General features: G+C 60.2%; 48 protein-coding genes and 1 tRNA gene (1 of these 49 running past the window's edge). 34 read left to right on the plus strand and 15 right to left on the minus strand.

Going from position 1 to position 57,671, the window contains the following annotated elements:
• Window positions 1–411: 411 nt before the first annotated feature.
• The 3 genes from IB244_RS23660 to folD all read left to right on the plus strand — a co-directional run bounded on the left by IB244_RS23660 (window position 412) and on the right by folD (window position 4,050).
• Window positions 412–1,215, plus strand: a complete 804-nt coding sequence (locus tag IB244_RS23660; RefSeq protein ID WP_192305928.1) for a WecB/TagA/CpsF family glycosyltransferase — start codon at window positions 412–414, stop codon at window positions 1,213–1,215.
• An 87-nt stretch (window positions 1,216–1,302) separates the two neighbouring features.
• On the plus strand, window positions 1,303–3,033 hold the full coding sequence (locus IB244_RS23665) for a succinoglycan biosynthesis protein (protein WP_192305884.1): 1,731 nt from the start codon (window positions 1,303–1,305) through the stop codon (window positions 3,031–3,033).
• A 117-nt stretch (window positions 3,034–3,150) separates the two neighbouring features.
• A complete protein-coding gene (folD, locus tag IB244_RS23670; protein WP_192305886.1) occupies window positions 3,151–4,050 on the plus strand; it encodes a bifunctional methylenetetrahydrofolate dehydrogenase/methenyltetrahydrofolate cyclohydrolase FolD in 900 nt (299 codons plus the stop codon).
• Here folD and IB244_RS23675 read toward each other — a convergent pair.
• Window positions 4,029–5,075: a LacI family DNA-binding transcriptional regulator gene (locus IB244_RS23675; RefSeq protein WP_113470055.1), complete on the minus strand. Its 1,047-nt coding sequence runs from the start codon at window positions 5,073–5,075 to the stop codon at window positions 4,029–4,031. The genes folD and IB244_RS23675 overlap by 22 nt on opposite strands.
• Before the next feature lie 286 nt (window positions 5,076–5,361).
• Between IB244_RS23675 and IB244_RS23680 the strand changes: the two genes are divergently transcribed.
• The 6 genes from IB244_RS23680 (at window position 5,362) to IB244_RS23705 (ending at window position 12,484) form a co-directional block, all read left to right on the plus strand.
• Complete coding sequence (locus IB244_RS23680; protein ID WP_113470054.1) at window positions 5,362–6,726, plus strand: ABC transporter substrate-binding protein; 1,365 nt, start codon at window positions 5,362–5,364, stop codon at window positions 6,724–6,726.
• Window positions 6,727–6,890: 164 nt separating this feature from the next.
• On the plus strand, window positions 6,891–7,904 hold the full coding sequence (locus IB244_RS23685) for a carbohydrate ABC transporter permease (protein WP_018856820.1): 1,014 nt from the start codon (window positions 6,891–6,893) through the stop codon (window positions 7,902–7,904).
• Window position 7,905: 1 nt separating this feature from the next.
• Window positions 7,906–9,069, plus strand: a complete 1,164-nt coding sequence (locus tag IB244_RS23690) for a carbohydrate ABC transporter permease (protein WP_018856821.1) — start codon at window positions 7,906–7,908, stop codon at window positions 9,067–9,069.
• 26 nt (window positions 9,070–9,095) lie between these two features.
• A complete protein-coding gene (locus IB244_RS23695) occupies window positions 9,096–10,748 on the plus strand; it encodes an alpha-glucosidase family protein (RefSeq protein WP_192305888.1) in 1,653 nt (550 codons plus the stop codon).
• Between the two features lie 21 nt (window positions 10,749–10,769).
• The gene (locus IB244_RS23700; protein WP_018856823.1) at window positions 10,770–11,861 is read left to right on the plus strand and encodes an ABC transporter ATP-binding protein; all 1,092 of its coding nucleotides are present in this window, start codon (window positions 10,770–10,772) and stop codon (window positions 11,859–11,861) included.
• Between the two features lie 269 nt (window positions 11,862–12,130).
• Window positions 12,131–12,484 carry a hypothetical protein gene (locus tag IB244_RS23705; RefSeq protein WP_018856824.1) on the plus strand — a complete coding sequence of 118 codons (354 nt, stop codon included), beginning with the start codon at window positions 12,131–12,133 and terminating at the stop codon, window positions 12,482–12,484.
• A 73-nt stretch (window positions 12,485–12,557) separates the two neighbouring features.
• On the opposite strand, the gene edd is transcribed toward IB244_RS23705, so the two are convergent.
• From edd to IB244_RS23730, 5 genes are all read right to left on the minus strand, one after another.
• The gene (gene edd, locus IB244_RS23710; RefSeq protein ID WP_018856825.1) at window positions 12,558–14,378 is read right to left on the minus strand and encodes a phosphogluconate dehydratase; all 1,821 of its coding nucleotides are present in this window, start codon (window positions 14,376–14,378) and stop codon (window positions 12,558–12,560) included.
• Between the two features lie 60 nt (window positions 14,379–14,438).
• Window positions 14,439–15,137 (minus strand): 6-phosphogluconolactonase, encoded by a 699-nt coding sequence (gene pgl / locus IB244_RS23715; protein ID WP_192305890.1) that lies wholly within the window; start codon window positions 15,135–15,137, stop codon window positions 14,439–14,441.
• An 11-nt stretch (window positions 15,138–15,148) separates the two neighbouring features.
• Window positions 15,149–16,624, minus strand: coding sequence for a glucose-6-phosphate dehydrogenase (gene zwf / locus IB244_RS23720; protein WP_062375911.1), 1,476 nt, complete (start codon window positions 16,622–16,624; stop codon window positions 15,149–15,151).
• Window positions 16,625–16,757: 133 nt separating this feature from the next.
• Window positions 16,758–18,056 carry an NAD(P)/FAD-dependent oxidoreductase gene (locus tag IB244_RS23725; RefSeq protein ID WP_192305892.1) on the minus strand — a complete coding sequence of 433 codons (1,299 nt, stop codon included), beginning with the start codon at window positions 18,054–18,056 and terminating at the stop codon, window positions 16,758–16,760.
• A gap of 13 nt (window positions 18,057–18,069) precedes the next feature.
• Window positions 18,070–19,506, minus strand: a complete 1,437-nt coding sequence (locus tag IB244_RS23730) for a glutamine synthetase family protein (RefSeq protein ID WP_025659508.1) — start codon at window positions 19,504–19,506, stop codon at window positions 18,070–18,072.
• 125 nt (window positions 19,507–19,631) lie between these two features.
• On the opposite strand from IB244_RS23730, the gene IB244_RS23735 reads away from it, so the two are divergent.
• The 4 genes from IB244_RS23735 to IB244_RS23750 all read left to right on the plus strand — a co-directional run bounded on the left by IB244_RS23735 (window position 19,632) and on the right by IB244_RS23750 (window position 25,967).
• Window positions 19,632–20,813: an NAD(P)/FAD-dependent oxidoreductase gene (locus IB244_RS23735; RefSeq protein ID WP_192305894.1), complete on the plus strand. Its 1,182-nt coding sequence runs from the start codon at window positions 19,632–19,634 to the stop codon at window positions 20,811–20,813.
• A 150-nt stretch (window positions 20,814–20,963) separates the two neighbouring features.
• Window positions 20,964–21,107 (plus strand): hypothetical protein, encoded by a 144-nt coding sequence (locus IB244_RS23740; RefSeq protein ID WP_018856831.1) that lies wholly within the window; start codon window positions 20,964–20,966, stop codon window positions 21,105–21,107.
• Window positions 21,108–21,431: 324 nt separating this feature from the next.
• Window positions 21,432–23,960, plus strand: coding sequence for a methyl-accepting chemotaxis protein (locus IB244_RS23745; protein ID WP_018856832.1), 2,529 nt, complete (start codon window positions 21,432–21,434; stop codon window positions 23,958–23,960).
• Between the two features lie 165 nt (window positions 23,961–24,125).
• Entirely contained in the window at window positions 24,126–25,967 is a 1,842-nt protein-coding gene (locus IB244_RS23750) for a methyl-accepting chemotaxis protein (RefSeq protein ID WP_025659505.1), read from the plus strand.
• Here IB244_RS23750 and IB244_RS23755 read toward each other — a convergent pair.
• On the minus strand, window positions 25,940–26,173 hold the full coding sequence (locus tag IB244_RS23755; RefSeq protein ID WP_192305896.1) for a hypothetical protein: 234 nt from the start codon (window positions 26,171–26,173) through the stop codon (window positions 25,940–25,942). The two genes, IB244_RS23750 and IB244_RS23755, sit on opposite strands and share 28 nt — an antisense overlap.
• An 87-nt stretch (window positions 26,174–26,260) precedes the next feature.
• On the opposite strand from IB244_RS23755, the gene IB244_RS23760 reads away from it, so the two are divergent.
• A complete protein-coding gene (locus tag IB244_RS23760; RefSeq protein ID WP_192305898.1) occupies window positions 26,261–27,130 on the plus strand; it encodes a LysR family transcriptional regulator in 870 nt (289 codons plus the stop codon).
• Between the two features lie 17 nt (window positions 27,131–27,147).
• Here IB244_RS23760 and IB244_RS23765 read toward each other — a convergent pair whose 3' ends face one another.
• Together IB244_RS23765 and aceA are read right to left on the minus strand one after the other, a co-directional pair.
• Window positions 27,148–27,384, minus strand: coding sequence for a hypothetical protein (locus IB244_RS23765; RefSeq protein ID WP_025659502.1), 237 nt, complete (start codon window positions 27,382–27,384; stop codon window positions 27,148–27,150).
• A gap of 22 nt (window positions 27,385–27,406) precedes the next feature.
• Complete coding sequence (gene aceA, locus IB244_RS23770; protein WP_018856837.1) at window positions 27,407–28,696, minus strand: isocitrate lyase; 1,290 nt, start codon at window positions 28,694–28,696, stop codon at window positions 27,407–27,409.
• Window positions 28,697–28,887: 191 nt separating this feature from the next.
• Here aceA and IB244_RS23775 point away from each other — a divergent pair, with 191 nt between their 5' ends.
• The 5 genes from IB244_RS23775 (at window position 28,888) to IB244_RS23795 (ending at window position 34,499) form a co-directional block, all read left to right on the plus strand.
• On the plus strand, window positions 28,888–30,300 hold the full coding sequence (locus tag IB244_RS23775; RefSeq protein WP_112824232.1) for a short-chain fatty acyl-CoA regulator family protein: 1,413 nt from the start codon (window positions 28,888–28,890) through the stop codon (window positions 30,298–30,300).
• Window positions 30,301–30,426: 126 nt separating this feature from the next.
• The gene (locus IB244_RS23780) at window positions 30,427–31,527 is read left to right on the plus strand and encodes a polyamine ABC transporter substrate-binding protein (RefSeq protein WP_062375939.1); all 1,101 of its coding nucleotides are present in this window, start codon (window positions 30,427–30,429) and stop codon (window positions 31,525–31,527) included.
• Window positions 31,528–31,620: 93 nt separating this feature from the next.
• Entirely contained in the window at window positions 31,621–32,763 is a 1,143-nt protein-coding gene (locus IB244_RS23785; RefSeq protein WP_192305900.1) for an ABC transporter ATP-binding protein, read from the plus strand.
• A gap of 3 nt (window positions 32,764–32,766) precedes the next feature.
• Window positions 32,767–33,678, plus strand: a complete 912-nt coding sequence (locus IB244_RS23790) for an ABC transporter permease subunit (protein WP_018856841.1) — start codon at window positions 32,767–32,769, stop codon at window positions 33,676–33,678.
• A 2-nt stretch (window positions 33,679–33,680) separates the two neighbouring features.
• A complete protein-coding gene (locus IB244_RS23795; protein ID WP_025659499.1) occupies window positions 33,681–34,499 on the plus strand; it encodes an ABC transporter permease in 819 nt (272 codons plus the stop codon).
• Here the strand turns inward: IB244_RS23795 and IB244_RS23800 are convergent, their stop codons facing one another.
• Window positions 34,500–36,380 (minus strand): AsmA-like C-terminal region-containing protein, encoded by a 1,881-nt coding sequence (locus tag IB244_RS23800; protein ID WP_112668177.1) that lies wholly within the window; start codon window positions 36,378–36,380, stop codon window positions 34,500–34,502.
• Between the two features lie 163 nt (window positions 36,381–36,543).
• Here IB244_RS23800 and IB244_RS23805 point away from each other — a divergent pair, with 163 nt between their 5' ends.
• Window positions 36,544–38,496 (plus strand): acetoacetate--CoA ligase, encoded by a 1,953-nt coding sequence (locus IB244_RS23805; RefSeq protein WP_192305902.1) that lies wholly within the window; start codon window positions 36,544–36,546, stop codon window positions 38,494–38,496.
• A 223-nt stretch (window positions 38,497–38,719) separates the two neighbouring features.
• On the opposite strand, the gene IB244_RS23810 is transcribed toward IB244_RS23805, so the two are convergent.
• Window positions 38,720–42,394: a PAS domain S-box protein gene (locus IB244_RS23810; RefSeq protein ID WP_192305904.1), complete on the minus strand. Its 3,675-nt coding sequence runs from the start codon at window positions 42,392–42,394 to the stop codon at window positions 38,720–38,722.
• Window positions 42,395–42,609: 215 nt separating this feature from the next.
• Between IB244_RS23810 and IB244_RS23815 the strand changes: the two genes are divergently transcribed.
• Window positions 42,610–43,059 carry a phasin gene (locus IB244_RS23815; protein WP_018856846.1) on the plus strand — a complete coding sequence of 150 codons (450 nt, stop codon included), beginning with the start codon at window positions 42,610–42,612 and terminating at the stop codon, window positions 43,057–43,059.
• Window positions 43,060–43,186: 127 nt separating this feature from the next.
• A tRNA-His gene (locus IB244_RS23820) sits at window positions 43,187–43,263 on the plus strand.
• A 152-nt stretch (window positions 43,264–43,415) separates the two neighbouring features.
• Here IB244_RS23820 and IB244_RS23825 read toward each other — a convergent pair.
• Entirely contained in the window at window positions 43,416–44,159 is a 744-nt protein-coding gene (locus IB244_RS23825) for a hypothetical protein (protein ID WP_062375956.1), read from the minus strand.
• Between the two features lie 141 nt (window positions 44,160–44,300).
• Here IB244_RS23825 and IB244_RS32490 point away from each other — a divergent pair, with 141 nt between their 5' ends.
• Window positions 44,301–45,245, plus strand: a complete 945-nt coding sequence (locus IB244_RS32490; protein WP_192305905.1) for a polysaccharide pyruvyl transferase family protein — start codon at window positions 44,301–44,303, stop codon at window positions 45,243–45,245.
• Window positions 45,246–45,401: 156 nt separating this feature from the next.
• On the opposite strand, the gene ppk2 is transcribed toward IB244_RS32490, so the two are convergent.
• Window positions 45,402–46,319: a polyphosphate kinase 2 gene (gene ppk2 / locus IB244_RS23835; RefSeq protein ID WP_018856849.1), complete on the minus strand. Its 918-nt coding sequence runs from the start codon at window positions 46,317–46,319 to the stop codon at window positions 45,402–45,404.
• A 582-nt stretch (window positions 46,320–46,901) separates the two neighbouring features.
• Between ppk2 and IB244_RS23840 the strand changes: the two genes are divergently transcribed.
• From IB244_RS23840 to IB244_RS23850, 3 genes are all read left to right on the plus strand, one after another.
• Window positions 46,902–47,147, plus strand: a complete 246-nt coding sequence (locus IB244_RS23840; protein WP_018856850.1) for a helix-turn-helix domain-containing protein — start codon at window positions 46,902–46,904, stop codon at window positions 47,145–47,147.
• Between the two features lie 243 nt (window positions 47,148–47,390).
• Window positions 47,391–47,855 (plus strand): hypothetical protein, encoded by a 465-nt coding sequence (locus tag IB244_RS23845; protein ID WP_192305908.1) that lies wholly within the window; start codon window positions 47,391–47,393, stop codon window positions 47,853–47,855.
• A gap of 64 nt (window positions 47,856–47,919) precedes the next feature.
• A complete protein-coding gene (locus IB244_RS23850) occupies window positions 47,920–48,387 on the plus strand; it encodes a DUF4174 domain-containing protein (protein ID WP_018856852.1) in 468 nt (155 codons plus the stop codon).
• A 21-nt stretch (window positions 48,388–48,408) separates the two neighbouring features.
• On the opposite strand, the gene IB244_RS23855 is transcribed toward IB244_RS23850, so the two are convergent.
• Both IB244_RS23855 and IB244_RS23860 read right to left on the minus strand, forming a co-directional pair.
• Complete coding sequence (locus tag IB244_RS23855; RefSeq protein WP_018856853.1) at window positions 48,409–49,290, minus strand: LysR family transcriptional regulator; 882 nt, start codon at window positions 49,288–49,290, stop codon at window positions 48,409–48,411.
• Window positions 49,287–49,601 carry a putative quinol monooxygenase gene (locus IB244_RS23860; protein ID WP_112824227.1) on the minus strand — a complete coding sequence of 105 codons (315 nt, stop codon included), beginning with the start codon at window positions 49,599–49,601 and terminating at the stop codon, window positions 49,287–49,289. Before IB244_RS23860 ends, IB244_RS23855 begins: the two co-directional genes overlap by 4 nt.
• 192 nt (window positions 49,602–49,793) lie before the next feature.
• On the opposite strand from IB244_RS23860, the gene IB244_RS23865 reads away from it, so the two are divergent.
• From IB244_RS23865 to IB244_RS23900, 8 genes are all read left to right on the plus strand, one after another.
• A complete protein-coding gene (locus IB244_RS23865) occupies window positions 49,794–51,290 on the plus strand; it encodes a CoA-acylating methylmalonate-semialdehyde dehydrogenase (protein WP_018856855.1) in 1,497 nt (498 codons plus the stop codon).
• A gap of 229 nt (window positions 51,291–51,519) precedes the next feature.
• The gene (rirA, locus tag IB244_RS23870; protein WP_018856856.1) at window positions 51,520–52,002 is read left to right on the plus strand and encodes an iron-responsive transcriptional regulator RirA; all 483 of its coding nucleotides are present in this window, start codon (window positions 51,520–51,522) and stop codon (window positions 52,000–52,002) included.
• A gap of 332 nt (window positions 52,003–52,334) precedes the next feature.
• Complete coding sequence (locus IB244_RS23875) at window positions 52,335–53,930, plus strand: ABC transporter substrate-binding protein (protein ID WP_018856857.1); 1,596 nt, start codon at window positions 52,335–52,337, stop codon at window positions 53,928–53,930.
• 90 nt (window positions 53,931–54,020) lie between these two features.
• The gene (locus IB244_RS23880; protein WP_016552833.1) at window positions 54,021–55,025 is read left to right on the plus strand and encodes an ABC transporter permease subunit; all 1,005 of its coding nucleotides are present in this window, start codon (window positions 54,021–54,023) and stop codon (window positions 55,023–55,025) included.
• 9 nt (window positions 55,026–55,034) lie between these two features.
• A complete protein-coding gene (locus IB244_RS23885) occupies window positions 55,035–55,925 on the plus strand; it encodes an ABC transporter permease subunit (protein WP_018856858.1) in 891 nt (296 codons plus the stop codon).
• Window position 55,926: 1 nt separating this feature from the next.
• Window positions 55,927–56,763, plus strand: coding sequence for an ABC transporter ATP-binding protein (locus tag IB244_RS23890; protein WP_018856859.1), 837 nt, complete (start codon window positions 55,927–55,929; stop codon window positions 56,761–56,763).
• Window positions 56,760–57,599 (plus strand): dipeptide ABC transporter ATP-binding protein, encoded by an 840-nt coding sequence (locus IB244_RS23895; RefSeq protein WP_018856860.1) that lies wholly within the window; start codon window positions 56,760–56,762, stop codon window positions 57,597–57,599. The genes IB244_RS23890 and IB244_RS23895 overlap by 4 nt, the downstream gene beginning before the upstream one ends.
• Before the next feature lie 52 nt (window positions 57,600–57,651).
• On the plus strand, window positions 57,652–57,671 hold the beginning of the coding sequence (locus IB244_RS23900) for a gluconokinase (RefSeq protein WP_192305910.1). The gene runs 514 nt beyond the window's last position; the window shows 20 of its 534 coding nt (coding positions 1–20); the start codon lies at window positions 57,652–57,654; its stop codon lies off the right edge, out of view.

The raw sequence follows: 57,671 nt of genomic DNA on the forward strand, positions 1-57,671 counted from the left end.
TGATCCTTCGGCACCAGACTGTCGAGCGTCACCATCTCAAGAGCCGTCTGGGTGGGGGCAGGTTTCTTCAACATGTCCCAATGAATCACAAACCCCCAGACGGTGCCAGGGGTTTGTCAGCAATCTGGCGGCGCCCTTGGGGCGCCGTTTCTGCGTTTTTGTGCCGACTGTAGACGGTTAATAATTCCTTCCACCAAGGGGCGAAATTCAAACGGTTTTCCTAAGAGATAGTTGAAATCGCGCTGTTACAAGACCGGCCCGATGGGCTGACTGTGCACTGACATTCTGTTTCTCGGAATTCTCTCATGCGCTCCCAGGCCAACGCCACCGGTCGATGTTGAATCGTCTGGTGCGGCTATGTGATCTGTTCGGGGATGCATGCGCATGAAACACTATCGTCAGGAAACCGGCATGAACCTGATCGCGAATTTCGCGGTCTTGTCGTCGCGCCGCGCGATTTTCGATCTGCCGGTCTGCGACCTAGGCTGGGATGACGCCCTGGTGCTTTTCAATGAACTCCTGTCGATACCGGTCGGGCAGACATCCGTTTCCTTCGTCACCGCGCGCAACATGCTCATGGCGCTGCGCGACAGCGACTATCGCGCCGTTCTTGCACAAAACCTGCTGCTTCCCAATGGTCCAGGTTTCAACATCGCGTCGAAGGTGGCGCATGGCTCGCCGTTCCCTGCCAGCTTGAGGGCCGCCGATTTCGTGCCGGCGCTGCTGACGTTCATGGAGACACCGCGCCGCATCGGCCTTATCGGCACGAACCCTCAAGAGGCTCGCCTGACTGCAGCGAAATTCCGTCGGCACGCGCCATGGCACGAGTTCACCGTCATTTCCGACACCCTCTCCCACACAGAAGGCAGGTCGCGGATCGTAGATCAGATCGACGGGCAAATGCTCGACATACTCGTCGTCGGAGCGCGCACTCCATTTCAGGAAAAATGGATCCAAGAGAACATCCGGGCGGATCACGCTCGCCTAGTGCTTGCTGTCGGCGACCTGTTCGATGTCGTGGCCGGTATGATCCGCCCCGTGCCGAAGATTGTACGGACGGTGGGACTTGAACGCGCCTATCGCTGGACGCAATGGCCGGCGCGCCCTGGCCTTCGTTCCGGCCTGGGCTTTGCTGCCTTCCTGTACTACGCCCTCCGGTACGACGGAACGCCGCATGCGGATACGGAACTGACCGACGCAAGGCCCGCCAGTTAACCTTTTCTTTGCCATGAACTTTTAGTGTTGGTTAACCCGTCCGCTTTCGCGGATGGCTTCGACCGTTCATACGCATGAGATCTGGCGATGTACGACAACAACCCGAGAAGCCAAGCCTTCCGCCGACCTGTGGCGGTCGAGGGCGAGCGTGTGGCGATGCCATCCAAGACCGCGGCCGCGATGCCGGCTGCGGAGGCAGAATTGCTCGGGGTGATCGAGCGTGCGCTCGAGCGGCAGCGGGCCAGCCGTGATGCCGCGGCGCCGCCGCCGCTTGTCAGCCGCATCGAAACGATCCTGGGCAAGCGGCTCGAGGCTGCGAACGATGCAGCGGCTGCCGCGATCGATCCGTCCTCTGTTGTGCCTTCGGAAGTTACATGCGCCACAGAAGCGACAGCGACCCCGAACGTGGCCACGCTGCCTACCGAACACAGTGCACCGAAATCGCAGCGTCTGAAGCCACTTGCGATAGTTGCTCTCATCTCCGCATTGGGCGCGGCGAGCGGTGCCCTGATCCCGGCCGAAACGGCGCGCTATAGCGCTGACGCTGTGTTCGCTGTCCAAGGTGACGGCGAAGGCCGTGCGGCCGTCGCTAAAGCGGCCGAGAAGACGCTTCGGTCTTCCCACGCGATCGCGGCAACGGTCGCTGCGTTGAAACTCGATCGCGATCCGGAATTTTTCGGCCTCTCCTCGGATGCGTTTGCGGTGGCTGTCGACCTGCTTTCGACCGATGGCGCTGCCGCCGATCCGCTTTCGCACGCAGAAGCATCGCTCGTTTCCGCGATCCGCACCACGAGCGACCCTCACGCCGGCACCATCGATTTCAAGGTGACGACCGGCAGCGCCGAGAAATCCGCGCGCATTGCGAACTACCTGGCGTCTGTCGTGACAGGCTCAGGAACCACAAAGGCCGCGGTCGAAGACGGGTCGCTGAAGAAGGCGGCCGACGCGGCGCAACTCGATCTTACGGCCTTCACGCAGAATAGTGGCGAAGGCAACGTGAAGGTTGCCATCGATCTGCAGCGGCAGATCGGGAGCATGGACGCGGAACTGAAGGCAGGGGACGAGCGTGTTGCTGCTGCCCAGGAAAGGGCCCGTCGTCTGAAGGCGGCAAGGGTCGGCGATGTGATTGCCGGTACGCTGGATGCGGACCTCATGTCGCCGACGCTCGTCGATCGCCGCGACAAGTATGTGGCGGCACAACTGTCTCTTTCACAGCTGTCGGCCAATCTCGGTCCCCGCCATCCCCGCTTGCAAGCTCAGCAGGCAGAGGTCGACGGCTTGAAAGCAGCGATCGGTGACGACATCGCCCGGCTGCTCCGCGAAACGACCGACGAGATGAAGCAGGCGACAGTCGAGAAGCGGCAGCTAAGCGACAGTCGCAATGCACTGATTGCGCAAAGCAAGGATACAGGTGTCGACCTGGCGAAACTCGCCGAGCTTCGCGACAAGGCGAGTGCGGCACGCCAGCGCCTTGAGGATGCGATCACGACCGGAGCGGTGACGCCTGGTGCCGGCAGCCTGCGACTGCAGAAGGCGGTGCAGGTCGCCGCAGTGCCGGCGGAGGAGGGCTGGCTCCCCACGTTGCTCGGCGCCTTTGCTGGCCTCGCATTTGGTCTTGCGACAGTGTCTTTCAAAGCGCGCGCCAGGTTCACGGCGTCCGCAAGGAAGGAACCGTCGCTGCCCACTCCCGCCCCGAAGCCGGTTGTCGTCGCGCCATCGGCAGCTGAGCCTGCCGCGATGCCGCAGGAAGTGGACATTATACGCGCGGAGCTCGCCGCTATGCGCGACAGGTTGCGTACCCGGCAGGCGGCATCCTGACCAGCTGCGACACGATTGTTCTTGCATTTGCCATTTTAGGCAGGATAGGGCGTGGACAGGCAAATCGCGCTGGGCGCCACCGGCTACAATGGGCGAAAGCAAGGGCAGGAGATAGTCTTGACGACAGTGATTGATGGCAAACAGGTCGCAGCTTCCGTAGTCGAAACGGTGAAGGCGGCGACATCGGCGCTGGACAAGCAGAGCGGTGTCAAGACGGGTCTTGCGGTCGTGATCGTTGGCAATGATCCGGCCAGCCACGCCTACGTCAACTCCAAGAGCAAGATGGCGAAGGAATGCGGCTTCAAATCCGTCCAGCACACTTTGCCTGTCGAGACCACGCAGGATGAGTTGGCGGCACTCGTCGCGTCGCTGAACAACGACCCCTCGATCCACGGCATCCTTGTGCAACTGCCGCTGCCGAAGCATCTGAAATCCGAACCGATCATCCAATCGATCCTGCCGGAAAAGGATGTCGACGGTCTGCACGTCGTCAATGCCGGCAAGCTTGCAACCGGCGATCTTGTAACGGGCCTGGTATCCTGCACGCCAGCCGGCGCGATGGTCTTCGTGCGCCGCACGCACGGCGAAGATCTCTCCGGCCTGAATGCCGTCGTCATCGGCCGCTCGAACCTGTTCGGCAAGCCGATGGCGCAGTTGCTGCTGAACGCCAACGCGACGGTCACCATCGCTCACTCGCGCACCAAGGATCTGCCCGTTGTCTGCCGCAATGCGGATATTCTGGTTGCCGCCGTTGGCCGGCCGGAAATGGTCAAGAGTGATTGGGTGAAGCCCGGCGCCACGGTCATCGACGTCGGCATCAATCGCATTCCGGCTCCCGAGAAAGGTGAAGGCAAGACTCGTCTGGTCGGGGATGTCGCCTTTGAAGAGGCGGCAAGGGTCGCCGATGTCATTACGCCGGTTCCGGGTGGTGTGGGCCCGATGACCATTGCGATGCTGATGGCCAACACCGTCATTGCCGCCCATCGCACCGCCGGTCAGACACCGCCGACATTCTGATCCTGCCGTGGAGCAGGGCCCGTTGAGGCCCTGACGATCAGCTCGGTCTTCCAGAGCTCCTGCTCCGGGAAGGGCCCTTCCTGCTTGATCGTTCCGATGAGCCGTTGAGCGATGCGCACGCCTGCCGCCCGAAGCGAGGATCGTGTCGTCGTCAGCGGCACCGAGAAGTTCTCGGGCTTCAGATGTGGCAGGACGTCGTCATGCGCGATCAGCGAGATTTCCTCCCCGAGCTTCAGGCCGGCCTGGTTTACGGCGCGGATCGCGCCAAGCGCCAACACCGTACTGGAGCAGAGGATGGCCGTCGGCCGCTCCGGCTTCTGCAGAAAGCGCTCCATTGCGGTCTGGCCAAGCTCGTCCGTCATTGATGTGTGGCTCATGTGATCGTCCGGAAGCGACAATCCCCGCTCGGAAAGTGCGGCAATCATTCCGTTCTTGCGACGGATCGCAAAGTCGAGATGCTCCGGCCCGTTGAGCAGGGCAAAGCGCGTATGGCCGAGCTGAAGCAGCAGGCGCGCGGCATCGTAGAAAGCGCCTTCATTGTCGATGTCGAGGTAGGGATAGTCCGGCTCGGAGCCGAAGGAGCGGCCATGCACGAGGAAGGGCATCGAAAGCGACTTCAGCATCGGTAGTCGCGGATCATGGCCGCGCATATAGGCGACGAACAGCGCGTCGACATTGCCGCTGATCGCAAGCCGCCTCAGCGCGCCCACTTCGTCGTTTGGATCGGCCGGCATGATCACGAAATGAAAGTCGTGGCGCACGGCCTCCTCGCCGAGGCCCGTCAGGAATTCGCCGAAATGGACGTCCGAATAGTGGTCGGGAGCGGTTGGCATTACGAGGCCGATGGAACCGGCCTTGCCGGTCGCAAGCCGCTGGGCCGCCTTGTTCGGACGGTATCCGGTTTCCTTGACGGCCTGCAGCACGCGCTCGCGCGTCGCCTCATTGACTTCGGGGTAGCCGTTCAATGCGCGGCTTACCGTCGTCTGCGACAGTCCAAGCAATTCCGATAGCTGTTTGAGATTCACGTGTTATGCTTCCTCCGCTCGCACTGGCCGCCAGCTCCCAATGGCATCCAAAGCGCTTTCAATTATGTAGCAGCTGCACCGCTTGACTCAAGCAAAATCGCGCCATATTCCCAAGGGTGTGGCGTCGGTACTTCGGGGATAACAGGGCCGCGTCTGCTGCCCTTTTCGCGAAATAGCTTGACTCTTTTCCATCGAAAGTGAAATGAGTGCATTTGTCAAAGCGCTTTGGAACGGCATCCAAATAGTTTCAAAAGTGCGGTTGGGATTGTGATGGGAGGTTGATCACATGAGAAAGACGTTTTTGATGGGTGTTGCCGCGGCGGCGCTTCTTGCTGCGGGTGCCGCGTCGGCTGCCGATCTGAAGTTTGCCCCCGGGCAGGATTCGAAGTTCAACTGGAAGAGCTACGACGACTTCAAGGCTGCTCATGCCGACCTGAAGGGCGAGCAGATGACCATCTTCGGGCCATGGCGCGGTGAAGACGAAGCCTTCTTCCGCAGCATTCTGGCCTATTTCACCGAAGCGACCGGCGTGGACGCCAAGTACTCGTCTTCGGAAAACTATGAACAGCAGATCGTCATCGACACGCAGGCCGGCTCGCCGCCGAACATCGCGATCCTGCCGCAGCCGGGCCTTCTCGCCGACCTCGCCGGCAAGGGCTTCCTGACGCCGCTCGGCGATGAGACCTCTGCTTGGGTCAAGGAAAACTATGGCGCCGGCGACAGCTGGGTTGGCTATGGCACCTACAAGGGCAAGGACGGCAAGGAAGCCTTCTACGCCTTCCCATACAAGGCCGACGTGAAGTCGCTTGTCTGGTATGTGCCGGAGAATTTCAAGGAAGCAGGCTACAAGGTCCCGACGACCATGGAAGAGCTCCATGCCCTGACGGACCAGATCGTCAAGGACGGCGGCGTGCCGTGGTGCATCGGCCTCGGCTCCGGTGGTGCGACCGGCTGGCCGGCAACGGACTGGATCGAAGACATCATGCTGCGCCAGCAGAAGCCTGATGTTTACGACAAGTGGACGACCAACGAAGTGAAGTTCACCGATCCGGCCGTCGTTGCCGCGATCGAGGAATTCGGCTCCTTCGCCAAGAACGAGAAGTATGTCAGCGGTGGCGTTGCAGCCGTAGCCGCGACCGATTTCCGCGACAGCCCGAAGGGGCTCTTCGGCGTGCCGCCCAAGTGCTATCTGCATCACCAGGCTTCGTTCATTCCGTCCTTCTTCCCAGAAGGCACGAAGCTCGGTCAGGATGCCGACTTCTTCTATATGCCGACCTATGCGGCACATGCCGACCTCGGCAAGCCGGTTCTGGGCGCTGGTACGCTCGTAACCGTCACGAAGGACTCCAAGGCCGCCCGGGCGTTCGTTGAATTCCTGAAGACGCCGATCGCACACGAAGTCTGGATGGCGCAGTCCAGCTTCCTGACGCCGTACAAGGGCGTCAACACGGCAGCCTATGCAAACGATCAGATGAAGCGGGAAGGCGAGATCCTGACGACTGCGACGACCTTTCGCTTCGATGGTTCCGACCTGATGCCGGGCAAGATCGGCGCGGGCGCATTCTGGACAGGCATGGTCGATTTCGTTGGTGGCAAGTCTGCTGAAGACACCGCCAAGGAAATTCAGGGTGCCTGGGACGCGATCAAGTAACATCGCCTGAGTTCCATGCCGTCGGTTGCGGCGGCATGGTTGAAATACATGGCCGGATACTGGGAGTGTCCGGCCACTGTCGCCTGTCGCGTCGAGCGATGGCGGCGTGACGACATCGGCGCGCATACCCGTCAGGACAGACAGGGTAGCAGGGGGAGGGACGAATGCTGTCGCAGATAGTTTCCGCTTTGGGGGTCGTGGTCGTGGCGGTCTTCGCCTGCTCGGCCTACTTCTATTTTTCCAACAAGATCCTGGATTGGTCCCTGCCGGTGAAGGATGGTGACATCCATTCCGCAGCGCGCAACCTGAATCGCCGGGCGATGATCCGCCCGTGGCTGTTCATCGGGCCGGCCCTTCTCCTCCTTGTCGTCTACCTCGTTTATCCCGTGGTCGCGACGCTGATCCTGTCCTTCTATGATCGCTCCGGTGAGCAGTTTGTCGGCTTTGCGAACTATCAGTGGGCTTTCACCGACCGCGAATTCCGCCAGTCGATCTTCAACAACATCCTGTGGCTGGCGGTCGTGCCGGCGGCCTGCACCTTCTTCGGCCTCGTCATCGCCGTGATGACCGACCGCATCTGGTGGGGCAATATCGCCAAGAGCATCGTCTTCATGCCGATGGCGATCTCTTTCGTCGGCGCATCGGTTATCTGGAAGTTCATCTACGAATACCGCGGCGGCAACGATGTGCAGATCGGCCTCCTCAACGCGATCGTCCAGCTGTTCGGCGGGACGCCTCAGGTATGGATCTCGGTTCCCTTCTGGAACAACTTTTTCCTGATGATCATCCTCATCTGGATTCAGACCGGTTTTGCGATGGTAATCCTGTCCGCGGCGCTCCGCGGCATCCCTGAGGAAACCATTGAAGCCGCCGTCATCGACGGCGCAAACGGCTGGCAGATCTTCTGGCGCATCATGGTGCCGCAGGTCTGGGGTACGATCGCCGTTGTCTGGACCACGATTACCATTCTCGTGCTCAAGGTCTTCGACATCGTGCTGACCATGACCAACGGTCAATGGAATACGATGGTACTCGCCAACCTGATGTTCAACTGGCTGTTCCGAGGCGGTGGTGACTCCGGCCGAAGTGCTGTTATCGCGCTGATCATCATGCTGGCCGTGACGCCGATCATGGTCTGGAACGTCCGTCGCGCCAATCGCGAGCTGGGAGGCCACTGAGATGACGCTTACCCGAGATTTCTTCAAGATCGGCCCCGCCCGTCTCTTTGTCCACTTTGCGGTCCTCGTGATCGTCGTTCTGTGGCTGATCCCGACGCTCGGTATCTTTGTCAGCGCGTTGCGCGACAAGGACCAGCTCGTCGTCTCCGGCTGGTGGACGGCCTTTGCGGGCTCGTCACGCACCGTTGCCGTGCGCCTTGGACAGCCCGACCAGCAGAAGCAGGAAGGCGCCATTTACGTCATTTCGGGCAATGTGCTGGAAGGACAGCAGGGGCGCTCCATCCGCGCTTTCGGCACGCGCGTCCAGCAGCCGTCCGCCTACAAGGCGGGCGAGACGGCTGATCTCGGCGACGGCGTGTCGCTCACCGTCGCAGCCGACGGCAACTATCGCTATATGAAGTATGCCGCCTTCGGACCGGATGACGGCGGCCGCCGTGTCTACATTTCCGTTGCCACGCCGCCGGAATTCACGCTGCAGAACTACAAGAACGTTCTGACCAGCGAGGGTATCGGGCAGTCCTTCATCAACTCGCTGACTGTCACCATCCCGGCCACGATCATCCCGATCCTGATTGCCGCCTTCGCGGCCTACGCGCTGAGCTGGATGGAGTTTCCGGGGCGCGCGTTGCTGATCGCGCTTGTTGTCGGCCTTATCGTCGTGCCGCTGCAGATGTCGCTCATTCCGCTTCTGCGACTTTACAACGGCATCGGCGCACTGCTCGACGCTCCGTCGAAGACCTATCCCGGCATCTGGTTCGCGCACACTGCCTTCGGCATGCCGCTCGCAATCTATCTGCTGCGCGCCTACATCGCCGGTCTCCCGAGGGAAATTATTGAGTCCGCCCGCGTCGACGGCGCCAGCGATTTTGAAATCTTTACCCGTATCGTACTGCCCTTGTCCTTCCCCGCGCTCGCATCCTTTGCGATCTTCCAGTTCCTGTGGGTGTGGAACGACCTGCTTGTCGCCATGGTCTTCCTCGGCACCGACAGGGACCACCTCGTGCTGACAGGCGCGCTGAACGCGCTGCTCGGGTCACGGGGTGGCAACTGGGAAATCCTGACGGCCTCGGCCTTCGTCACCATTGTCGTACCGCTGCTCGTGTTCTTCGGCTTGCAGCGCTATCTGGTGCGTGGTCTGCTCGCGGGCTCGGTCAAGGGCGGTTAGCAACCCAAGACGATCGAACAGGAAACATGAGCATGGCATCCCAATCCATTTTGACGGCCGACAAGGACTGGTGGCGCGGCGCGGTGATCTATCAGATCTATCCGCGCTCCTACCAGGACTCCAATGGCGACGGCATCGGCGATTTGAAGGGGATCACCGCCCGGCTGCCGCATGTCGCCGCCCTCGGCGCCGACGCGATCTGGATCTCGCCTTTCTTCACTTCGCCAATGCGCGATTTCGGCTACGATGTCTCCGACTACGAGAACGTCGATGCCATTTTCGGCACGCTGGTGGATTTCGACACGCTGATTTCAGAGGCCCATCGCCTCGGCATTCGCGTGATGATCGACCTCGTCATCTCGCACAGCTCGGACCAGCATCCCTGGTTCGTCGAGAGCCGATCCAGCAAGACCAACGCGAAGGCCGACTGGTATGTCTGGGCTGATGCCAAGCCTGATGGCACGCCGCCGAACAACTGGCTGTCGATTTTCGGCGGTTCCGCATGGGCGTGGGATCCGACGCGCATGCAGTACTACATGCACAACTTTCTGACCTCGCAGCCGGACATGAACCTGCACAATCCCGAGGTTCAGGACCGGTTGCTTGATGTCGTCCGCTTCTGGCTGAAGCGCGGCGTCGATGGCTTCCGCCTCGATACGATCAACTTCTACTTCCACGACAGGGAACTGCGCGACAATCCGGCGCTCGCCCCCGAGCGCCGCAACGCTTCAACCGCTCCGGCGGTCAATCCCTATAACTTCCAGGAGCACCTTTACGACAAGAACCGGCCGGAGAACCTGGAGTTCCTGAAGCGGTTCCGCGCCGTGCTCGAGGAGTTTCCGGCGATTGCTGCCGTCGGCGAGGTGGGCGACAGTCAACGCGGTCTTGAGATCGTCGGCGAATACACGTCAGGCAATGACAAGATGCATATGTGCTATGCCTTCGAGTTCCTGGCGCCCGACCCCTTGTCGCCCGAACGCGTCGAGGAGGTGATGGAAGACTTCGCGGCCGCGGCACCCGATGGCTGGGCCTGCTGGGCGTTTTCCAACCACGATGTCATGCGCCATGTCAGCCGCTGGGGCTCGCTGGTCGCCGATCACGATGCATTCGCCAAGCAGTATGCGTCGCTCCTGATGACGATGCGCGGTTCCGTCTGCCTCTACCAGGGCGAGGAACTCGGCCTGACCGAGGCCGATCTCGCCTATCAGGACCTGCAGGATCCCTACGGCATCCAGTTCTGGCCGGAATTCAAGGGCCGTGATGGTTGCCGCACGCCGATGGTTTGGGATAGCCAGGTCGCCCAGGGCGGCTTCTCGACCGTCAAACCGTGGCTGCCGGTTCCTGTCGAACACATCCTGCGCGCCGTCAGCGTCCAGCTGGCCGACGAGAACTCGGTCCTCGAGCACTATCGCCGCTTCCTCGCCTTCCGCAAGCTGCATCCGGCCTTTGCCAAGGGCGAGATCGAGTTCATGGAACCGCAGGAGGACGTGCTGATTTTCGTGCGCGAGTACGGCAACGAAAAGCTGCTTTGCGTCTTCAACATGAGCGCTACCGAAAGTGCCGTCGTTTTGCCTGCCGGTGACTGGCAGGCGTTGACGGGCCACGGCTTCGTCAGCAATAACTACGGTGAGAAGATCGATATTCCGGCATGGGGAGCGTACTTCGCTCGTCTCGCCTGACGACTTGAGGAGGAGGATTTAATGACTGGACTGACGCTCAAGGATATTCGCAAATCCTACGGTTCCGTGGACGTTCTCCACGGCATCGATCTGGAGATCAAGGAGGGCGAGTTCGTTGTGTTCGTCGGTCCTTCGGGCTGCGGAAAATCCACCCTGCTGCGCATGATTGCCGGCCTGGAGAACATTACCGGTGGCGACATGTATATCGATGGCCAGCTGGTCAACGATGTGCCGCCGTCGAAGCGCGGCATCGCCATGGTGTTCCAGTCCTATGCGCTCTATCCGCACATGACGGTCTACGACAACATGGCGTTCGGCATGAAGATCGCCGGCGAAAACAAGCAGGAGATCGATCGCCGTGTTCGTGCGGCGGCCGACAGTCTTCAACTCGGCAAATATCTCGATCGCCTGCCGAAAGCGCTCTCCGGTGGTCAGCGCCAGCGTGTTGCCATCGGCCGCGCCATTTGCCGCAATCCGAAGGTCTTCCTCTTCGACGAGCCGCTGTCGAACCTCGACGCAGCTCTCCGTGTCGCGACCCGCATCGAGATCGCCCGCCTGAGCGAGCAGATGGCCGGCACGACAATGATCTACGTCACGCACGACCAGGTCGAGGCGATGACACTTGCCGACCGCATCGTCGTTCTTTCCGCCGGCAACATTGAGCAGGTGGGCGCACCGCTGGAGCTCTACGAGCGTCCGGCCAATCTCTTCGTCGCCAAGTTCATCGGCTCTCCGGCCATGAACGTCATTCCGTCGACGATTACCGAGGCTGGCAACTCAACGACGGTGACGCTGACCGGCGGCAAGTCCGTAACGCTAGACATTCCGACGGCGGGCTCTGAGAAGGGCAAGACCGCGAGCTTCGGCGTTCGCCCCGAGGATCTACGCATCGCCGGTGCCGGCGACGACTACCTCTTCGAGGGCGAAGTCTCGATCGTCGAAGCGCTCGGCGAAGTGACACTGCTCTACATCGAGGGTCTCGTTCCGGGCGAGCCGATCATCGTCAAGCTGCCTGGCATTTACGATATCAAGAAGGGCCAGAAGATGCACTTCTCGGCCGACCGCTCCAAGCTGCATCTTTTCGATGCGGAAGGGCGCACGTATCGTAAATAAAGTTGCCTCGTTGCGAACGAGAAAAATCAGGCCCGGGGACCGCGATGTGTTGCCCGGGCTTTGTTATGTATTTGATCGAAAACGGGTTTATTCTTGCAGGTTCGCTGCGGCGTTCAGTGTGTATAGCGTGCCGGATCGAAACTACTCTCACCTTCTGTTAAACATCGCCAGCTAGTATTTCCTCATTGAATATCGAAGGGAATACGGCGGTGGCAGCATCGAATCCAATGCCTTCCGGGCAGCACTTTCTAAATAAGGAGGAATCCTTCATGTACGACCGCGAAGTGCGGTTCAAAATGGAGGATACGATGAATGCCGCACGCATCGAATATACTGAGAAGGGCGTCATGCACATGGCGTCCCGGCGTTGCGATATCATTCGCATTTCGAAGAGCACGGCCGTCCTCGCGCTCCTCACCCAGTACGCCCTTCCGAAGCAGTTCTATCTCGATATCCCGGATGCACGCATCACCAAGATCGGCTGCATGCTAACGCGGGTGAATGCCAACAACACGATCGAAGTTCGCTTTCTGCGCATGCTAAATGATAAGGAACTCAACAAGATCTTCGTCTACAGCACACACCCGGCACACCGCGATCGCGTGCTCGACATCCGCGGCTGACTTCGCCAAGCATCAAAAGCAAAGCCCGCGAGTTTCCTCGCGGGCTTCGTTGTTTCTAGAGCGGGCTATTGCCTCAATGGAAGAGGACGCTGGCCCCGCGATCCGAAGGACCGACGGCGCGGCGGAAGGGCGAAAACAGCTCGCGGCCCATGCCGAATTCGTTCTCGGAAAGATCGGCAACCACGGACTCGCGTTCCGCCAGATCGGCAGCATCGACCAGAACCTCCAGCGTGCCGGCGATCGCGTCGAGGCGAATGATGTCGCCGTCCTTGATGCGAGCGATCGGACCACCATCGACAGCCTCCGGCGTCACGTGGATTGCAGCCGGAACCTTGCCCGAAGCGCCGGACATACGGCCGTCGGTCAGAAGTGCCACGCGGAAGCCGCGATCCTGCAGCACGCCGAGTGGCGGCGTCAGCTTGTGCAGTTCCGGCATGCCATTCGCCTTCGGTCCCTGGAAGCGAACGACGGCGATAAAGTCCTTGTTGAGCTTGCCTTCCTTGAAAGCGTCCTGCAGTTCCTGCTGGCTGTGGAAGACGATGGCCGGCGCTTCGATGACGTGGCGGTCCGGCTTGACTGCAGAGATCTTGATGACGGCCTTGCCGATATTGCCGCGAAGCATTTTCAGGCCGCCATTGGCCTGGAAGGGGGTTTCGATATTGGCAAGCACCTTCGGGTCGACACTCTTTTCCGGTGCCGGTTCGCGCACGATCGTGCCGTCGTCACCGAGGCGGGGATCGATCGTGTAAGCCTGCAGGCCATGGCCGAAGACCGTACGAACGTCGTCATGCACCATGCCGTGCTTGAGCAGCTCCTTGATAAGGAAGCCCATGCCGCCGGCGGCGTGGAAGTGGTTCACGTCGGCAAGGCCGTTCGGATAAACGCGCGCCAGCAGCGGCACGATCTCGGATAGCTCGGCAATATCCTGCCAGGTCAGCTGGATGCCTGCTGCCCGCGCCATGGCGACGAGGTGTAGCGTGTGGTTCGTCGAGCCGCCGGTCGCGTGCAGGCCGACGACGCCGTTGACGATAGAGCGCTCATCGATCATCTCACCGGCCGGCGTGTATTCGTTGCCCTGGGCCGTAATCGCCAACGCACGCTTGGCAGCTTCGCGTGTGAAGGCTTCACGCAGCGGAGTGCCTGGATTGATGAAGGAGGAGCCGGGCATATGGAAGCCCATAATCTCCATCAGCATCTGGTTCGAATTCGCCGTGCCGTAGAAGGTGCAGGTGCCCGGACCGTGGTAGGACTTCGACTCTGCTTCCAGCAGTTCGGCGCGGCCGACCTTGCCTTCGGCATAAAGCTGGCGCACGCGTGACTTCTCGTCGTTCGGCAGGCCCGACGTCATCGGACCGGCCGGCACGAAGATCGCCGGCAGATGCCCGAAGGAGAGGGCGGCGATGACAAGGCCGGGCACGATCTTGTCGCAGACGCCGAGGAAAAGCGCGGCATCGAACATATTGTGGGAGAGGCCCACGCCGGCAGCCATGGCGATCAGGTCGCGCGAGAACAAGGAAAGCTCCATTCCCGGCTGCCCCTGGGTGACGCCATCGCACATGGCAGGAACACCGCCGGCGACCTGCGCGATGCCCCCGGCTTCCGCTGCCGCCTCGCGGATGATCGCCGGATAATGCTCGAAGGGCTGGTGCGCGGAGAGCATGTCGTTGTAGGAAGTGATGATGCCGAGGTTTGGCACGCGGTCGCCTGCAAGCGCGTCCTTCTCGGCGGGGGAACAGACCGCAAAGCCGTGCGCGAGGTTGGCGCAACCGAGAACCGAGCGGCTTACACCCTTGGAGGTCGCATTGCGCAGGCGCTCCAGATAAAGTCCGCGTGTCGGCTTCGATCGTTCGACGATGCGGGAGGTGATCGCAGAAATGCGTGCATTAGCGGACATGGGAGGTATCCTGCCTTGTTTGCTCTTCAGTTTTTCGTTCGCGGCTATCTGCCCGAAGGCTTATCGAGCCCAGTAGATTTCGACGGGGCTCGCCGCCCGCCGCAAAATGGCGCGGATCGGCATCTCTGCCTCGTCGCCGGCGCTCTGCGCTTTCGTCAGGACGTCCTTCTTGCTCTCGCCTTCGATGTGAAGCACGAGCAGCTTTGCATCCTGAAGGCTGGAGAAGGTGAAGGTGAGCCGCGGCTCGCCCGCGCCCTCCGCCTCCATGGTGATGATACCACGCGGCGTGTTGGGGTCGAGCGCGACCTTCAGATTGCTGCCGCGCGGAAAGAACGAGGCGGTATGGCCGTCGCCACCCATTCCGAGGATCGCCACATCGAAGGGATTGCCGATCGTGGCCGTCGCGCTCGTCGCAAGCCTCGCAGCCTCCTCGACCGAGCCTGCTGCCTGGTAGAGCGGCAGGAAGTTTGCAGCCTTCGCCTTGTTCCGCAGGAGGTTTTCGGCCACCAGCAGATGGTTCGAGCGCGGATTGTTCGCCGCTACGAAGCGTTCGTCGACGAGTGTGATGGTCACTTTGGTCCAGTCGAGATCGCGGGCCGAAAGCTCTTGGAAAAACAGTTTCGGCGTCGAGCCGCCGGAAACGGCAAAGGTTGCCGCTCCCCGTGCGTCGATTGCCGCGGAAAGCGACGCAGCGACTTTGTCGGCAAGGTTGCGAGCCAGTTCCGCGCCATTGGCAAAAGCATGCATCGTCGCTGCCATCGTTCTTTATCCTACAGGTTGTCGTGCCAGGTGCGGCCGTCACGCTCGATGAGCGCGATCGACTGGCTGGGGCCCCAGGTGCCGGCGGTGTATCCCTGAACCTTCTGGCCGGTCGAATCCCAACCCTTCAAGATCGGGTCGACCCACTGCCATGCGGCCTCGACTTCGTCGCGGCGCATGAACAGCGTCTGGTTTGAACGAATGACGTCCATCAGCAGCCGTTCATAGGCGTCCGGATTGCGGACCTGGAAAGCGTCGGCAAAGCTCATGTCGAGCGAGACGTTGCGGAGGCGCATGCCGCCCGGGCCCGGATCCTTGATCATCAGCGACTGCTTGACGCCTTCATCAGGCTGCAGGCGAATGATGAGCTGGTTCTGGTTGATACGGCCGGCGGACTGGTCGAAGACCGAGTGCGGGATCGACTTGAAGGTGATGACGATTTCCGACATGCGGCCGGCAAGACGCTTGCCGGTACGGATGTAGAAGGGAACGCCAGCCCAGCGCCAGTTGCCGATTTCGGCCTTGATGGCAACGAAGGTTTCGGTGTTCGAAACGCCGCCTTCGAGCTCCTCAAGGTAACCCTTGACCGGACCACTGCTGGAAGCGCCGGCGCGATACTGGCCGCGAACGGTATTGGTCTCGACGTTCGATGCATTGATCGGCTTCAATGCGCGCAGCACCTTCAGCTTCTCGTCGCGGACGGCCTCGGAGTCCATCGAGGAGGGGACCTCCATCGCGACCAGGCAGACGAGCTGCATGATGTGGTTCTGCACCATGTCGCGCAGCGCGCCAGCGGTGTCATAATATCCGGCGCGGCCTTCGAGGCCGACCGACTCGGCAACCGTGATCTGCACGTGGTCGATATGGTTGGCGTTCCACAGCGGCTCATAGAGCGCATTGGCAAAGCGCAACGCCATCAGGTTCTGCACCGTTTCCTTGCCGAGATAGTGGTCGATGCGGAAGATCTGCTCTTCCTTGAAGACCTTGCCGATCGTGTCGTTCAGCTGCAGGGCGGAAGCAAGGTCGCGGCCGATCGGCTTTTCAACGACAATGCGCGTCGACTTGGTGATCAGCTTGTGGTCATGAATTTTCTGCGAGATGTCGCCGAAGATGCCCGGAGCAACGGCGAGGTAGAAGGCGCGCACGCGATCCTTGCCTTCGTCCAGAAGCTTCTTGAGCTGATCCCAGCCGGCATCCGAACGCGCATCCACCGGCACGTAGTACAGGCGCTGCAGGAACTTCGTAACCTCGGCCTCGTTGTATTCGCCCTTCTTGAGGTGCTCCTTCAGGGCGTCCTGGGCAAACTTGCGATATTCCTCGTTCGTCAGCGGGCTACGCGACGCGCCGATGATACGGGTCGGTTCGGAGAACTGCCCCTCGATCTGACGATGGTAAAGGGCAGGCAGCAACTTGCGTTCCGCAAGGTCGCCGCTGCCACCGAAAACGACATAATCAAAGGGTTCAACGGGGATGGTTTGGCTGCTCATGAGGATGTCTCTCAATCAGACGGGTTATTGGCTCTTTAATCTAATCGATTTAAAAAAGCCAGTGTGCGATGCAATGAATCTCTCGGAAAGAGGTTTTAGATCGAATTGCCGCGCGATGAAATCCGCAATCTGACTAAAACTTGTCGCGCAGTGCAAACCAGGAGAGCGCCAGGAAAAGCAGCGGCGCGCGCATGGCCGCACCCCCGGGAAAGGCCGGAATATCGAGCGACTTGAAAAGATCGAGATCCGCCGATTTTCCCAGAACCGCTTCGGCATAGAGCTTTCCGCAGTAATTGGCGAGCATGACACCATGACCGGAATAGCCGCCGATCGACGTCACGCCAGGCATGACCTCGCGCACAAAAGGCTGACGCGGCATGGTGATGCCGACCGAACCGCCCCAGGCATGCGTGATCTCGATGTCCCGAAGCGCCGGGTAAATCTCGGCGATCTGCCGGCGGATGTGCTGCGTTATGTCGCGCGGATTGTCGGCCGTATAGGCTTCGCGCCCGCCGAAGAGCAATCGTCCGTCCTTGGACTTGCGGAAGTAGCGCACGACAAAGCGCGAGTCGGCCACGGACTCGCCGCCCGGCAGCACCTGCGGATGCGCGTCGAGCGGCACCGTGGCGCCAATGAAGGAGCGGATAGGCATCACGTGACTTGCCGTCACCGGCTCGAGATTGCCGACATAGCCGTTGCAGGCGATCAGCGCCCTGTCGGCAGTGATCGTGCCCCTTGGCGTCTCGATCAACACCTTGCTGCTGCCATGAAGGATCGCCGAGGCCTTGGTCATCTCGAAGATCTGCGCGCCGGCATTGGCGGCAACCCGGGCAAGGCCGATCAGCAGCTTCAGCGGATGGATGTGGCCCGTCCCGATGTCGCGAACGCCGCAGTGGTAGCGCGTCGAGCCGAGCCGTTCCTGCGTTTCGGCTTTGTCCATGAAGCGCACATGCGGATAGTTGTAGCGCATCGCCGCGATCTCGGCGTTTTCGTAGTAGTCGGCCCTGTAGCTCGGCTTGTGTGCAACGTTCATCTGCCCCGGCATGTAGTCCATGTCGATCTGATAGTCGGTCGCGAAATCCATGAGATGGTGCTTGGCCGCCTCGGCGAGATCGAACAGCGCGCGCGAACGCTCGTAGCCGATCTTTTCCTCAAGCTCTTCCGGCCACCAGCGTTGCCCGGTGCCGAGCTGGCCGCCGTTGCGCCCCGAGGCGCCGTCGCCGAACCGGCACGCCTCGATGAGAACCACCGAGACGCCGGATTTGGCGAGATTGTAGGCGGCCTGAAGGCCGCTGTAGCCGCCGCCGACGATTGCGACGTCGCATGTCTTCGAGCCGTCCATTTCCGGGTAGGTCGGCCGCTCGCCTGATGTTGCCTGATACCAGGAAATGCCGGGCGCAATCGGGCTCTGCCATCTCTCCTGCGATGTCATGATGAAGCCCTCCCTAAACATTCAGCAGAAGGAATTCGCGCTCCCAGGGGCTGATCACCTGCATGAAAGTTTCGAATTCCCCGCGCTTCACACCGGCGTAGATGCCGAGGAACTCCTTGCCGAACACTTCCTCGAAGGCTTCCTCGTCTTCCATCAACGCGACTGCTTCCAGAAGGCCGCGTGGCAGTTCGATCGAGCCCTCGTTTGCCGTATCCTCTGTTGGTGCTGTCGGCTCGATGCCCTTCATGATGCCGAGCAGGCCCGATGCGAGCGAGGCGGCGAGCGCAAGGTAAGGGTTGGCATCCGAACTCGGCAGGCGGTTTTCGACGCGCCGTGCCTGCGGATCGGATACCGGGACGCGGAACGCCGTCGTGCGGTTGTCATAACCCCAGGCATTGTTGACGGGCGCCGACATGTCAGGCGTCAGCCGCCGATAGGAGTTCACATAGGGCGCCAGCATCACCATGGAACTCGGCACGTATTTCTGCAGGCCGCCGATGAAATGGAAGAACTCACGAGAGGCGGAACCATCAGGGTTGGAGAAGATGTTCTTGCCGGTTTCCTGGTTCACGACCGACTGGTGGATGTGCATCGCCGAGCCCGGCTGTCCCTGCATCGGCTTGGCCATGAAGGTGGCATAGATGCCGTGCTTCATCGCCGCTTCGCGGATCGTGCGCTTGAACAGGAACACTTGGTCGGCAAGTTCGATCGGATTGCCGTGGCGCAGGTTGATTTCCAGCTGCGCCGGGCCTTCTTCGTGGATCAGCGTATCGATCTCGAGACCCTGCTTTTCCGAGAAATGGTAGATGTCGTCGATCAGTTCGTCGAATTCGTTGATGCCGGCGATCGAATAGCCCTGACCCCCGAGGATCGAACGGCCGGAGCGGCCCTTCGGCGGATGCAGCGGATAATCCGGGTCATCATTCTTCGCCACGAGGTAGAACTCGATCTCGGGCGCCACGATCGGCTTCCAGCCGCGATCGCCATAGAGTTTCAGCACGCGCTTCAGAACGTTTCGCGGCGTGTAGGGGACCTCTTCCCCATCCACGCTAACGATATCACAGATCACCTGCGCCGTCGGGTCGGTTTCCCAGGGGACGACCGAAAGCGTCGAAAGGTCAGGCACCAGCTTCAGGTCGCTGTCGCGCGGCTCGTAGCGGAAGCTTTCCGTCTCGTCCGGATATTCGCCGGAGATGGTGTGACGGTAGATCGCCGAAGGCAGCGCAAGCGAGGTGTTTGACGTGAACTTGGAACTCGGCATCATCTTGCCGCGCGGCACGCCGGCAAGATCCGGCGTAATGCATTCGATGTCTTCAATGCCGCGCGCCCGTAAGAACTGCGCTGCTTCCTTCCAGTTTTCCACGCCGCGCTGATGTCCGGGGTCCGGGGGTGTCTTCTTCGAGGCAGGTACGTTTCTGGCAGGCTTCAGCGTCGTCTTTTTTGGGGACATGACACACCGGTTTGCGTTGATCGTGACGGCATCATAGCTGGAGTTTGGCAATTGGCGAGGGGGAGGCACGTTGACTTTCGCCTCTTGATGGAAAAAGAAGATGCCTTTCGACAAGGGAAGTGGTTTTGCAGCGAAAAAGCGATGTGATCGTCATCGGCGCGGGCGCAGCCGGCATGATGTGCGCCATTCGCGCCGCTCAGCGCGGCCGCTCGGTCATCGTTCTCGACCATGCGAAATCGCCGGGCGAAAAGATCCGCATCTCCGGGGGGGGGCGCTGCAATTTCACCAACATTCACGCCGGCCCGAAGAGCTTCCTCTCCGCCAATCCGCATTTCTGCAAGTCGGCGCTGGCGCGCTTCACGCCTTCGGATTTTATTGCCATGGTCGATCGTCATCGGATTGCCTGGCGCGAGAAGACGCTTGGGCAGCTGTTTTGCGACGACAGCGCCAAGGACATCATCCGCATGCTTCTCGATGAGATGCAGGCTGCCGGAGCGGCGTTGCATCTGCGCACCGAGATCGCGGACGTGGAAAAGAGCGGCGAAGGCTTCCGCATCTCGACGTCGGAGGGGGCATATGAATGTCGCTCGCTGGTGATCGCGAGCGGCGGCAAGTCTATCCCGAAAATGGGTGCCACGGGCTTTGCCTATCGCATTGCTGAGCAGTTCGGCCTTCCCATGGTGGAGACGCGGCCTGGACTTGTGCCGCTGACCCTGGATCAGGCGACGCTCGAAAGCCTTTCCGACCTGCCGGGCATATCGGCGCCAGCCGAAATCCGTCACGGCAAGACAGCATTCCGCGAAGCCCTGCTGTTCACCCATCGCGGCCTCAGCGGCCCTGCGATCCTGCAAATCTCCTCCTACTGGCGCGAGGGCGAGGACATCACCGTCGACATCGAGCCCGATGTCGATCTGTTCGAACATCTGAAGGCGGCGAAAAGGGTGAATGGCCGGCAGTCCGCTCAGACGGCGCTGGCCGAGATACTCCCGAAGCGGCTGGCGCAATATCTGGCCGACCGAGAAGGCATCGTCGGCCATATGGCCGATCTTTCCGACAAGGTCCTGGCGCGTTTGGCCGAAGCGGTACAAAGCTGGAAAATCAAGCCGTCCGGCTCTGAGGGCTACAGGACTGCCGAAGTGACGCTCGGCGGCATCGATACGACGGGGCTCGACTCCCGTACCATGGCGGCGAAGAGTATTCCGGGCCTCTATTTCATCGGTGAATGTGTCGACGTGACCGGCTGGCTCGGCGGCTATAACTTCCAGTGGGCCTGGGCTTCGGGCTTCGTCGCCGGTGAATCTTTATAGGCGCGAAACTATCTGCTCGATTCAAGAGTTCTTAAGAAGGGTGCGCCATCCTGCCTCATGACGGAATGGAAAAGCACTTCCTAAATAGAGCTTTACCAACAGGTCGTTTTGTTGGATTGTTGTGTCAGAAATGAAGTGAGGTTCTGCAAAATGAACAGGAACGCACGACGCGCCCGCGCCATTGCAATCGCTCAAGCCAAGCCCGACAACAAGCTCGTTGCCGCACGCTACTTCGTCCTCTCTGCCAGTGCATTGGCCGCCGTGGCCGCTCTCCTCCTCGCACGTTGGTTCTGACACTCCCGATCTCGGATCTGTGAGCATCGGCCGCATTCGGGCCGCCGGCCATCTCTGGGCCAAATCGATTTGACCACCGCTAAAATCGATTTGATTGCGGCTATCCGTAATTTCCGCTTATCCGAAAATTAAGACATCCTCTGCAAAACTTGCTCGATGATTTTTTGGGCGCTTCCGCGTTGGCGTGAGGCGAACCGGCAATGACTGCCGACCGGGCCTCGCCGTCCGGGACTCCAATGTTCCAATAAAGCAGCTCGATGCACTCGGTCGGCGCCCCGCCAGGCGGCCGGCGGGAGGAGTGGTGTATGGAAGGCCGGAACCGCTATGTTGATTGACAAGTTTCTTTCCCGTTTCAAGATCAAGACCAAGGTCCTGATCTTTGTATTGCCCTTCGTCGTGAGCATTTCTGCCGTCGGCCTGACCGGCCTCTATGCTTCGGGCATGCTGCAGGGACGTATGGAAATCTCCAACAGCGTCCTGCAGTCGCTCAGCGGGTTCAAGGATCTCTATGGCTCCATGGACGACTTCCTGCAAATGACCAGCCAGGAAGCGCGTGACAAGCTTTACGGGGACATCAAGACGCAACAGGGCACGCTGAACGCCACGCTGAAGCAGATCGGCGACAATGGCGGTCGCGACAACCTTCTTGCCGCCATCGACGGTACCTCGGGAATTTCCGACACCGTGGGCAAGCTCTGGACCCTGCACGAGCAGGAGCTCGCCCTTCGCAAGTCGATCGATGACGCGCAGAAGGTGATGATTACCAGCCGCTTCAACGTCAACTACGATGCGCAGCAACTCGAGGAAAACATCCGCAAGGATGAGGGCAACGCCACTGCAACGCTGCGCGCCGCCGACCGCCTGCTGAAGGGCGGTGATACCCTTGCGGCCGTCATGGCCGACTTCAACAAGGCCCAGCTGCCGGCTGACAAGCTGAAGGTCGTCACGGACGCCATTCCCGCTATCGCAAAGGCGCAGCGCCTGATCGAGATTTCGGTCCCCGCGAACCAGAAGAGCATGACACAGTCGCTGTCGCAGACGATCAGCGACGTGAAGGCGCAGGCAACGGCGGCCGATGCCGGCACCGACGAGGCGATCGCCAATCTCGGGCGACTTGTCTCCCGCTTCCGTCAGATGTCGACCTATACCCAGCTGACGGCAACGCAGATGATGCGCGCAGCGACGACGACCTTCGTCGAGCTCGACAGCCGTATCGCGCAGACGAACTCTGTTCTCGAAGACACGCGCCGTCTGGAGAGCGCGATCTACTCGCTGCAACTCGTGCTCGGTGAGTTCGCTGCCAAGCCTGGCAAGGAAAATCGCGTCCGCCTGCATCAGGAGATCGCGACGCTCGGCACCAACCTAAACACGCTGCTCGCCAGCGCGAAGGGCATGAATTTCGCGGAAGACATCGTCGCGGCAATGTCGCCTGCCCTTGCCTCCATGGATAAGGATGCGCAGAGCCTGGTCGACACGATCAACCAGCGCGTCACCGACTACGCATCCGCTCGCCAGCAGCTTGATGCCGTCTGGGGGCAGCTCACGACGTTTGCCGAATTGCAGAAGAAGAGCGCCGGTGCCGAGCGCACCCAGGCAAATGGCATCTCCGTGCTGACGACGGGCCTCGGCATCCTGGTTTCGATCATCGGCGGCATTGCCCTTGTCCTGACGCTGCAGCGCCCGATCGGCCAGATCACCGCCGCGATGCGCCGCATTGCCGATGGTGCGCTCGACACCAACATCTCGGGCGACCAGCGGTATGACGAAATCGGCGACATTGCCCGCGCGCTTGGCATCTTCAAGGAAAATGCGATCTCCAAGATCCGCATTGAGGAGCAGAGCGAGGAAGAGCGCGTCGCGGCCGAGCATGAACGCCAGCGCAACGACGCCGAGAAGCGCGAAATGGACCGCCAGATCGAGTTTGCTGTCAATGCGCTTGCCTCCGGTCTCGAGCGCATGTCGCAGGGTGATATTTCGACCACGATCGACACGCCGTTCATCGGTCGCCTCGAGCAGCTCCGCCAGGACTTCAACGGTTCGATGATGCGCCTGCAGGCCACCATGAGCCAGATCCGCGACAACGTCGAGATGATCCAGGGCAACGGCAACCAGATGGCTCAGTCTGCTGAAGACCTCTCCAAGCGTACTGAGCAGCAGGCGGCTTCGCTGGAGGAAACCGCCGCTGCCGTTGACCAGATCACTGTCACGGTCCGTTCTTCGGCCGAGCGGGCCAAGGACGCCGATCAGATCGTGCGTCAGGCAAAACGCAGCGCCGACGACTCCGCAGTTGTCGTCAGCAACGCGATCGACGCAATGGGCCGGATCGAAGCGGCGTCCCGGCAGATCGAACAGATCATCGGCGTCATCGACGAGATCGCATTCCAGACCAATCTGCTGGCTCTGAACGCCGGCATCGAGGCAGCACGCGCCGGTGAAGCCGGCAAGGGCTTCGCCGTCGTCGCCATGGAAGTGCGTGAATTGGCGCAGCGCTCCGCTGCCGCGGCGCAGGAGATCAAGGGTCTCATTAACAAGTCGACCACCGAAGTCAGCTCCGGCTCGCAGTTCGTGCAGGAGACCGGCACGGTGCTCGCGAAGATCAGTGCCCAGATCGTCACGATCAGCCAGCATGTCGAAACGATCGCCCGCGCGAGCCATGATCAGTCGAGCGCACTTGGTGAAGTCAACGCGACGGTCAACCAGATGGACCAGATGACGCAGCAGAATGCGGCCATGGTTGAAGAGACGACGGCAGCAAGCCGCGAGCTTGCGGTCGAGGCGGATTCACTGCTGCGGCTCATCCAGCAGTTCAAGATCGACGGCGACATGCAGGCGAGCGTCTACCGCGCGGCATAAGACGACGACCAAAACAAGCGCTTGGAAGGCCCCGGTATACCCGGGTTCTTCTGTTTTTCCGAATATCGGCCGCGTCTTTTTAAGTTTTCGACGATTATCAATTTTTTGAAGATTTTCTTTAAATTTTCGCATTAGCCTCCGGGGCTCACGTCTCAGGGGATACCTATGCTACGCCTGTTCTCGGCTTCCATCGTACGTCAGATCGTCGCCATCACACTCGTTCTACTCGTCTTCAGCACCGCAGCGATCGTCTGCGCCACCTATTACAATCTGAGCGCTTACGTGATGACGAGCGCCGTGTCTGACGCCAAGGATGCAAGCAGGACGATGGCGGTCCTCTACGGCGCGAGCGATGCCGGAGTGAAGGTCGACGTGAGCAACAACGAGCTTGCCGGGGTAACCGAGGAAAAGCTGCCATCGCTCGGCGATCACGTTCTGGTCGATCGCACCGCACAGTCGATTGCTGGCGTTGCCACCGTCTTTGAACGCCAAGGCAGCGACTACGTCCGTGTTTCCACGAACGTCAAGAAAGAGAACGGCGACCGCGCTGTCGGCACGAAGCTCGCGGCGGATCATCCCGCGCAGGCGGTACTGGCCAAGGGGCAGGCCTACTACGGCCCGGCTGACCTTTTCGGTCGGAAGTTCATGACAGGCTATTTTCCGGTGAAGAACACGGCCGGTTCAAACGTCGGCATCCTGTTCATCGGCATCCCGATGGAGGTCTATTACAGCAGCCTGCAGCAACTGCTGATGCTGGTGGCCGGTGTCGGTGTAGCGGTATTGCTGCTCGTCGGCGTGGCAGCCTACTTCGCCATCCGGGCCTCCATCAGGCCGCTCGAGGCGCTGACGGCGACCATTCATACGATTTCCGACGGCAATCTCGACAGGCCGATCCCTTGCGTTGAGAAGCAGAACGAATTCGGCGCGATCGGACGCGCGCTCGCGCTGTTCCGCGACAACGCCCGCGCCCGCCAGGACTTGGAGATGCAGGCGGCCGAACAGCGGCAGCTTAGCGATAGTGAACGTGCCCGCAACGACGCCGAGAAGCGCGCGCTTGACGGCCAGATCGACTTCGCCGTCAACCAGCTCGCCGCCGGTTTGGGGCGCCTGGCGCAGGGCGATGTTTCGCAGACGATCCAGACGCCGTTTGTCGGTCGCCTTGAGCAGCTTCGCGTCGATTTCAATGCGTCGCTCGTGCGGCTGCAGGAAACCTTGGCGCGCATTCGCGACAACACCGCTTCGATCCAGAACAACTCCGGCGCGATGCTGGCGTCTGCCGATGAGCTTTCGAAGCGTACGGAAGCACAGGCTGCCAACCTGGAGGAGACGGCGGCCGCAGTTGAGCAAATCACCGTGACCGTCAAATCGTCGGCCGTACGTGCCCGCGAAGCGAATGATGCCGTGTCCGCGACCAAGAAAAACGCCGATAGTTCAGGCGCTGTCGTCACCGACGCGGTCGCGGCGATGAACCGTATCGAAGAGGCGTCGAAGCAGATCGAGCAGATCATCGAAGTCATCGATGACATTGCGTTCCAGACGAACCTTCTGGCGTTGAATGCCGGTATCGAAGCCGCCCGGGCTGGCGAGGCGGGCAAGGGCTTTGCCGTGGTTGCGCAGGAGGTGCGCGAACTTGCACAGCGGTCCGCCGATGCGGCGCGCGAAATCAAGGGGCTGATCGAGAAGTCGACGCGCGAGGTTACCGCAGGCTCCGGCCTTGTGCAGAAGACCGGTGCCGTGCTCGCCGCGATCAGCCAGGAGATCATTGCGATCAGCAGCCATGTCGAAATGATTGCGACGGCAAGCCAGGATCAGTCCGCTGCCCTGCAGGAGGTCAACGGCGCGGTCAATGCGATGGACCAGATGACGCAGCAGAACGCCGCCATGGTCGAGGAAACGACCGAGGCGAGCCGCCAGCTCGCCAACGAGGCCGATGCGTTGATGACGCTGGTACAGCAGTTCCGGTTCGAAGCCGCCCAGAATTACGACCGCGTGAGGCATGCGGCGTGACCGACGTTCCCGGATCGGCAAGCTTCCGTTCTTCCGGAGCGGCGCTTCCCGCTCCATAGCCACGGAGACGTGAGGAAAGCCGCGAAGCGGACCGCGCGGGAGCTGCCGAGGCTCTCGTAGAATTCGCTTTCGGCCTTTGCCGAGTACTTGTCACGACTGCCATTCAGCAGGTCTGCAATCTGGGCGACGGCGATGAGAGTGATCATGGCGATGTCCTTCTATATGGGCATCGCCTTAGTTATTCCTCGAAATTTGGTTTATAAACGGGAATTTCCTCACTATGTTTTTCATCGATGAAAAACACACAATGGGATTCCTTTCAGCTATTCGTGCAGGTCGCTCGCTTCGGCGGGCTGACGGGCGCCAGTGCGTCGAGCGGGCTCAGTCCCGCCACGATTGGTCGTCGCATGCTCGATCTCGAGCATGAGATCGGCAAGGCGCTCTTCATCCGCAGCCAGAAGGGTTACAGCCTCACCGCGGATGGCCAGGTCCTTCTGGATCATCTGCAGGACATGGAGGCCGCGGCGCGCAAGATTGACGCCTGGCGGCAGGCCGGGAGCCTTGGTGCGACGGTCAAGGTTGCCGCCGGCACTTGGGTCGCGTGGCTTCTGACGGAGAATTTCGCCGCGATCCGCAAACCCGGCGATGCCTTCGCTATCTCTTTGACGGTCGGCGAAGCGCGCGCCAACCTCAATTACAGGGAAAGCGATATCGGCATCCGCGCCTTCGAGCCCGAAGAAAGCAACCTTGCCGCCCGCCTGCTGGGCGAGGTGGCCTACGCTGTCTATACGAGACGCAATGTTGACGCGACCGAGGACAGGTGGGTGGCCGTCTCCGAAGAGGATGCGATCTCGAACTATCTCCGCTGGCCGCACCGCAATGCAGGCGGCTTGATCGTTGCAACGGTCAACCGGCCACGCTCGCTGCTGGAGCTGGTGAGAGGAGGGGCGGGCAAGGCGGTCTTGCCATGCTTCGTCGGTGACCTCGATCCCGAACTGCAGCGTCTTGGCGGCGAACTGCCGGAATTGCGCCACCGGCAGTGGATCGTCATGAACAACGAGGATCGGCACCGGCCGGAAATCCGGACCGTTGCCGATCGCATGACGAAATTGCTGAAGAGCTATGTCGATCTGTTTGCGGGCAGGCGCGCCAGCCGAAGTTGAGGGCGCCCGCCGCGATCTCAGTTGCGCCCCGCGACTATGATGGGGATCAAAAGATCTCCCCAGTTACCGTCGCCGCCGTGGTGTCTCGCCGAGCGAACGATCTCGACGGAGACACCGGCATCGACCGCCTTCATGACCGACTGGTTCAGTCGGTGCAGATCGTTGGCGAGCGTGCGGATCGTCGTCTGCTGGTCTGTGGTCATGCAGGTGGACTGTTCTTCAGCGCGTTCCTTGACGCGTGCAAGAGTAGGCATGGCATTCTCCTCCTTGGTGCGATCATTCTGCTGCTGGTTTGAACTGTGCATGTTCGGTGGATTCCCTCATCGCCGTAGTCGACGAACGTCCGCCGGTGATGGCCATCGAAACGGCATCGAAGTAACCGGTGCCGACTTCGCGCTGATGCTTGGTCGCGGTGTAGCCGTTGATCTCCGCCGCGAACTCCGCCTCCTGCAATTCGGAATAGGCAGCCATCTGCCGGTCCTTGTAGCCGCGGGCGAGTTCGTACATGCCGAAGTTCAGCTGGTGGAAGCCGGCAAGCGTGATGAACTGGAACTTGTAGCCCATTGCGCCGAGTTCGCGCTGGAACTTGGCGATCGTCGCGTCATCCAGGTTTTTCTTCCAGTTGAACGACGGCGAGCAGTTGTAGGCGAGCAGCTTGCCGGGATGCACCTTGTGGACCCCCTCGGCAAAACGGCGTGCCTGCTCGAGATCCGGCTTCGACGTCTCGCACCAGATGAGATCGCAGTGCGGTGCATAGGCGACGGCACGGGCGATGCACGGCTCGAGCCCGTTGCGAACCTGATAGAAGCCTTCGACCGTGCGGCCGGCATCGTAGTCGACAAAGGGCTGGTCGCGTTCGTCGATATCTGAGGTCAGTAGCTTGGCGGCTTCCGCATCCGTGCGGGCAATGACGAGCGTCGGAACACCCATGACGTCGGCGGCGAGGCGAGCCGCATCGAGGTTGCGGATGTGTGCTGCGGTCGGGATCAGGACCTTGCCGCCGAGATGGCCGCACTTCTTCTCCGACGCCAGCTGGTCCTCGAAATGGACGCCGGCTGCACCGGCCTCGATATAGGCCTTCATGATCTCGAAGGCGTTCAGCGGGCCACCGAAGCCTGCTTCCGCGTCAGCAACAATCGGCGCAAACCAGGTCTCGACGGAGAGGCCGTTCTGCTCTGATGTTTCGATCTGATCGGCGCGCTGCAGGGTCCGGTTGATCCGCTTGGCCAGTTCCGGACCGGCGTTTGCCGGATAGAGGGATTGATCCGGATACATGGCCGAGGCGGTGTTGCTATCCGCGGCGACCTGCCAGCCGGACAGGTAGATTGCCTTCAATCCGGCGCGAACCATCTGCATCGCCTGATTGCCCGACAGGGCTCCGAGAGCATTGACGAAATCATCCTGATGCAGAAGCTGCCACAACCGCTTGGCGCCCATTTCCGCGAGGGAATAGCGCAGTTCGACGGAGCCGCGCAGCCGCTTGACGTCATCGATCGAGTAGGGACGCTCAACCCCATTGAATCGCCCAGCTGGAAGGTCCCGGTGCAGCTTGTCAAATTCTGTCATCTTATGCTCCTTGCAGATTGTGTGGTCAGTTTGGATGATTAACAGAATTTACAGATCCTGGAAAAAGACCAGAGTTTTCTATGGAGTAGCCATCAGAATCGAGTTAGGATGCAAAGCCTTGACAGGCTGGCTCTGTCAATTTGTAAAGTATTGTAAAGTTATCTGCGCGGACTTTTGTAAAGGATTGTCACATGGCGGAGCGCAAGATTTTTGCGGGGCCAAAGGTCCGGCGCATTCGCAACGGCCTCGGTTTGACTCAGTCAGCGATGGCCGAGGAGCTTGGCATCTCTCCATCCTATCTCAACCTTATCGAGCGCAACCAGCGGCCACTGACGGTGCAACTGCTCCTGAAGCTGTCGTCGGTCTACAAAGTCGATCTGGAGGAGCTGAGGGACGAGAGCGGCGGCAGCCTCAACCAGCTGCGCGAGATTTTTGCGGATCCGCTCCTGGCCGGCGAGCTTCCCGGCGACCAGGAACTCGTGGAGGTCGCGGAGGCCGCGCCCAACGCGGCAAGCGGCATCATCAAGCTGTACCGGGCCTATAGCGAACAGGCGAGCCGCCTGTCGGACCTGACGTCGTTGACGGCCGGCGCGGGGCAGGTACCGCTCGCCGGTGCGCGGCTGCCGGCCGACGAGGTCCGCGATATCATGGAGCGGCGCTCCGCCTATTTCTCTCAACTGGAGGCTGCGGCGGAGACCTTCCTGGCCCGCTTTGCCGAGACGCGCGATCTGCCGGCCGCGTTCAGGGAGTGGCTGCGGGCGGAACGCGGGATCAGCGTGCGTGTCCTTCCCGTTCACGTCATGCCTGATCTGCGGCGCCGCTTCGACCGGCACTCGATGCGGCTCTTCGTTTCCGAGCGCCTGTCGCCGGCCGATCAGGCGCATGAGATCGCCATCGAGGTGGCAACGCTCGCCTTGCGTGATGCGATCCTGGCGGAACTCGATGGTCTGGCGCTGTCGACGCCGGAGGCGAAGCGGATAGCGCGCTTCGAACTCTGTCGTTACGGCGCCTTGGCGCTTGCCATGCCCTATGGGCCATTTCTCTCCGCGGCCCAAGGCAGCCGATACGATGTAGATATCCTCCGTTCCCGCTTCGGAGTTTCCTATGCGCAGGCCGCAGCCCGGCTGGTCATGCTGCAGCGACCGGGCGCTTCCGCGATTCCCTTCTTTATGATTGAGATCGACGCCGCCGGTCACCGACTGCGGCGGGCTGGGGCGCAGGGTTTCCCGCATTCGCGTTTCGGCGGCGGCTGTCCCAAGCTGAACATTCATGCCGCCTTCCTGCAGCCGGGCCAGATCCTTGCCGAAACGGTCGAAATGCCGGATGGCGCCCGCTATCTCACGGTCTCCCGGACGCTTGAAGGGCCGAACGCCGCGTTCGGCGAGCGCATCAGGCGCACCGCATTGCAGATCGGCTGCGACGCTGCCGCCGGCGAAGCGTCGGTCTACGGCCAGGTCGCAACGTCTCAGCAGCCAGTTGCGATAGGACCTGCTTGCCGCCTTTGCGAACGGCGCGGATGCCTCTCACGCGCCGAGCCGCCGGTCACACGACCATTGGGCCTCGACGAGATGGTTGCGGGCCTCAGCAGCTTTGATTTTCAATGATTGTGAAATGATTGAGAGTGCAGGTTTTTGCGCTTGTGGGCTCACAAAAACATTTCTAGTCTGCTTGCAAAACCAGAGGGTCGGCGTCTACAGGCGCCACAAAGCAAGAAGAAGACAGGAGATATCATGAGGTCAACATTCGCAAGACTTGCAGCGAGCGCCGTTGTGCTTGCATTCGCCGCTGCGCCGTCCTTTGCGCAGGAGCGGGTGGTCAACGTCTACAACTGGTCGGACTATATCGACAGCTCCATCCTTGAAGACTTCACCAAGGAAACCGGCATCAAGGTCGTCTACGATACCTTCGATTCCAACGAGACGGTTGAAACCAAGCTGCTCGCCGGCGGTACCGGCTATGACGTTGTCGTCCCGAGCGGCGACTTCCTGCAGCGCCAGATCCAGGCCGGCGTCTTCCAGAAGCTCGACAAATCCAAGCTGCCGAACCTTTCGAATATGTGGGATATGATCCAGCAGCGCACCGCCATGTACGACCCCGGTAACGAATACGCGGTGGACTACATGTGGGGCACCAACGGGATCGGATACAACAAGAAAAAGCTCGCCGAAATCCTCGGGCCGGACGCAAAGGCGCCGGGCCTCGAAGTCATCTTCGATCCGAAGGTTGCGGAAAAATTCAAGGACTGCGGCATCTATGTCCTCGATGCGCCGAAGGACGTCCTGCCGTCTGCCTTGACCTACATCGGACTTGACCCCAATTCGAGCAAGCCGGCCGATCTGCAGAAGGCCGGCGAAATGCTGGAAAAGGTACGGCCCTTCGTTCGCAAGTTCCACTCCTCGGAATACATCAACGCCTTGGCGAACGGCGACATCTGCATCGCTTTCGGTTATTCCGGCGACATCTTCCAGGCTGCCAACCGTGCGACCGAAGCCAAGAACGACGTGGAGGTCGGTTACTCCATTCCGTCACAGGGCGCGCAGATGTGGTTCGACATGATGGCGATCCCGGCGGATGCCAAGCATGTTGCCGAGGCGCACGAATTCCTCAACTACATGATGAAGCCTGAAGTCATCGCCAAGGCCAGCAACTACGTATTCTACGCCAACGGCAACAAGGCGTCGCAGCAGTTCATCGACAAGGAAATCCTCGAAGACCCGTCGGTCTATCCGAGCGAGGACGTGATGAAGAAGCTCTATAGCGTCACCCCATGGGATCCGAAAACGCAGCGCACGGCGACCCGGATCTGGACGAAAGTCGTCACCGGCCAGTAAAGAGTATCAGGCCCGGACGGCAACGCCCGGGCCTTTCCTTATCATGCCGATTGCGGGGACGTCGGTTCTCAAAATGACTTTTCGGGGCACATAATGAAGTCACTTGGCAATATTCGCCGTTCCTTTGCGCCGTGGGCAGACCCGGCATCGAAGCCGTTCATATCGTTCAATAACGTCACGAAGCGGTTCGGTGACTTCACCGCCGTCGATGACCTGTCCCTGAATATTTATCATCGTGAGTTCTTTGCCCTGCTTGGGGCTTCCGGATGTGGGAAATCCACGCTGCTGCGCATGCTTGCAGGCTTCGAGCAGCCGACCTCGGGCGAAATCGTCCTCGACGGTACCGACATGGCTGGAACGCCACCGTACAAGCGACCGGTCAACATGATGTTTCAGTCCTATGCGCTGTTTCCGCATATGACGGTGGAGAAGAATATCGCCTTCGGCCTGCGCCAGGATGGCATGCCCAAAGATGAGATCACCGAGCGCGTTCTGCAGATGCTGAAGATGGTGAAGCTCGAGAAGTTTGCCACGCGCAAGCCGAACCAGCTGTCCGGTGGCCAGCGCCAGCGCGTGGCCCTGGCGCGTTCCCTTGCCAAGCGACCGAAGGTGCTGTTGCTCGACGAACCGCTTGGCGCGCTCGACAAAAAGCTGCGCGAGGAAACACAGTTCGAGCTCATGGACCTGCAGCAAAACCTCGGCCTGACCTTTGTCGTGGTCACCCACGACCAGGAGGAGGCGATGACCATGGCGGACCGCATTGCGGTCATGAGCCACGGAAAGGTCATCCAGGTCGCGACACCGGCGGAGATCTACGAGGCGCCGAATTCCCGCTTCGTCGCCGACTTCATCGGCGACGTAAATATCTTTGATGGCAAGGTCGCGAGCACGAACGACAGCACCGTCGAGATCGCCGTCGACGAAAATTTCTCGATCAGTGTCGTCACTCCCGAAAAGCCGGCAATGGGCGCGCCAGTCGGCTTTGCCATCCGTCCGGAAAAGCTGAAGGTCTCGCGCAAGCCGCCAGCCAATCCAAGGGTAAACGCGGCGTCCGGGGAGCTGTGGGACATCGCCTATCTCGGCGACATGACGGTCTTCCACGTGAAGCTGAAGAGCGGCAAGGTGGTCAAGGCCTCGCTCCTCAATGCGCAGCGCGCTGTCGACGACCCGTTCACCTACGACCAGGAAGTCTGGATTACCTTCGCCGAGGATGCCGGCGTCCTCCTCAAGGATTGAACCATGGGCAAGCTCGGTTCCGCATTCTACAATCGCCTGGTCATCATCATTCCCTACGTCTGGCTGCTGCTGTTCTTCATGGCGCCGTTCTTCATCGTCTTCCGCATATCGCTCTCGACGACGGCAATCGCCATGCCTCCCTACGAGCCGGTCTTTGCTCTGGCTGACGGCTGGGCCGAGTTCTGGGCGAAGATGCGCACCTTTTCCTTCGAGAATTACAGCTATCTGTTCGACGACCCGCTCTATTTGAACGCCTACATATCGAGCGTCGTGATCGCTGGCGTATCGACGTTCCTTACGCTGCTGATTGCTTATCCGATCGCCTACGGCATGGCCCAGGCCCCACGCAGCATCCGTCCGACGCTACTGATGCTCGTCATCCTGCCGTTCTGGACGAGCTTCCTAATCCGCGTCTACGCCTGGATCGCAATCCTGAAGCCGGAGGGATTGTTCAACCAGCTGCTACTGTCGGTGCACGCCATCGATACGCCGTTGATCATTCTGAACACGAATGTCGCGGTCTACATCGGCATTGTCTATTCCTATCTGCCGTTCATGGTCCTGCCCCTCTATTCCTCGCTGGAAAAGATGGACGGCACCTTGATCGAGGCAGCGCAGGATCTCGGCTGCACGCCGATTACCGCATTCTGGCGGGTAACCTTCCCGCTGTCGCTGCCAGGTGTGGTTGCCGGATGCATGCTGGTGTTCATCCCCGCGGTTGGCGAGTTCGTTATCCCCGACCTGCTTGGCGGATCGGAGACGCTGATGATCGGCAAGACGCTGTGGAACGAGTTTAACTCCAACCGCGATTGGCCGGTGTCCTCGGCGGTGGCGACGATCCTGCTCTTGATCCTGGTGATCCCGATCGTGTTCTTCCAGAACGCGCAGGCCAAGGCCGACGAGCAGGGGAGATAGACATGCTGAGATGGACCCGTTTCAACATCGCCTCCGTCGCGCTCGGCTTTGCGTTTCTCTATCTGCCGATCGTCCTGCTGGTGGTGTTTTCCTTCAACGAGTCGAAGCTGGTGACTGTCTGGGGCGGCTTCTCGACCAAATGGTACGTCTCGCTCCTGCACAATCAGGCTCTGCTCGATGCCGCCTGGGTGACGATCCGCGTCGGCCTCCTTTCGGCCACGGCGGCAACGGTCCTTGGAACGCTCGCCGCGATCGCCTTGGTGCGCTACACGCGCTTTCGCGGCCGCATGCTGTTTTCCGGCATGGTCTATGCACCGCTTGTCATGCCCGAGGTGATTACCGGCCTGTCGCTTCTACTGCTGTTCGTGGCGATCGGTTTCGACCGCGGCTTCTGGACGATCACGCTGGCGCACACCACCCTCACCATGTGCTTTGTCGCCGTCGTTGTGCAGTCGCGACTGTTGACATTCGACAGGTCGATTGAGGAAGCGGCGCAGGATCTTGGCGCACCACCGGTGCGGACCTTCTTCGAAGTGACGCTGCCGATCATCGCGCCTGCCGTGCTTTCCGGCTGGATCCTCGCCTTCACGCTGTCGCTGGATGACCTCGTCATCGCGAGCTTCACCTCCGGCCCTGGGGCGACGACGCTGCCGATGAAGATCTACAGCCAGGTCCGTCTCGGGGTAACGCCTGAAATCAACGCGGTCTGCACTATTCTCATTGCAGTCGTGGCGATTGGCGTCATCTGCGCCTCCACCATCACGAAACGCCGTGAACTGCAGCGCGAGCGTGACGAACGTGCGGCTGCAAACGCGCCGTGACTATTTGGTCGATCCCTGCTGCGTGACGGGAGCCGGGGAGATCACCGGCTCCGGCCACGCGCCGCCAACGAAGAACGGCAGAGGCGGGAAACTCGTCGATGCTGTCGGGTCAGTTGCTTCGATCGTCCCCGACAGTGCCAATCCATTCGAGTGGTATGGGATGACGCCGGAAAGGATCAGCGTCTGCTGGGGACCTTCGATACGGCCGCCATGGATGGTCGCCACGCCATCGGCGAGATCGGCGGCGATGTCGAAATTGTCAAAGGCAAAGGCACGGTGGGATACCGCGTTCAGCGTGAAGAAGTCCGCGCGCGTGGCTTCTTCGCGTACGGCCTCCGCATCGAAGCCCGGAAGCGAGCCCGAGCGCGCGCGGAAAGCGATCCTGCCCGTCACGTCGCCGGCTTCGACCTTCCAGAGCGGCTTTGTCGTTTTGATCGACATGTCGAGAGAGCCGGTGGCAAGGGGCAGTGGCCCCTTCAGCTGAAGCCGCTCGATCAGCCCGGCGAAGTCGGCGCCGCGGATCGACAGTTGCAGTTTGCCGCCGCCGTCGAAATCACCGCGCATCGCCTCGAGATGAGCGGACAGGGAGCCGCCTTCAAACTCGCTGTCACCGATGTCGAACTTTGCCTCGTTGCTGGAAACGATGATGCCCGCTCCGACATCGGAGAGGATGAAAGGTTCGATGAGGGCCTGTTTCGCGGAAAGCCGGAGATCAAGATCGAGTTTCTGCAGCGCACCGCCATCAGGCCGTCCGCCAGCCTCGCCGGCGGCCAGACGAAGCACGAATGCATCGAAGAGCGACCTGAAATTCATCTGGTCGAAGGCCAGCGTGCCGCCGAGTTTGGCGCGTTTGCCTGGCGGAAAGGCCACGTCCATCACGCCCTTCGCATTCGACCCATTCATGCTCATATTGACATTGTCGAAGCGGAATCCGTTCGCAACCGAAGCGACATCGGTCTCGATTGAGAAGGTCTTGAGGGTCGCGATACCCGGTAGCGAGCGGTCGGCCCATGTCAACAGTGCCGGCAGATCGGGGATGTTCAGCGCCATGTTGCCGGAGAGGTCAAAGAGATGCGAGATGTTCGCGAGTCCCTGGAACCGTGCCGTGAGCAGGCTCGAAGTCAGCGATCCGCTCATTTCGGCCTTGTTGCCGCCGAAAATGAGAAGCGGGCTGGGGGACGAGAAATCGAGCTTGAGATCCTGCCCACTCATCCGTGCGATCAGCACGGCGGTAATCGGACTCGACAGTTTGCGCCAGCTGACGTCTGCGGTTACACCCTCGAAGCGATAAGTCCTACCGCTTGCGACATCGGCGACGTTGACGGTGCCATCCTCAACTGTGATGGCACCGACGGCGGCATCCAGTTTCCGATCTAGAACCTCTCTTCCACCTTCCTCACGCGCGCCTGAGATCGCTCGCGCCAGAAGCCCCTCATTGGTCCAGTCGATCACGCCGCTGCTTTCACGGGTGAGTTGCAGGTTTGGGCGGAAGAGGTGGAACTCGTGGAAGCTCGCGCGCCCTCGGATCGCATCGATCAGACTGAACTCGGCGGAGAGGCTTTCGATCGTTCCGAGCAGCCTATTGCTGTCGCCTTTCTGGTGAACCGAGATCTTGCTGAGGGTGATGCGAGGCGTCGGCCAGAATTCGATGACCGGCTTGCCCGCGACCTCGGCACGATAGCCGGCCCATTTGGACAGGGCATCCTCGATGCCGGAGCGAACGAGGCCGGTTGAAATCAGGTAGGGGGCGGCGACACGAAGCGCCACGAAGATCGACAGGACGACAAGCAGGGTGACTGTGGCAAGCCGGGCGAAGCCAGGCAGCCAGCGTGACACGGGTCTGATTTTCTTCCGCCATCGCGGTTGTCTTGACGTACCCATGAATTCCGCCGGTATTTTCGGCCGTCGCCGCCGTTAATGCTCTGAAATGCCCGATATATCAAATGCAAGCTGCATGCAAACGCGAGCCTCTGACTTTGCTCGTCACTCCCTTTATAAGCTGATATTGCATGGTATACAGGCGAACAAATAGGAGAAGTCTCGAATGCGCGACGATAAGCCACTCTGGATGCCTTCGCGTACATCGGTCGAAGCGAGCCCGATGTACGCCTTCATGCAGCAGTGCAACCGTGACTTCGATCTCTCCCTGACAAGCTACCATGATTTGCACGCTTTTTCTGTCGCCGACAGGGAACGGTTCTGGACATCGGTCTGGGAGTTCTGCGGCGTCAAGGGCGAGCGCGGAGCACGCGCGCTCCTCGATGGCGATGTCATGCTCGATGCGCGCTTCTTCCCGGATGCGATGTTGAATTTTGCCGAGAACCTGCTTTCCGGAGAAGGCGCTGACGATGCACTGATCTTTCGGGGGGAGGACAAGGTTGCCGATCGTTGGAGCTGGGACCGGCTGCGTGGCCTGGTTTCCAGGTTGCAGCAGGCATTCAAGGCAATGGGGATCGGTCCCGGAGATCGGATTGCGGCGATGATGCCGAACATGCCCGAGACGGTGGCCTGCATGCTGGCGGCCGCGTCGATCGGCGCGATCTGGTCGTCCTGTTCGCCCGACTTCGGGGAGCAGGGTGTTCTTGATCGGTTTGGCCAGATCGGGCCGAAGCTTTTCATCGCCTGCGACGCCTATTGGTATGGCGGCAAGCTGCAGGACGTGAAGGCCAGGGTGGCGACCGTGACGAAGCAACTCGGCGCGACATGCCTCGTCGTCCACTATGCAGGGGATGCCGCCGCGGTCGCCGACGAAACACCCGGCGCCAAGACGCTGGACGACTTCATCGCGCCCTTCGAGCCGCGTTCTGTCGAGTTTACGCGCCTGCCCTTCGCGCACCCGCTCTATATCCTCTTCTCATCGGGAACGACCGGCGTTCCGAAGTGCATCGTCCACTCGGTCGGCGGCACATTGTTGCAGCACCTCAAGGAACACCGGCTGCATTGCGGAATTCAACCCGGCGAGAAGCTTTTCTATTTCACCACATGCGGCTGGATGATGTGGAACTGGCTGGTGAGCGGCTTGGCGGCAGGTGCCACGCTTTGCCTTTTCGACGGCTCGCCTTTCGCGCCTGACGGCAATGTGCTCTTCGACTTTGCGGCAGCCGAGAAGTTTGCTGTTTTCGGGACCTCGGCGAAATATATCGACGCGGTGCGCAAGAGCGGGCTGACGCCGCGCACCACTCACGACCTCTCCAGTCTTCGGCTGATGACATCGACCGGATCGCCGCTCTCGCCGGAGGGCTTCTCCTTTGTCTACGAAGGCATCAAGGAAGACGTGCAACTCGCATCTATTTCCGGTGGCACGGATATTGTTTCCTGCTTCGTCCTCGGCAACCCCTTGCAGCCAGTCTGGCGTGGCGAAATCCAGGGGCCGGGCCTCGGCCTGGCGATGGATGTGTGGGACGACGAGGGCCGGCCGGTTCGCCAGGAAAAGGGTGAACTCGTCTGTACAAAGGCCTTTCCGTCGATGCCCGTGATGTTCTGGAACGATCCTGATGGGGCGAAGTACAGGGCAGCCTACTTCGAGCGTTTCGACGATGTATGGTGCCACGGCGACTTCGCGGAGTGGACCGCGCACGAGGGCATCATCATTCACGGGCGCTCTGACGCCACCCTCAATCCCGGCGGCGTCCGCATCGGAACCGCGGAGATCTACAATCAGGTCGAACAGATGGGCGAAGTCGCGGAGGCTCTCTGCATCGGCCAGGAATGGGATGACGATGTCCGCGTGGTTCTGTTCGTGCGCCTCGCGCCCGGCGTATTCCTGACCGATGACCTGACGAAGGCGATCAAGAGCCGCATTCGCACAGGCGCCTCGCCACGGCATGTGCCGGCAAAGATCATTGCCGTCAGCGATATTCCTCGCACCAAATCGGGGAAAATCGTTGAACTTGCGGTGCGCGAGGTCGTCCACGGTCGGCCGGTCAAGAACAAGGAGGCGCTTGCCAATCCGGAGGCGTTGGATCTCTTCGCGGGGCTTGCCGAACTGCGCGCGTGAGCAACGGGTGCAACCGGCCACTACAAGCTTTCACCGTTAACAGATTGAAGGCTGCGGCAACTTTTCGCTAAGAAACGTTGGTCATGAATGAATTTAACTTGGGGCTGCAGATGAACGAGGCAGCCGGAGCCTTGGGCTCCTGAAACATGATGTTGCTTAACTAAGCCCTTGTTGAACAGCACACCCCAACTCTCAGGCAGCCCCTCCGGCTGCCTTTTTTCGTTCAGCCTGCAAGGACCCGCTGTGACGGGAAGGCGATCTCTACCAGCGTGCCTTCGTTGGGTGCGGAACTGATCGCGAAAATGGCCCGGTTGGCATCGACCATCGCCTTGGTCAGCGGCAGGCCGAGTCCCGTACCTTCGCCACGCGGCCGAGACTGTGCGGACACCTGACGGAACGGCTTCATGGCTTGGTCCAGTTCGCTCCGTGTCATGCCGACGCCGGTATCGCGCACCCGCAAGACGACGCTGCCGTTTGCCTCATAGGAGGTGGAGACGACAATCTGTCCGCCCGCCGGCGTGAACCGTATCGAGTTCGACAGGATGTTGAGTGCAATCTGCTTGACCGAACGGAGGTCGGCGACGACGTCAGGCACGGCCTGGGATAGGGCTGTGCGGATGATGACTCGCTGGCTGTTGGCCTGCGGCTGGAGGAGCGAGACCGCCTCCGAAACCGCCTCGTTCAGGTCGATGGCGCCGAAATCGAGGTCCATTTCGCCGGCCTCGATCTTCGAGATATCCAGCAGGTCGTTGACGATATCGAGGACATGGCGTCCGGAACGACCGATGTCGTTGGCATACTCGACATAGCGCGGATGCCCGATCGGGCCGAAGCGCTCGCTCGCCATCATGTCGGAAAAGCCGATGATCGCATTGAGGGGCGTACGGATCTCATGGCTGACGCGCGCGAGGAAGTCGGTCTTGTGTTCGCTCGCCGTCTCCGCTGCGCTCTTGGCGCTGCGCAGTTCATCCTCGGTACGCTTCCACTGGGTGATATCGCGGATGACCGCGCAATAGCCGCTCGAGGAGGTGAGGCGTCCCATCGTCATGAACAGCGGCACGAAGCCGCCGCCGGCTTCGCGTCCGATGACTTCGCGGCCATCGTTAAGCACGCTTGCGACGCCGTGGCCCGAGAGGCCGCCGAGGTAATCGAGCACAGCTCTTTGGCTCTCATGCGCAAACAGCATGACGAAGGGCTTTCCGCGGGTCTCGTCCTCATCGTAGTTGAACAGCGCGCTTGCCGAGCGGTTCATCGAGCGGATGTCGCCTTCAGCGCCGATCACCACGACGCCGTCGGTCGCCGTTTCCAGGATCGAGCGCAGTTCTTCGACTTCCACCTGCAGCTTGGCGACCTTCTCCAGCATCCTTTCGAACGAACGAGGCTCTGCGGGCGGCGCAGGGCGCGCGCGAACTGCCGCGTCGCTTGCCGCCGGCATCAACGCCAGCATCAAGGCGCTGCTTTCCTCCCAGCGAATGGACTGCAGCCGCGCCGTGACCGGAACGAGACTATCATCGACCGTTACCAGCATCATCGAACCGGAGCGGCCGGGACTTCCTTCGAGCTCCGAGCGCTGCAGCAGCGCATCGATGCCACCGACCTCGCCCAGGGCTTCCAGCGACTTGTAGCCGGTCAGTCGCATGAATTCCGGGTTGGCGTGGATCAACTGGTCGCCCGCATGCACGAGGACGGCGACAGGCAGCTGGTCGATGGCAGCCGCGGACAGGCCGGCGCCCATCTTTGCGCGCGGCGGAATGAAGCTCGCCAGCATATCCATCTGGCTGACGGTTTCTTCCAACCCCTCGGTCACACCGTCGTCGGGTGCGGAGGCCGAAGTGACCGTCTCGGGTTGGTTGACAGAAGGCTGTGCCTCGTCACCCTCTTTCTGTTCAGGCGAGGCGTCTACCGAATCGTCCTCGAATGCGGAGGATTGATCAGCATGCATACTGGCCTTCGGCGTTTCCGCTGCCGCGATGTCGCGCTTCCCGGTTTCGCTTACCCGAGGCTCGTCGTCGCTGCGCGGCTCGCGAACGCCGAAGGCTTCGAGACGCTTGGCGATCTCGCGGAAATTTGCCTGCTCGGCGGAGGTGAGCTGCGGCCCGGCCCCGTGGAGCTGTACGATCTTGTCGGTCAGGCGGCGGCTCGGACTTTCGACGATCCGCAGGGCCGGCGGCTCTGCTGATGGTTGTGGTTTCGTCGGCTCGGGTGTCGCCTCAATGTCAGCTTCGGTGGTTGCGGCCTCTTCTGCAGCCGGCTCGAAAGCCGGGGCGGCCGTCTCCACCACCGTCGGCTCGCTGGTCGCCACTTCATCAGCGAGCGCCGACAACGCTGCGTCGTCAGAGGTTTCCGCCTGCTGCTCGAGCGCTGCCGCGTCGATGCCGTTCGGGCCAAGTGTCAGGCCTAGCGCCAAAGGATCTTCGGCGGCATCGGACAGGCGCACGACACCGAAGCCGCGAAAACCGTCGAATTCCCGGCTTCGGGTGTAGGTGGGCAGGGCCGCGAGGTCGACCGGGACTGCCAGACTCGTCCCTTCGATCGGCCAGTTGATTGTCTTGCCCGACCATGTGTCGCGCCGCGCCAGAGCTTCGCTGATCTTGCCATCGGGATCGAGATTGAAGAGTGCCGAAATATCGCTGAAGGGCGTGCCGACGATGTCAGCCGCATGTGGTCCGACCGCCTCGGCAAATTCGCTCGACACCTCGCTGAACCGTCCCGCCGCGTCGATTTTCCAAACAAATCGGGTCGCGCGGCTATTTGGATTGAACACAAAGGTACCCGCCTTGGCGGCCCGGGCTGGCTCCGACTGCTCTATCTCAGGGGCGACGGCGGCATCCTGATCGGCGGCGGCTCCCACATGTTCGGTTGCTGGTGCTTCCGCAGGACTGTATGCGACGGCAGCGGCCACAGCGGGTTCATCCGTCAGGCGTTCCGGCGTTGTCTCGGTTGCGTTCGGTTCCTCGGCAGCCTCGTCCGTCGGAGCCGGCAGCGGTTCGGCTTCCTGGCCCATCGCTTCAGCGCCGATCGCCTCCTCGGCGATTGCGGCAGCTTCCGTGGTCATGGCTTCGGGTTCGCCCTCGTGATTGTTCTCCTCGGGAAGCTCTTCCATGTCCTCGATGCCAGCAATGGCATCGATCGCGTCGACAAAGCTCGCGACCTGCGGTGCCTCCTTATGGTTAACGGCGGCTGTGGAAAAGTCCTCTGCGGGCGCCTGAGAGTCGATCGGGTCGAGATGCCCGATGACGGTTTCAACGGCGAATAGGAGATTGAGGGCCGGCTCGTCACTGAGTCGTCCGACGGCGGCCGGAAGGAGGCCCTTGCCGGTGGCAACGGGCCGTTTCACCAATCGGTCCGCGTGGCCGCCCGCAAGCGTCGTCATGGCCTTGGCGGTTTGCTCCGTGACGCCCAGCGCGGCAAAACCGGGCGACGCGGCGATGATTTCGCCGTCGGCGCCGATCACAGCCATATGCGTATCCGGATCGTCGAGTCCCTTGAGCATCCGTTCGGCGGATGCCTTGATCGACAGGGCGTTGGTCGCAACCGGCAGGGACAGAAGAACCGCGCGCTCCCCGGAAGAAAGGCGGATCAGTTCGACAGTTGCCTGAACGGCAACACGTTGGAAGCCCCGGGCAATGCGGATCATAAAGTTGCGGCTGTCGCCGACATTCACGAGCTGCCGGGCTGTGGCTTCCAGCTGGCGAAAGGTGATGTCAGCCGCATTTATGCCTTGGTCGAGCAGATCGTAGACCGCCGATTGCCCGAAGAGCTCGGCGCCGGCGCCGTTCGCCCAGAGCGCGCGGCCGAGATCCGCCGACAGCAGCACCATCGCTTCGCCACGCGAAAAGCGTTCCCGTACCCGGGCATGCACGGCGATGTCGATGAACGGGTACTGCACTGCGGGCATGATCGAACCTTCGGCTTCGGTCATCGTGAAAATTAATAGTCTATTAATAACGATAGCCCGGAACGGGGTCCAGAACGGCGTCCGGCTTTCGGCTGGAAAGGTTAACGCATTGTGCGTCGCACAAGTATGTTGCAATGCACAAAAATCTGCGCTATATAATGGACATCTAACCTACGAGGCCATCACGCATGCCGAGGCAAAAGGAGCGCAAACCAATGGCTAACATAAAGATGGACGACGTTTTTTCAATGTCGTCGTTTGATCCTTCCAAGTTCACTGAATCTTTCCGCGACTTCGCGGAAAAGGGCGCACAGCAGTCGCGTGAAGCCTATGCCAAGATGAAGAGCGCCGGCGAAGAAGCGAGCAAGACGCTCGAAGTCACGGTTCAGACTGCCCAGGCCGGCGCTGTTGAAATCGGCCACAAGGCGATCGACGCTCTGCGCACGAACGCGGAAAACTCGCTGACCCACATGGAAGCGCTGCTTGCAGTCAAGTCGGTCGCCGAGCTCGTCGAACTCCAGACGACTTTCCTGCGCAAGCAGGTCGAGCTGACGATCGAGCAGGCGAAGACCATGCAGGAAACCTCCAAGCAGGTTGCCGAAAAGCTTGCGAAGCCTTCCAAGGAAGCAGCTGAAAAGGTCATGGCCTCCTTCAAGGCGGCCTGATTCTTTAACAGGACACACGAAGAGGCTGGACCATTTGTCCGGCCTTTTTGTATATTGGGGCGAGATAGGGCTTGAATTAATTTCCAAGTCCTCGTATGTGACCCCCGTCGCGTCGGACGCGACTTGTGCGGTTGTAGCTCAGTTGGTTAGAGCGCAGGTTTGTGGCACCTGAGGTCGGAGGTTCGAGACCCCCCAACCGTACCATTCTTCCACAATGAAATCAGAGTACAACCGACCCTGTCCGCCCGGGAACCATGTTCCGGGAATGCTACTTGGAACTTGTCTCGAACATCTGGCGCGTTGAAGGTCTAGGCGTTCTGCAATTGGCGTGGCAATACCGCCAAAAGCTCGTCGGGTCAGCTTCCGCCGTCCGCGCCCTCCCAAAAAGAGGTGGCATTGCGAATGTTTTTCGAGATCCCCCGTTCTTCCCGCCACGTGCGTCCCGTGTCCTCAACTATCGGCTTGCGGTCCGGAGAGAATATATAGTTATCGTAGCCTGCGACGGCGCGCTCCAAGGCCGAATTCACACCTGAATAGAATTGCTTCTCCGGATCGAAGAGCGGGTCCATAAGAACGGCGCTCATCCTGGCGAAATTGCCCTCAATAACCGAGGGAGATGTCGTGAATTTCGGATAAGTTCTAGGAAGCGGAAGCTTGATGCCTAAGATGGTCGTGTAGCGCCTGCGTCTATGAAGATATCCCCGCCTCGCTATGTCCCAGTTTTGATTGGCAGTGTGGAATGATGCCTGCTTGACGTTCTCAGACTCGAAACAAGCCTCGATGCGAGAGTCGATGTCATCCAACGCCAGCCAGTCGTCTTCCAGGTGCATGACGAAGCCGCTCGTCGTCGACGACCAGAGCCTTTTCACTGCGGAACCAAAGCCCGCGTCAAAGGGCGTGAAAATAACAGGTGATGGGAAGTAGCGCCTTACGACTTCGACGCAGGCCCCTAAGTCAGCCTCGTCTCCGAATATGGGATCAATATTTACGAAGACGTTTTGCACATCGTGGTGGGCAAATGCTCGATGGGAGAAGCTGTCCAGTGTCGCGCGCAGGAGTTCCGGTCGACGACCGGCAATGATCGTTACGTCGATTTTCACTTTTGCGTCACCTACAGATTGCCACCAATTGGCTGGCTTTCGCCCAAGCAACCCTGTATGCGAACCCGACATGGATTTGGAGTCCGTAGTGAAAAAAATCGTAAGAGAAAGGGCAAACTCAAGAACGCGACTGGGCTTTTCGTGGCATCTGAAAGGAGAAAATTCAGCGCCAATGAGATCGCGCCCTTGGTGTTTTTCCGTTCGAAGCGTCAACCGCCGATTACCTCGATCTGCTTCAGATCGAAGTCTTTGGCTCTGCGAGCGTATGTGATGTCCCGGACTATTAATGTATATGCGGCTTCCGTAGGTAGCCGGTTCGGTCAGGAGGCGGAGAACTTCGGCGACAACCTAATGGCTGATTTGCTGGAGGGAATGTTTGGCCTCAAAGCCAACTACGTCAAGCATGGCTCCGCGGAACTCCTCGGCGTTGGCAGCATTCTGGACTCCTATTACAGAAGAAAGAAGGGCGCGAGTGTTCCGCTTCTTTCAAGACGTCCCTGGAGAACGCTGCATGTCTGGGGCTCGGGTTTCATGAACGAGAATTCTGCGGCCGTGTGGCCGCAACGATTGAAATTTCATGCCGTCCGCGGGCCGCTCACGGCCGCGAGAGTGAAGCAACGTTTGCCGTTGGGCGACCCGGCTCTCCTTCTCCCCAGGCTCTGGCCTATGCGGGGCATTAAGCAATTCGCTGTTGGAATTATCCCTCATTTTGCAACCCTTCCGCTTTTCAGGGACAGGTACGCGAGCAGCCTTCCTAAAGGATGGCAGATTATCGATCTCCTGCAGAAGCCGAAGGAGATTTGCGAGCTGATTTCGGCGTGTGACGTGATCGTCTCCAGCAGCTTGCACGGGCTCATTGTCGCCGATGCTTACGTTGTACCGTCAAGGTGGGTAGCGCCGGAAAACTCTATTAAAGGCGATGGCTTCAAGTTCAGAGACTATGAGGCACAGCGAGGAGTTGCGTTTTCGCCTCCGGTCGAGTTCCATGAAATATTGAGCAATGGAATCAAGGGCGAAGACCTAACTGTCTCCACGCCAAGCAACCAGTTGCTTGACCAGCTAGTTTCGTCTTTTCCTTTCAAGTGACTTCCAAGATTCTGGGCCATCCTGATCGCTCTCCAAGTATGGTCGGTCTCAAAGGCTTATCACCGGCGAACCCGGAAAGCTTAGCCAGAGCACCGCTTCGCCTGCCGCGCGAGTGGGGACAAGGCGAATGCCCCGTTCCCCCCAAGCGCATACTAATCAATACTTCGATGGAACGTAGAGTTCTGGCGGCAGCACCTTGCGCTCGTAGTCCGGATTGAAGACGCGGTTGGGCAGGGTGATCTCCTCGTGCGGCACCTCAGTGTAAGGGATCTGACGCAACAGGTGATCGATGCAGTTCAGCCGTGCCCGCTTCTTGTCGTTGCCTTCGACGATATGCCACGGGGCTTCCGGAATGTTGGTGCGCGCGAAGGTCTCTTCCTTCGCCTTGGTATAGCCTTCCCAGCGGACGCGCGATTGCAGGTCCATCGGCGAAAGCTTCCACTGCTTCAGCGGGTCGTGGATGCGCACGAGGAAGCGCATCTGCTGCTCTTCATCGGTGATCGAGAACCAGTATTTGACAAGCCGGATGCCTGAGCGAACGAGCATGCGTTCGAATTCCGGCACGTCGTTGAAGAACTCCTCGACTTGGTCCTCGCTCGCAAAGCCCATCACCCGCTCCACGCCCGAGCGATTGTACCAGGAGCGGTCGAAAAGAACGATTTCGCCCCCGGCAGGCAGATGCGGGACATAGCGCTGGAAGTACCACTGCGTCTTCTCGCGGTCGGAAGGCGCGGGCAGGGCGACGGCGCGGACAACGCGCGGATTGAGGCGTTGCGTGATGCGCTTGATCACGCCGCCCTTTCCGGCGGAGTCGCGACCCTCGAAGATCACGACGACCTTCTCCTTATTATAGACCACCCAATCCTGAAGCTTGATCAACTCCGCCTGCAGTGAAAGCAGCGCGCGAAAATAGTCGAGCCGCGGGATCGATGCCGGATGGGCGTTGCGATAGATTTTGCGGATCGCGTCTGACAGCGCCGGCTCCGAGAGTTCCAGCTCGTAGTCCTCATCGATGGTGTCTGCCAGTTCGGCTTCGAGCCAATCGGACTGGTTGATGTCGGATATGTTGTTCATAGGCGTTCACCCTCGATGCGTTCGTGGCGCGGTTTGAAACGTGGCGGCATGGCGACGATGTCTCTGAACAGTCGTCATCTTCCAGCAGATCTTTAGTCGGATTTATTCCCTTAGAATGAACCTCCTGTGACACTCGGCGTGGGCTTTGCTGCGTTCGAAGAGTGGTCGCTTTTTGCGTGCGCCCGCCGAGTGAATGAGGGCCGGGCAGTAACCTAGGGGCGGTGTCACATGAACCGCGGATGCGCTTTCATCGAGAACTCGTCTCCCGGCCTTTGTCGTCTCATTTGCCCAGTTTCGGCCGCAAATGATTCGCCCGAAACATGCGCCCATGCCTAAGAATAGGTGACAAATCGCCGCGTGCGAGACGTTTTTTCAACAGGTGGCAACGTCCATGTGGCCGGCGAGGCGGTCAGGAAAATGTGCTTTGCTAACAAGGGGCAATCAGATTTTGCCCACTTGCCCGAGGCTCCGTTGCCGCGCTCTCGTTGATCACGGATTAACCGTACTGCATTGCAAATCGTGATCGGGGGTGTCATTTTCCGGTCGGGGGTTAATTCAGAGTGATTTCAGAAGGAGACGTAAATGTCCATTTCGCTCAGCAATCTGGATGCATCCAAGGCTACCGCCGTTTCGGCCGTGAATGTAGCCGCTGCTGTACGTGCCGCTCGAGAGGCCGTAGGCTATAGCCTCGACGACCTCGCAGTGACTTGTGGCCTGGTTGTTAATGAGATTGAGGAAATCGAGAGTGGTGAGGATGCTGATCCCGCCAAGCTCAAGCGGATCGCCTCTGCATTGCAGGTGCCGCTCTCATCGTTTGCTCCGATGTGATAATGACCTCAGGGCCGGGCAGGCAGTCGCCCGCCTGGCCTTGCCTCTCCCAAAAACGCCTGTAACACCGCCCTTCATCTTTTCTTAACCATCTCCTCCGAACCGCTGAACGCTCTTGCTCGCGAAGGGTAATTTTACCGCCGCTGATTGTCCGGTGCGTTAGCAACTTCATCGCAAATGTCCGCCCTCGAACGAGCCGGGTGCCTGTGCACTTCGGCGGTTTTGTGTATAGAGGAGAGGGCAATGAGCCGGGCTCGACGCATTGGCGCCACGCGGATTGATTTGAACGAGCTCATCAAGCGTAGCGCGCTTGCCGTCCTTGCCATTCTTGCGGTCTTGCTCCCAGTCCTGAAAGTCAGCTTGGTCAGCGAGTCGGACGATATCGTTCTCGGGGATTTCCGGTTGCTGGGTGGGGCGGCCTATCTGCTGCTGGTGGCCTTTCTGTGCGGCCTTTCTACCGTTGTCATCGATAGCATGCGGGCACATTCGCGCTTCATCGACATTGCCGGATTGATCATCGCGGTCGCGGCCGTCTCGCGCGCTGCCTATAGTCTCAGCGCGAGCCTTATACGCAATCCGATCGCGGTTGATGCACCTCCGCAGAGGCTGGATCAGTTGGCGCAAGTCTCCTTGTCCTATGGCAGCGTTCCGCTGTTGCTCATCCTGTTCGGCGCCTTGTGGCAGTCGCGAAAATCCTGGCGCAGCTAAGCGATCGATTGGGGATGGAACCGCGCTCGCTCCTTGGACGTTCTAGCCGATAGGAGAAATGCACATGTCGAAGACGCTTCTATATGGCGCGACCAAGGTGGATGAAGGCAACGAAGCCTATTCCGCCATTGCGAGCCTTGAGCAATTCCAGTGGCGGAACCGTGTCCTTGTCATCTTTGCAGACAAGGGAAACGCGCGGGCTGCTCGCCAGGAAAACCAGTTGCTTGCCGATCGCGATGCCTTGCAGGACCGCGATATGGTCATTCTCAAGATCGTCGGCGGCAGTGTCAGGGAGCTTTTCGGCGCTGGCGAAAAGCTGGACGCTGCGGCGATTGCCCGCGATTTGGGTGATCCGACTGCCGGAGAGTTCGCAGCCTTTCTCGTCGGCAAGGATGGAACGGTAAAGCTCAAGGTGAGCGAGCCGGTCACCAGCGCCGAACTGTTTGCGATCATCGACAGCATGCCGGTGCGCGCTGCCGAAGTTGCGGCAGAGAAGCAGCAGACGAGCGAAGAATCTGAGAAGCGCGACTGACCCTGCCGCGTTGACCCGATGTTACAGGAATATGTGGCGCTCGGCGGCCACGAGTTCCTGCAGGAAATCGGAAACGGTACGCACCCGCACGAGTTCGCGTGCGCTTTCATGAAACGTCGTCCAGTACGCTCGCCGGATCGAGATATCGGGCAGGATGCGCACGAGTTCGAGATTCTGCCGGGCAATATAGTCGTGCAGGATGCCGATCCCAGCGCCGGAAAGCACGGCTTCTGTCTGCCCCGTCGCCGAAGAAATCTCGAAGGCGGCGTTCCAGTTCCGCATCACCTCGCCGGTGAAGTTCAGCGATTGTGAAAAGATCAGGTCCTCAACATAGCCGATCCGCCGGTGCTGTTTCAGCGCCTCGACGTTGGCGGGCTGGCCATTAAGTTCGGCATAGCTTCGTGATGCATAAAGGCCGAGCGTGTAGTCGGTGAGCTTGGCCGACACGAGCCGGCCTTGTTCGGGCCGCTCCAGCGTGATGGCGATATCCGCCTCACGCTGTGAAAGCGAGAATGATCGCGGCACCGGCACAAGCTGGATCTTCAGTTCCGGATGACGCTCGATCAGTCGACCCATGCGGGGCGCGAGAAAGGAAACGCCGAAACCGTCGGGCGCTCCCACCCGCACCGTCCCGGCGATTGCCGTATCGGTACGGCCAAGATTTGCCTGCACGGACAGCATTTCGGTTTCCATCCGCTCCGCAGAGGCGAGGAAAACCTCGCCCTCGGCCGTCAGCTCGCAGCCATTTGTGCGGCGGACGAAGAGGCGGCTCTTCAGCGCCTCTTCCAACGAGGTGAGCCGTCGAGAGAGGGTGGCATGGTTGAGCCCCAGACGTTTCGAGGCGGCAAGGATCTGCCCGGTGCGGGCCACGGCCAGGAACATGCGGACATCGTCCCAGTTCATGGCTTGCCACGCATCATGATCGGGTCGACGTCGATGAGCGTCAGGGACTTCACCATTCCCGCGGTTCTGTTCTTGTATTTGAGGAAATGCGGTGTCTGCAGGTGCGCTTCGTAGGCTGCCTGGTTCGCATAGACCTCGAGGATACGGATCTTTTGCGGACTGTCCTTGAGGGAAACGGCGTTCAGCGACAGAACGCCGGGCTCCAGTGCGACAGAGGCCTCGATCTCCTCGGTCAACAGAAGGCGATAGATTTCAAGCTGGTCGGGATCGATTTCGAGCTCGGCCATTCTGACAACCAGTTTCCTGCTCATCGAAGCACTATCTCCTCTTCAGTTTGCATCGACCGTGGTAGTCTAGCGGAGTCCTGCGTGGACCTTGAGAGAAGCATCAGCTCGATCAGCTGGGCTTCAATTTACGCACAACGGTTGCTTATCTCAGCGCATTGATTTGTGCAAATTGAAGTGTGATTGTTTCGGCATCCAAAAACAGGAGGAGGCACATCCATGCGTGAGATCGGTCATTTCATCGGCGGTAAGCACGTCGCCGGCACCAGCGGCCGCACCAGCAACGTCTTCAACCCGGCAACTGGCGAAGTCCAGGCCACTGTGGCGCTGGCAAATGTCGAGGAACTGCGCGCCGCAGTCGAGAACGCCAAGGCCGCTCAGCCAAAGTGGGCGGCGACGAACCCGCAGCGCCGCGCCCGCGTCTTCTTCAAGTTCGTCGAATTGCTGAACAAGCACATGGATGAACTCGCTGTCCTCCTCTCGACCGAGCACGGCAAGACAGTCGAAGATTCCAAGGGTGACATCGTTCGTGGTCTTGAGGTCTGCGAATTCGTCTGTGGTATTCCGCATCTGCAGAAGGGCGAATTCACGGAAGGCGCCGGCCCGGCAATCGACATGTACTCCATGCGCCAGGCGGTCGGCATCGGTGCGGGCATCACCCCGTTCAACTTCCCGGCCATGATCCCGATGTGGATGTTTGCGCCGGCAATAGCCTGCGGCAACGCCTTCATCCTGAAGCCGTCCGAGCGCGACCCGTCCGTGCCGCTGCGTCTCGCCGAACTCATGATCGAAGCAGGCCTCCCGGCAGGCATCCTCAACGTCGTCAATGGCGACAAGGCTGCCGTCGACGCTATCCTGACGGATCCGGATATTGGCGCGGTCTCCTTCGTCGGCTCCACGCCGATTGCCCGCTACGTCTACGGAACGGCCGCCATGAACGGCAAGCGCGCCCAGTGCTTCGGCGGCGCGAAGAACCACATGATCATCATGCCTGATGCAGACATGGACCAGGCCGTCAACGCACTGATGGGCGCAGGTTACGGCTCTGCCGGCGAACGCTGTATGGCGATCTCGGTCGCCGTCCCGGTCGGCGAGGAAACCGCCAATCGCCTCGTCGAGAAGCTGACGCCGAAGATCGAATCGCTGCGTATCGGCCCCTACACGGACGAGAAGGCCGATATGGGTCCGCTCGTTACCAAGGAAGCCTACGCCCGCGTCAACGGACTGATCGATCGTGGTGTCGAGCAGGGTGCAAAGCTCGTCGTCGATGGCCGCGGCTTCAAGCTGCAGGGTTATGAAGACGGATATTTCGTCGGCGGTACGCTGTTCGATCATGTCACGCCGGACATGGATATCTACAAGACGGAGATCTTCGGGCCCGTTCTCTCCGTCGTCCGTGCCAAGAACTACGAGGAAGCGCTCGACCTGCCGATGAAGCACGAATACGGCAACGGTGTCGCGATCTACACCCGCGACGGCGATGCCGCCCGTGACTTCGCCTCGCGCATCAACATCGGCATGATCGGCATCAACGTCCCGATCCCGGTTCCTCTGGCCTATCATTCCTTCGGCGGCTGGAAGGCCTCGAGCTTCGGTGACCTCAACCAGCATGGTTCGGACTCGATCAAGTTCTGGACCAAGACGAAGACGATTACCGCCCGCTGGCCCTCGGGCATCAAGGACGGCGCCGAATTCGTCATGCCGACGATGAAGTAAGACGAACGAACGATGTTATTGAGTTGGGGGCTTCGGCCCCCAATTTGCGTTGAACGTGGTTCTGGCCGTCACCGAAAGTCTCGCGTGACATGATCCCGGGTTCCGGACCAAATAACGTCGCGGCAATCCGTCTCACATAAGATGATTATGATTTTCATATTTTGGAATTGTTCAAAACTAGCAAAGCCACTATATAGACCACGTGTAACTGACGATTCTGGAGATCGGCATGCGTTTGACCAAGCAGACCAACTATGCGGTTCGCATGTTGATGTATTGTGCTGCCAATGAGGGGCAGCTGAGCCGGATTCCGGAGATTGCCAAGGCATACGGTGTTTCCGAACTCTTTCTGTTCAAGATCCTGCAGCCTCTGAACAAGGCAGGGTTGGTCGAGACGGTTCGCGGTCGCAACGGTGGCGTTCGGCTCGGCAAGCCTGCGAAAGACATCAGCCTCTTCGACGTGGTTCGCGTCACGGAAGACAGTTTTGCAATGGCTGAGTGTTTCGAGGATGACGGCATGGTCGAGTGCCCGCTTGTCGACAGCTGCGGTTTGAACTCCGCCTTGCGCAAGGCCCTCAACGCTTTCTTCGACGTGCTGGCGCAATATTCGATTGACGACCTCGTCAAGGCGCGGCCGCAGATCAACTTCCTGCTGGGCCTGACCGGCGAGCACGAACGCCGCAAATCCCCCGTCGTGGCACCCGCTGCCTGATCGGCGATGACGAAATTTTGATCCGGCCGCGGCAGCGTCAAATGCCGCGGCCGTTCCGTTCTAGGGGAGTTTTTTGTCGGGAGTTTCGCGTGACGCGTGTGTGAAAAGGTCGCAGCTGGCGCGAAATTATACCAAATGCGACAAGAATCACGTTTATTCAGTCCGTTTATTTCTAAGTGCGGCCCATTTTTGGCGGAAAATTACTAAAGTTGCCCATCTGGAAGAATTTTCCACTTCGGTCGTTGATTTCAGCAAACAAATGTCGTTCCATCTGCCGTCATTCCGGGTTCCCCGGGATCTCAAATAAAAGAACAAACCTGGGAAACGATATCATGAAAAAGATGTCTGTCTTGCTGGCCGCGACGGTCCTGGCTTCGGCCATGGCATCCGCAGCCTGGTCTAAAACGCTCGTTTACTGCTCTGAAGGGTCGCCGGAAGGCTTCGATCCGGGCATTTATACCGCAGGCACCACCTTCGATGCCTCCTCGCGTACGGTTTACAGCCGTCTCGTCGAGTTCCAACATGGCAAGACCGAAATTGAGCCGGGCCTGGCCGAAAGCTGGACGGTTTCCGACGACGGTACGGTCTACACCTTCAAGCTGCGTCCGGGCGTCAAGTTCCAGACGACCGAATTCTTCACGCCGAGCCGCGATCTGAACGCTGACGACGTCGTCTTCTCGTTCGAGCGCCAGCTGAAGGCTGACGGCCCCTGGGCCAAGTACGTTGCCGGCGTTTCATACGAATATGCCGCGGGCATGGGCTTCCCGGAACTCATCAAGTCCGTCGAGAAGGTCGACGACCTGACCGTCAAGTTCACCCTGAACCATCCGGAAGCACCGTTCCTCGCCGACCTGGCAATGGACTTCGCGTCCGTCCTGTCGAAGGAATATGCTGACAAGCTGCAGGCTGACGGCAAGATGGAACAGATGAACCAGATGCCGCTCGGCACCGGTCCGTACACCTTCGTTGCCTACCAGCCGGATGCTGTCATCCGTTACAAGGCCAACGAAACCTACTTCAAGGGCAAGGAAAAGATCGACGATCTCGTGTTCGCGATCACCCCGGACGCTTCCGTCCGCGCTCAGAAGCTGAAGGCCGGCGAATGCCACATCATGCCGTATCCGAACGCGGCTGACATCAAGGACCTGCAGACGGACTCGAACCTGAAGGTTCTGGAACAGCCAGGCCTGAACGTTTCCTATCTCGCGTACAACACGCTCCAGGCTCCGTTCGACAAGGCCGAAGTGCGCAAGGCGCTGAACATGGCGATCAACAAGCAGGCGATTGTGCAGGCCGTCTTCCAGGGTGCTGGCCAGGTTGCCAAGAACCCGATCCCGCCGACGATGTGGTCGTATAACGACGACATCAAGGATGACGTATACAACCCGGACGAAGCAAAGAAGATGCTCGAAAAGGCTGGCGTCAAGGATCTCAGCATGAAGATCTGGGCTATGCCGGTTTCGCGTCCGTACATGCTGAACGCACGTCGCGCCGCTGAACTGATGCAGGCTGACCTTGCCAAGGTCGGCGTCAAGGTCGACATCGTCACCCACGAATGGGCTGAATACCTCAAGCTCTCCAAGGACAAGGCCCGTGACGGCGCTGCGATCCTCGGCTGGACCGGCGATAACGGCGACCCGGACAACTTCCTTGACACCCTGCTCGGCTGCGAAGCCGTCGGCGGCAACAACCGTGCACAGTGGTGCAACAAGGAATTCGACGATCTCGTGAAGAAGGCCAAGAAGACCGCTGACGTCGCAGAGCGCACCAAGCTCTACGAACAGGCGCAGGTCGTCTTCAAGAAGGAAGCTCCGTGGGCGACGATCGATCACTCCACGGAATTCGTACCGATGAGCGCCAAGGTTTCCGGCTACGTGCAGGATCCGGTTGGTGTTCACCGTTTCGACGGCGTTGATATCGCCGAGTAATCAAAATTATGCAAAGATGCCCGGCAATCCCGGGCTTGGCCGGCGGTCAGGTTTGATACCTGACCGCCGGAACACTATGGACACTTGCCAATGTTGCGATTTCTCATCGGACGCCTCGCGATCCTGATCCCAACCTTCATCGGCGTTTCACTCATCGCCTTCTCGTTCATCCGCCTGCTGCCCGGTGACCCGGTCATGCTGATGTCGGGCGAGCGCGTGATGGCGCCGGAACGCCATGCCCAGGTCATGCATGATCTCGGCCTCGATCGACCCGTCTATGTTCAATACCTGGATTACCTCGGTAACGTGGTGCAGGGTGATCTGGGCTCGTCGATCGTTACCAAGCGCCCGGTTCTGCAGGAGTTCGGCTCGCTCTTTCCGGCGACGCTTGAGCTTTCGCTTTGTGCGATCATTTTTGCCATCGTGCTTGGCATTCCCGCCGGCGTCTTCGCCGCGGTCAAGCGAGGAACCTGGTTCGACCAGAGCGTGATGGGCGTTGCCCTCGTCGGCTACTCGATGCCGATCTTCTGGTGGGGCCTGCTGCTCATCGTTCTCTTCTCGAACACGCTGCATTGGACACCCGTGTCCGGCCGCATTTCGCTGATGTATTTCTTCAAGCCGGTCACCGGCTTCATGCTGATCGACAGCCTGCTCTCCGGCCAGGCCGGTGCATTCAAGTCGGCGTTCGTCTCGCTCATTCTGCCGACGATCGTTCTCGGCACCATTCCGCTTGCGGTCATCGCGCGACAGACGCGCTCGGCCATGCTGGAAGTGCTCGGCGAAGATTATGTTCGCACCGCGCGCTCCAAGGGTCTCGCCCCCATCCGCGTCGTTGGCCTGCACGCGCTTCGCAACGCGATGATCCCGGTCGTGACGTCGATTGGTCTGCAGGTCGGCGTGTTGCTCGGCGGCGCGATCCTGACAGAAACGATCTTCTCCTGGCCTGGTATCGGCAAGTGGATGGTCGATGCGGTCTTCAAGCGCGACTACACCGTCGTTCAAGGTGGCCTGCTGCTCATCGCCGGCATCATCATGATCGTCAATCTGATCGTCGACCTCATGTACGGTCTGATCAACCCACGTATTCGTCACTAGGAGCGGCTTATGAGTGCGATAACCACCAAGTCGACCCAGCCGTCAGCGCTCTCTGAGTTCTGGTACTATTTCTCTCGCAACAAGGGTGCCGTCATCGGCTTCGGCATCTTCCTGCTCGTGCTTTTGACAGCGATCTTCGCGCCGTTGATTGCCCCGCATGATCCGAACGTTCCTTTCGACGGCATGCAGCGCGTCCCGCCGGTTTGGTCGGACAAGGGCAATCCGATGTTCCTGCTCGGAACGGATGCCGTCGGTCGCGATATGCTGTCGCGCCTCATCTATGGCACGCGCTTCTCGCTGTTCATCGGCCTCGTCGTCGCCTCGCTGTCGGCTGTCGCCGGCGTGCTGCTCGGCCTCGTTGCAGGCTATTTCCGCGGCCGCGTCGACACCTTCATCATGCGCGTCATGGATATCATCCTGGCATTCCCTTCGCTGCTGCTGGCCCTCGTGCTGGTCGCCGTTCTGGGACCGGGCCTGCTCAATGCCATGATCGCCATCTCGATCGTCAACCAGCCGCATTTCGTGCGACTGACGCGCGCCGCCGTCATCAGCGAACGCGAAAAGGAATATGTCGTAGCGTCGCGCGTCGCGGGCGCCGGCACCTTCCGTCTGATGTTCAAGACGATCCTGCCGAACTGCCTGGCTCCGCTGATCGTTCAGGCAACGCTCGCATTCTCCGCCGCGATCCTTGATGCCGCAGCCCTCGGCTTCCTCGGCATGGGCGCCCAGCCTCCGACATCGGAGTGGGGCACGATGCTTGCCGATGCGCGCGAATTCTTCCAGAGCTCCCCGTGGCTCGTCACTTTCCCGGGTCTTTGCATCCTGATCACCGTTCTTGCCATCAATCTGATGGGCGACGGCCTGCGCGATGCGCTCGACCCCAAGCTGAAGAGGTCCTGATATGGCACTTCTTGAAATCGAAAATCTCGCCGTTGAGTTTCAGACGTCCACGGGCCCGTTTCGCGCAGTTGATGGCGTGTCGCTCAAGGTGGATGCGGGTGAAGTCCTGGCAATCGTCGGAGAATCCGGATCCGGCAAGTCGGTCTCCATGCTCGCGGCGATGGGCCTTCTGCCCTGGACGGCAAAGGTAACGGCCGACAAGATGGTCTTCGACGGCCGCAACCTGCTTGGCATGTCGGCGAGCGAGCGGCGCAAGATCATTGGCAAGGATATGTCGATGATCTTCCAGGAGCCGATCGCCAGCCTCAATCCCTGTTTTACCGTCGGCTTCCAGATCGAAGAAGTTCTGCGAATCCATCTGGGGCTGGACAAGGCTGCACGGCGCAAGCGCGCCATCGAGCTGTTCGAGGCCGTTGGTATTCCCAATCCTGCCGAGCGCCTCGGCCATTTCCCGCACCAGATGTCGGGTGGTCAGTGCCAGCGCGTCATGATCGCCATCGCAATCGCCTGCAATCCGAAGCTCTTGATTGCCGATGAGCCGACCACTGCGCTCGACGTCACCATTCAGAAGCAGATCCTCGATCTCCTGATGCGGCTGCAGACGGAGCACCGCATGGGCCTGATCATGATCACGCACAACATGGGCGTTGTCGCCGAGACAGCCGATCGCGTGATCGTGCAGTATAAGGGCCGCAAGATGGAAGAGGCCGACGTCCTGTCGCTCTTCGAGTCGCCCAAGAGCGATTACACGAGAGCGCTGCTTGCCGCCCTGCCGGAAAATGCCACCGGTGATCGACTGCCGACCATCGGCGAAATTTTCAAGGGAGCGGCCCAATGACGCCAGTCCTCGAAGCAAAGAACATTGTCCGCAACTATTATCTGCCGGGCGGTCTCTTCAAGAAGGAGAGAACCGTACACGCCGTCAAGGGTGTGAGCTTCAAGGTAGAGCAGGGCAAGACGCTGGCGATCGTCGGCGAAAGCGGTTGCGGCAAGTCGACGCTCGCCCGCATCGTCACGATGATCGATCCGGCGAGCGGTGGCGATCTCTTCATCGACGGCAAGAAGATCGATATCGCTGCAGGCGATCTGACACCGGAAATTCGCCGCAAGGTGCAGATTGTCTTCCAGAACCCCTACGGCTCGCTGAACCCGCGCAAGAAGATCGGCGACATCCTGATGGAGCCCCTGATCATCAACACCGATACGGCCGCCGCTGAGCGGCGCGAATTGGCGATGGCGATGCTCAAGAAGGTCGGCCTGCAGGAGATCCATTTCAATCGCTATCCGCACATGTTCTCCGGCGGCCAGCGCCAGCGTATCGCGATCGCCCGCGCTTTGATGCTGAAGCCGCGGCTTCTGGTTCTCGATGAGCCGGTGTCTGCACTCGACCTTTCGGTCCAGGCTCAGGTTCTCAATCTGCTCGCGGATTTGCAGGACGAGCTGAACCTCACATATGTCTTCATCAGCCACGATCTCTCGGTCGTCCGCTATATGGCCGACGACGTCATGGTGATGTATTTCGGTGAAGCTGTGGAGTATGGCGCGCGGGATCAGGTTTTCAACGATCCGCAGCACAGCTATACGAAGACCTTGTTTGCGGCCACGCCGCGCGCGGATGTTGACACCATCAAGGCTCGCCTTGCGCGCAAGAGTGCGACACTCGCTGCTTCATAAGGTAGTCGTTCTCCCGTCCCCGGGAGTGCCGGAACGCTGAGAGAGACAAGCAATGCCAAAGACCAACGGAAC

The sequence above is a fragment of the Rhizobium sp. RHZ02 genome (assembly GCF_014851575.1).
GTDB classification, from domain to species: domain Bacteria; phylum Pseudomonadota; class Alphaproteobacteria; order Rhizobiales; family Rhizobiaceae; genus Rhizobium; species Rhizobium altiplani.

What these genes read in the sequence shown, in the direction of transcription:
- IB244_RS23840 (WP_018856850.1), top strand. Translation starts at nt 46,902, where the DNA reads ATGTCCATTTCGCTCAGCAATCTGGATGCATCCAAGGCTACCGCCGTT.
- IB244_RS23660 (WP_192305928.1), top strand. Translation starts at nt 412, where the DNA reads ATGAACCTGATCGCGAATTTCGCGGTCTTGTCGTCGCGCCGCGCGATT.
- edd (WP_018856825.1), bottom strand. Translation starts at nt 14,378, where the DNA reads ATGTCCGCTAATGCACGCATTTCTGCGATCACCTCCCGCATCGTCGAA.
- IB244_RS23850 (WP_018856852.1), top strand. Translation starts at nt 47,920, where the DNA reads ATGTCGAAGACGCTTCTATATGGCGCGACCAAGGTGGATGAAGGCAAC.
- IB244_RS23665 (WP_192305884.1), top strand. Translation starts at nt 1,303, where the DNA reads ATGTACGACAACAACCCGAGAAGCCAAGCCTTCCGCCGACCTGTGGCG.
- IB244_RS23805 (WP_192305902.1), top strand. Translation starts at nt 36,544, where the DNA reads ATGCGCGACGATAAGCCACTCTGGATGCCTTCGCGTACATCGGTCGAA.
- IB244_RS23760 (WP_192305898.1), top strand. Translation starts at nt 26,261, where the DNA reads ATGAAAAACACACAATGGGATTCCTTTCAGCTATTCGTGCAGGTCGCT.
- IB244_RS23855 (WP_018856853.1), bottom strand. Translation starts at nt 49,290, where the DNA reads ATGAACTGGGACGATGTCCGCATGTTCCTGGCCGTGGCCCGCACCGGG.
- IB244_RS23750 (WP_025659505.1), top strand. Translation starts at nt 24,126, where the DNA reads ATGCTACGCCTGTTCTCGGCTTCCATCGTACGTCAGATCGTCGCCATC.
- IB244_RS23895 (WP_018856860.1), top strand. Translation starts at nt 56,760, where the DNA reads ATGACGCCAGTCCTCGAAGCAAAGAACATTGTCCGCAACTATTATCTG.
- IB244_RS23875 (WP_018856857.1), top strand. Translation starts at nt 52,335, where the DNA reads ATGAAAAAGATGTCTGTCTTGCTGGCCGCGACGGTCCTGGCTTCGGCC.
- IB244_RS23680 (WP_113470054.1), top strand. Translation starts at nt 5,362, where the DNA reads ATGAGAAAGACGTTTTTGATGGGTGTTGCCGCGGCGGCGCTTCTTGCT.
- IB244_RS23845 (WP_192305908.1), top strand. Translation starts at nt 47,391, where the DNA reads ATGAGCCGGGCTCGACGCATTGGCGCCACGCGGATTGATTTGAACGAG.
- IB244_RS23745 (WP_018856832.1), top strand. Translation starts at nt 21,432, where the DNA reads ATGTTGATTGACAAGTTTCTTTCCCGTTTCAAGATCAAGACCAAGGTC.
- IB244_RS23775 (WP_112824232.1), top strand. Translation starts at nt 28,888, where the DNA reads ATGGCGGAGCGCAAGATTTTTGCGGGGCCAAAGGTCCGGCGCATTCGC.
- IB244_RS23790 (WP_018856841.1), top strand. Translation starts at nt 32,767, where the DNA reads ATGGGCAAGCTCGGTTCCGCATTCTACAATCGCCTGGTCATCATCATT.
- IB244_RS23865 (WP_018856855.1), top strand. Translation starts at nt 49,794, where the DNA reads ATGCGTGAGATCGGTCATTTCATCGGCGGTAAGCACGTCGCCGGCACC.
- IB244_RS23785 (WP_192305900.1), top strand. Translation starts at nt 31,621, where the DNA reads ATGAAGTCACTTGGCAATATTCGCCGTTCCTTTGCGCCGTGGGCAGAC.
- IB244_RS23685 (WP_018856820.1), top strand. Translation starts at nt 6,891, where the DNA reads ATGCTGTCGCAGATAGTTTCCGCTTTGGGGGTCGTGGTCGTGGCGGTC.
- IB244_RS23885 (WP_018856858.1), top strand. Translation starts at nt 55,035, where the DNA reads ATGAGTGCGATAACCACCAAGTCGACCCAGCCGTCAGCGCTCTCTGAG.
- IB244_RS23890 (WP_018856859.1), top strand. Translation starts at nt 55,927, where the DNA reads ATGGCACTTCTTGAAATCGAAAATCTCGCCGTTGAGTTTCAGACGTCC.
- IB244_RS23810 (WP_192305904.1), bottom strand. Translation starts at nt 42,394, where the DNA reads ATGCCCGCAGTGCAGTACCCGTTCATCGACATCGCCGTGCATGCCCGG.
- IB244_RS23695 (WP_192305888.1), top strand. Translation starts at nt 9,096, where the DNA reads ATGAGCATGGCATCCCAATCCATTTTGACGGCCGACAAGGACTGGTGG.
- IB244_RS23730 (WP_025659508.1), bottom strand. Translation starts at nt 19,506, where the DNA reads ATGTCCCCAAAAAAGACGACGCTGAAGCCTGCCAGAAACGTACCTGCC.
- IB244_RS23700 (WP_018856823.1), top strand. Translation starts at nt 10,770, where the DNA reads ATGACTGGACTGACGCTCAAGGATATTCGCAAATCCTACGGTTCCGTG.
- IB244_RS23740 (WP_018856831.1), top strand. Translation starts at nt 20,964, where the DNA reads ATGAACAGGAACGCACGACGCGCCCGCGCCATTGCAATCGCTCAAGCC.
- IB244_RS23795 (WP_025659499.1), top strand. Translation starts at nt 33,681, where the DNA reads ATGCTGAGATGGACCCGTTTCAACATCGCCTCCGTCGCGCTCGGCTTT.
- IB244_RS23690 (WP_018856821.1), top strand. Translation starts at nt 7,906, where the DNA reads ATGACGCTTACCCGAGATTTCTTCAAGATCGGCCCCGCCCGTCTCTTT.
- rirA (WP_018856856.1), top strand. Translation starts at nt 51,520, where the DNA reads ATGCGTTTGACCAAGCAGACCAACTATGCGGTTCGCATGTTGATGTAT.
- IB244_RS23860 (WP_112824227.1), bottom strand. Translation starts at nt 49,601, where the DNA reads ATGAGCAGGAAACTGGTTGTCAGAATGGCCGAGCTCGAAATCGATCCC.
- aceA (WP_018856837.1), bottom strand. Translation starts at nt 28,696, where the DNA reads ATGACAGAATTTGACAAGCTGCACCGGGACCTTCCAGCTGGGCGATTC.
- IB244_RS23705 (WP_018856824.1), top strand. Translation starts at nt 12,131, where the DNA reads ATGTACGACCGCGAAGTGCGGTTCAAAATGGAGGATACGATGAATGCC.
- IB244_RS23880 (WP_016552833.1), top strand. Translation starts at nt 54,021, where the DNA reads ATGTTGCGATTTCTCATCGGACGCCTCGCGATCCTGATCCCAACCTTC.
- IB244_RS23755 (WP_192305896.1), bottom strand. Translation starts at nt 26,173, where the DNA reads ATGATCACTCTCATCGCCGTCGCCCAGATTGCAGACCTGCTGAATGGC.
- IB244_RS23800 (WP_112668177.1), bottom strand. Translation starts at nt 36,380, where the DNA reads ATGGGTACGTCAAGACAACCGCGATGGCGGAAGAAAATCAGACCCGTG.
- IB244_RS23725 (WP_192305892.1), bottom strand. Translation starts at nt 18,056, where the DNA reads ATGACATCGCAGGAGAGATGGCAGAGCCCGATTGCGCCCGGCATTTCC.
- ppk2 (WP_018856849.1), bottom strand. Translation starts at nt 46,319, where the DNA reads ATGAACAACATATCCGACATCAACCAGTCCGATTGGCTCGAAGCCGAA.
- IB244_RS23765 (WP_025659502.1), bottom strand. Translation starts at nt 27,384, where the DNA reads ATGCCTACTCTTGCACGCGTCAAGGAACGCGCTGAAGAACAGTCCACC.
- IB244_RS23780 (WP_062375939.1), top strand. Translation starts at nt 30,427, where the DNA reads ATGAGGTCAACATTCGCAAGACTTGCAGCGAGCGCCGTTGTGCTTGCA.
- zwf (WP_062375911.1), bottom strand. Translation starts at nt 16,624, where the DNA reads ATGAGCAGCCAAACCATCCCCGTTGAACCCTTTGATTATGTCGTTTTC.
- IB244_RS23815 (WP_018856846.1), top strand. Translation starts at nt 42,610, where the DNA reads ATGGCTAACATAAAGATGGACGACGTTTTTTCAATGTCGTCGTTTGAT.
- pgl (WP_192305890.1), bottom strand. Translation starts at nt 15,137, where the DNA reads ATGGCAGCGACGATGCATGCTTTTGCCAATGGCGCGGAACTGGCTCGC.